The following is a 57671-nucleotide window of genomic DNA, read 5'->3' as shown; positions in this document are numbered from 1 at the left end:
CACCTTCCCGTCTTCTCCCATCGGAAGCCTCATACAGCCGAATCCCAGTGCGGACAGTTCATCGCCGGTCTTGGGCATCTTGCGGTATTTCATTCGGAAATCTCCCCTTCCGTCTTTTTCTTCCATCCTCTTTCCCTGAAGGCCACGGCGTTCTTGGCCATCCTCTCCATGGTTCTCGCCGTCGTCTCCAGATCCCCTTCGTCTATTCCCTCCGATATGGTTTCGTTCCACCGATCCATGGCGGAGATCTTCTTTTCAACTAGGACCTTCCCCCTGGAGGTCAGCCCCAGACGGAGTATCCTTCGGTCCGATCGATCCCTCTCTCTGGTTATCAGTCCCTTGTCCTCCATTCCGGCCAGCGTCCTGGCCAGTGCTCCCTTGTCCATCTCCAGCTTCTCCCGCAGCTCCTCCTGAGAGGGGGGCTCTCGGTCCATTGAGTTCAGGCAGAACAGCGCTCCGAACTCGCCGCAGCCTATTTTCTCCGGAGACATGGCCGTCGCCATGTAGGAGTGGGAGAGCCTGTGGATTATGGAGATCCACCGTCCCATAGGGTTTTTCATGAGGTAGACAGAGCCTCCTTTTTAAGCTGTCCCATCTCCCTGCTCAGGGGGAGCAGGGTTATTCCAGCCGCTATCGTGTCGGCCAGGGGGAAGGACAGAAGCACTCCGGTCAGTCCCATGAACCGGGGGAGGGTCGCCAGAAGGGGCAGAAAAACCAGTACGTGTCTTGTCATGGAAAGCCAGAAGGCCGGTTTACCCTTGCCCAGGGCCTGAAATGCGGTGGCCCCTATCCTGTGTATAGCCACGAGGCTCGTTCCGGCCACTATGGTAGGCAAAGAGGCCACCCCGGCGGCTATTAGATCGGGGTCGTCGGTGAAAAGGGAGAACACCCTCTCCGGCAGGAAGAAGAGCAGCAGAAAGAAGAACACGCATCCGCCGGTTCCCCATATGATGGACAGCTTTATGGAGGATCGAACCCGATCGAACAGTCCCGCACCGTAGTTGTATCCCGCCAGAGGCTGCATTCCCAGGGCGACCCCGTTGACCGCCATGTAGACTATGGACATGACCCTGTTGGTCACACCGTAGGCCGCGACGTAGTAGGGGCCGCCGTATATTCCCATGGCGTTGTTGACCGACGCCATGACCAGGCTGGTTCCAGCCATTCTGACGAAAGCCGAGACTCCTATGGAGGAAATCTCGGAAACTATGGTTCTGTCCAGTCTCAATCCTCTTGGAGATAGCTTTATCACCCTGTGGGAGGATACGGTGAAGTGGGAGGTCAGCCAGATCACCACCAGGAGTTTGGAAAGCAGAGTTCCCCATGCGGCTCCCGCTACCCCCATATGGAAATGGAAGATGAACAGCCAGTCCAGAAAAACGTTGGTCAGACCGGATATGACCATGGATAACATGGCTATGTTGGCGTTCCCCTCGGACCGGACCACCGCGTTGGACGACATAGCGAGCAGCGTCAATGGACAGCTCAGAAGAATTATCCCAAGGTATTTCAGAGCGTAGGGCTTTATCTCCTCGCTGGCTCCGAACAGGGTCACCATACCCTCGGCGGACGCCTTGCCCAGCAGGGTCGCTGCTATGCCGAGTATGAGGGCCAAGGCCACCACGTTTCCGAGAGCTCGGGAGGCCAGTTCCCTGTCGCCCCTACCCAGTGCCCTGGAGACAAGAGAGGCCCCTCCCATGCCGATAGCCCCTCCCAGGGCTCCCATCAACATCTGAAAGGGAAGACATATGGTGGTACCTCCGAGGGCCAGGGTTCCGACTCCTTTTCCTATGAAGGCCGCGTCCACCATGTTGTACGAGGCCTGGACGACCATCCCCGTTATGGTGGGAAGAGACAGCTTCCAGAGCACCGCTCCGACCGGATAGGTCCCCATCATCTCCGCCTTTTTCCCCTTAGGTATTTTCCCCATCTAACTATCCCCTTCCCTGTAGGAGGACAAAGGTTGCTTAAGCAACTATAGTCGGGCCTGGGATATTAGTCAAGGCGACATGGAACGTCGCTCATGGTATACTTTTTCGATACATTAACTTAGGAGGAGGTGTCTCCAATGCTGGGAGCCAGCCACGCCATAATGTCCTTCGCCCTTGTCTACGGCGTAACCGGAAGGTTTCTCCCTGCGTCGGTGGCATCGGCCGGAGCTATTTTTCCCGATTCGATCGAGAGGATCGTTTGCGGCAGAGGATGGATGAAGTACCATCGTAAATGGAGTCACTGGTTTCCTCCCTATCTGGCACTGGCGTGGTTTACCAGAAAATACCTGGAGGCCAATCCCTTCCCCGGGTTGATCGAGAGCATCGGAGGCGGTCTTTACGTTCCGGTAGGCCCCAAGTCGATAACCGTTACGGCGGCTTTTTTTCTCTTCTGGTGGTTGGTAGGCTGTCTTCTCCATCTGGCGGAGGACGCTTTTTTCGGGCCTATGCCTCTTCTCGTTCCCTGGAAAAGACAGAGACTTTTTCTGCAGGTTTTCAAGACCGGTGGCTTGGCGGAGCGGGTTATGGCTCGAGGAACCTTGGCTGCGGCGGTGGTGTTGCGATACGTCGACGCCGCGGCCGGGATCGTCGGATAGACTGTCGCAGGAAAAGACTGTAAATAGGTGTTCCTTTTAAGATAAGTTTTGATGTATGATTATAAAAAGTCGTTCTTTGAAAGGAGAGGGTTCGTTGCTGTTCCGATTCCGACTATCTGCCGTTTTTCGTGGTCGTCACAAAAGACTGATTTAAAAAAGGAGGAATCCGACTTGAGGGGATTTGTCTGCGCTATCTGTCTGATCTTTCTGGCCGTGGGTTCGGCTTTCGCCTCCGAGGTGATCCCGGGGGAGTACATGGTGCTGTTCAGGGCCAGAGATGCCGTTATGGAGTTTGAGGGAAACGACAGGGACGTGGCCGTTTCGGTCATGTTGGATTTTCAGGCCGAGTATCTGGCCTTGAGATATGGTGTGGAGGTAAAAAACAGTTTCAGCGCCATTTCCCGTTCCAGCGGAAAGGGAATGTTCTTCGTGATCAGCGATAGGGCTGCCGTTGACGGAAAGTTCGAGGCGGAGCTGTTGGAGAACATGAGATCCGACCCTTTCATCGAGGCGGTCTCTCCTAACGAGGTGCAGAAAATGATATCGACTCCCGTGGGGACGTCCAAAAAAGGCATCTGATTCGAAAGGTCGGTGTTCGTTTTGTTCAGAAACAAACTCTTTGCTTTGCTCTTTGCGCTCTCTCTTTCCATCGGCTTCTCCTCTCTCGCCAGTGCAGATCTCCCCGGCGGGACCTACGTCGAAGGAGAGGCCTTGGTCGTGCTGAACGGTCCCGTCGGGATTTCCAACTCGGATTCGTCCGCTTTTAGGGCTAAACTATCCTCTCAGGCCGAGGCCCTGGGAGCCTCGGTGGGGGCCGAGTCGACAAAGGTTTTTTCCTCTATAGCGGCCGAGTCGGGGAAAAACGTGATCCACGTAAAGACGAAGGGAAAGACCACCGAGGAACTCATCGCGGAGCTTCAGGGGCTTCCTCAGGTGATCGGGGCGTGTCCTAACTATATATTCAAGATCTCCGACAAGAACCCCTCGGACCCCTACTACGTCAGAGGCGATATGTGGGGAATGGCCCGAATAGGGGCTCCCGCCGCCTGGGATCTGTCCACCGGCAGCGACGGAGTGTGCGTCGCCGTCATCGATTCCGGCGTGGACCTGGATCACAGCGATCTGGTCGGAAACCTGGTCAGAGACCTGGACGGTCGGTGGGGGTATGATTCGGTTGACGACGATTATGTGCCCGACGATGGCAACGGTCATGGAACCCATGTAGCGGGTACGATCGGAGCGGTCGGAAGCAACGATATCGGGGTCGTCGGGGTCAACTGGAACGTAGGTCTTCTGGCGGTTCGCGTGCTGAACGATAAGGGTTCGGGAACCGGCGATCAGATAGTGGCGGGTCTTAACTACGTGGTTGCCCAGAAGCACAGAGGGTTGAACATAAGGGCGGCCAACATGTCCCTGGGTGGCTGGGGTTATCCCATATACAATCCGGAATCGGATCCTTACGCTCTGGCGTACAAGGCTGTTTCGGATGCAGGCATAGTCCTGGTCGTGGCAGCCGGGAATGAGGGGCAGGACATAGACTCTCCCACCGGCTATTGGGATGAGGACGAGTTCGGTAACGATGTATGGGTCGATCTCACCGGTCAGAGACCTTATCCCGCCTGCTTCCAGTTCGATAACATGATCACCGTGGGGGCCATCAACGAGAGCGGTGGAATGCCCGGTTTCTCCAACCACAGTCCCAACTACGTTCATATCGCGGCTCCCGGGGTCTCCATAATAAGCACCGTGTCCAACGATAGCTATGTTTCCTATAATGGAACCTCCATGGCGACCCCTCACGTGGCCGGCGCCGCCGCGCTTCTGGCTGCTTACGACGGAGGTCTTTCCGCTGGGGATATAAAGGCCAGGATATTGGCTAACGCCAGGTCCAATTACGCCCTGACCGGCAATGTCTCCACAGCGGGAGAGCTGAACCTCTACGATGCCGTCAGGGGAAGCCGGTCAGAGATCCCTGTGACCTCCATCGTTATCTCTTCGAGCCAGAAGGAGCTGGACCTTGATGCGGGAGACTCCGTGACCCTGGAGGTGACTGTGAGCCCTTCCAACGCCACCAACAAAGTCATAAGCTGGTCCTCCAGCAACTCCAAAGTGGCAACGGTCTCGGGTAACGGCGTAGTGACCGGAGTTTCCAGTGGCACCGCCACCATCTACGCCAAGAGCAGCGACGGTAGCTCGGTCCAGGACAGAGCTACGGTATCGGTCACCGGATGGAGCCCCTTAGGAGGAGGCGGCGGCGGATGTGCCGTCGGCTTCGTCCCTGCTGCCGCAATGTTGGTCTTGCCTCTGATGCTGTTCAAGTTCAGACGATAGGTCGTCTCTATCCGAAAACTCGGAGGGGAACCGGTTCAATCCGGCTCCCCTCCGAGTTTTCTATTCTCCCTCTTTCAGATAGGACCAGGCTATCGATGCCGACATGGCCGCTCCCAGGTCCAGGACGTCGTCGTCGACGCAGTATTTCGGATGGTGCTGAGGGTAGGTCATGTCCTTCTCCTCGTTTCCCGTTCCCAGGAACATGAAGGTCCCCGGCCTTTCCTGAAGGTAGTAGCTGAAGTCCTCGGCTCCCATGGTGGGCCTGGCCTCTACGACCTTGTCCTCTCCCAGAATCTTCTTTGCCACCTCCACGGCGAAACGGGTGAATTCCGGGTCCGTTATCGTCGGGGGAAGCATGAATTTATATTCGAACTCGGCTTGACATCTTAGGCCGGAGCATATGGCCACAGCTGTCTCCTCCATCCTCTTAGCCAGCAGTTCCCTCACGGCAGGGTCGAAGGTGCGGGTGGTCCCCTTTATCGTGGCCGAGTCGGGAATGGCGTTGAAAACGCTGCCGCTTTTTATCTCGCCTACGGAGATAACCGCCGCGTCCAGAGGATCCACCTCTCTGCTCACTATGGTCTGCCAGGCCGACACTACCGAACAGGCCGCCACCACCGGATCTATCGACAGGTGAGGCATCGATCCGTGCCCTCCCTTTCCCTGAATCCTGAGCTCGAACTGATCGGCCGAGGCCATGGTGGGACCGTAACAGTAGCTCATGGATCCGCTGGGAACGGGGGACCATATATGCTGGCCGAAAACGGCGTCCACGCCGTCCAGAACCCCTTCTTCCACCAGCTCCCTGGCCCCTCCTCCCCGTTCCTCGGCGTGCTGGAATATAAGTCGTACCTTGCCGTTTAACTCAGGCTCTATGTCCTTCAATATTCTCGCCGCTCCTAGAAGCATCGAGGCGTGGGCATCGTGTCCGCAGGCGTGCATCACTCCGTCGTTTTGCGAACGGTAGGGAACGTCCCTCTCCTCCTGAACCGCCAGTGCGTCTATGTCGGCCCTGAGGGCTATGCACCTGCCCGGTCTGCCTGTTTCGAGGTCGGCGATCACGCAGATATCCCTATCCTTGCAGCCGACCTTCACGTCGTCGTAGCCCATATCCCTAAGGATGGAGGCTATTTTTGCCGCGGTCTCTGTCTCCTGATAGGAAAGCTCCGGATGGCTGTGGAAATGGTGCCTCCAGGCGGCTATATCTTCCTTGATCTCTTCTGCTTTTTTCTTTACGTTGTCGAGCATTTTAGCTCCTCCTTCAAAAAAGGGCCGGGATGGAGATCCCAGCCCTTCGGTATCGTCTCAATTCAAATCGTTGGATCAGCTCAGGGTGTTTTCGAACCTTTCCAAGGTCTTTGTGGACAGTTTGGGGGTTACTGCGCTTACGGCTATAACAACGATGAAGTTCACTATTAGTCCGACGAATCCCTCGTGAAGTCCCATAGGTGAGGGCACTCCCATGAACTTTATGGCTATGACCGTAGCAAGTCCCGCAAGAAGCCCAAGAACTATGCCGGTCTTGGTCTGCCACTTGGCGAACAGGCCGAGCACTACCGCGGGGAAAAACTGAGTTACTCCGGAATATCCCACCAGCAACAGGGAGACCAGCATGGACGGCGCGAATATGGCCAGAAGAACCGCCAGTATGGTGAGCACCGGGACGAAAGCTCGGCCCAGCTTGGCTACCTTCATGTCCGGCATATCCGGGGCGAACCCCTTCTGGATGACGTTACGGGCCAGCAGATTCGAGGCAGTGAGGATAAGCCCCGACGACGTGGAGATAGACGCAGCCAGACCTCCCGCTCCTATGAAGCCGGCCAGCACCGGAGGGAAGTTCTTGACCAGGGCGATCAGCATGGCGTGATCCGGTTTCGTTATAGTCTCTGCGAAAGCCGGGTCTATGCCAGCCTTGGCTGCGCAGGTGAACCCGACCACTATTATGGGGATCATGGTCAGAGAATACAGCGGAAGTATTACGGCGTTCTTGCGGACCACCTTCTCGCTCTTGGCCGCATAGGTCGCGGTGAAGATGTGGGGCCACATCCAGAAACCGAGACCGCAGATGAGGGCAACGGAGAAAACCCAGAAGATACCGAGCCCCGCACTGTCCGGAAGGCTCAGATGGGTCGGCTTTATCTCCTGTAATATCTCCCATACCTTGGCTGTGCCGCCGAAGAAACGGTGGGGGAACACGAAGCCTATGCCGACCATTCCGAAGAGCATTATTATGGCCTGTAGGAAGTTGGTCCAGCCTATGCCCCTGAGCCCCGAGACGTAGACGAAGATGACCGCCGCGATGAAACTTATAACAACCGCGATCTTCCAGGAAATGGCTCCGCCCGATGCCAGCTGCACTATCATTCCCGCTCCCATGATCTGTAGCTGGAGGTAGGGAATGGTGAATATCACCCCTATGAAGGCGACGAAAACGCCTAACCAGCGGCTCTCGTAACGATCCTCTATGTAGTCTGGCTGACTGACGTAGTGGAGTCTTGACCCGAGTCGGTTGATCCTGGGCCCTATGAAGAAATAAAGTCCGTAGGCTATCGAGCTGTAGATCATGGCGTAGACTATGCTCATTCCCTTGGAATAGGACCACCCGGCCAGGCCCAAAAATGCGAAGGCGCTGTAGATCTCGGCGGCTGCTGTGGTGTAGAAGAGGAAAGTTCCGAAGGAACGGCCTCCCACAAAGTAGTTCTCCATGCTGAATGCCTGGTTTCTGCCGGCCATCACCCCGACGATGGTCGTTATGATGAGCCAACCGAAAATTATGGATACCGCTACGGTCATTCTTCGTCACCGTCCTCTCGAGCCCTGACCTTGTAGGCGTAGCCCATCAGGCAAGAGGTGAAAAGCACCATGACCAAAGAGTAAAACAGAAGAAACGGCAATCCTAGAATAATCGGTTCCACCCTGTTGACCAACGACAGGACTGGGGGAATATACCCCAATAATATGAGCGCGAAACACCAGATTACTTTACGCTCTCCGCGAGTAAGATGCATGAGACCACCTCCGTATGGATTTATGTTGTGGATCCCATGCAATATATCACAAAGAATGGATACAGAAAACCCTCGTTTACTAAAAAAAACAAATGGAATGTGTTTTCACAAATCTATAGCCTTCTTGCCGAGAGCTCCCCTCCACATAACCAGTCCGGCAGGGGCTATGGCGTATTGAGCCCAGGCCATGGACAGCATAGCCCTTTCCAGACCTAATGACGCCGATATGGCCCCTATGGCCAGAGGTGAGAGGGCGAATCCCAGGTCCATGGCGAGCATGCCCATGGAGGATCCCTTGGGCATTAGCCTGGGAGGGTATACGTCGGGAATGAGGGCTATCATCACGGGAAATCCGTATCCCATCCCTATTCCGTATCCCACGGCGCACAGGGCCAGTCCGGTCTGGGATGACGCCCTTAAAGCGGCGGTCAGAGCGCTGGCCATGATCGTTATGCAGACCGTGCCCAGGACGGGACGGGGAACCCTGTCGACTATGGAGGTCCCGAAGGAGCGCAGTATCACGCAGGTCCCGGCGTTTACGGTGAAGAACAAACTCGCAGAAAGCCCCTTCCCCCTGACCGCCAGGGGAAGATACTGAAGTGTCGTAGAGTTCATCATGGAAAACGACACCAAGGTTATTATCATCGCCAAGGTTCCCGGCGTGCTCAGGCACTCTCTCCAGCTTCCCCAGGGCTGGGAACGGTCAAGCTCGTCTCTCAGATCCTCCGGTGCGGGAAGTCCTCTGCTTACTGCCGAGGCGGAGAGGGTCAGAAGCATGGGGAGCATGAGATAGAGCCATGTCCGTCCTCCGTCGAGGAGCCACTCTCCGACGGGAATCACCGTTAGCTGAGGGATGACGTAGGCTATCCCCATTATGGCGAAGAGCCTGCCCCTCTGTTTTTCCGGTATCACCAGACCCTGCAACGTGGAGACCGCCACCATAGCTATGCCTCCCACTGCGCCTAGGACGATCCGGAAGGTAAGGGCCCCCGGAAGTCCCGGTATAAGCCATAAAGCGGCTGTCGCGATAAGAGACAGGGCTCCGGAGAGCATCAGACATCCCTTGAACCCCTTTTTCTCCGTGGCCCAGCCTCCGAGAGGGCGGGACGCAATCGCCGTCAGGTTCAAGAGCGCCATAGCCCACCCTATGGCGGTCATGGAATGGCCCTCTGCGCTCAGCACGACGGGAAAGAGGAACCCCGCCGCGAGCATGGCCTGGATGAAATAGGCGGCGAAAAAACATCGCCAGAAAACCGTCATGTTCTTTTCCTCGTCATCCCGAACAGCGCTACAACGGCACTGACCGCCAAACCGCTTGCCATGGGAGGCACGGAGGTATGTATGACTCCCGAGGCTATCATTGTCGCCAGTCCCCCGCCGTTGGCTGCCAGGGCCCATCGGGGAGACAGCCTGTCGGGCCATATCATGGCTATCATAAGGGGCACGAAGGTCCCGGCTCCTCTCAGACCCATGCTCAGATAGCTCCACTGAAGGATCAGGCTGCCCTCAACCAGACACCCGGTGGCGGCTGCCGTGCATACCACCAGGGCCACCGCCCACCGGCTAAGGGAGAGTTCCCTGTTTGCCGCGGACGAACCTACTCGGGGCACGATCAGGTCCCTCACAAGGTTGGTGGCGACCCCGAAAGACAGCCCCGCACCGGCTCCCACGACGGTTATGACCAAAGCCCCCCACAGAGCTCCGGCCAGGGCATCCGGAAAGGACGCCAGCAGGAAGGCGGGCAGAGCCATAGCCGGCTCCACCACGGTTCCCGAGGCCCTCATAGCCAGTCCTATGGAGACCCCCATGAGCCCCACGGGAGGGATGAAGAAGGCCGCCATGAGGGCGCCCTTTCTGGCCGTCTTTTCGTCTGACGCTGCGAAGACCCCCTGTATGTATATCTGGGTGCAGAACACCCCGGCTATTAGTGAAAGCAGGGCGTTGCCGTCGGACCGGAAACCTCTGCCGAATAGGTCGAACCAGGGGGTAGCCGGAAGTGTCCGGAATATCTCCGTAGGGGAACTTAGCTTCGTCAGGGCCGCTATCGCCCCCAGGATCATCGTTGCGTAGAGGGCCACCATCTTGGCGCTGCCCACCGAGCTGTAGCTCTTCAGCCCTCCGGCGTATATGAATCCCAGTATGAGCGCCGCCAGCAGGGCCGTAGACGCCGGTACCGATATAGGCAGGAGAGAGCGAAACAGAGCTGTGCCGGCCAGGAACTGGGCCACTATGGAGAGAAAAGTTCCTGCGGAAGAGGCCGCCATGGACAGACCGCTCATCTTCCGACCGTACTTTCCGGCCAGGAATTCGGGCACTGTGACCAGCCCCGATCCTCTGAGAGGACCGGCGAACCAGAGCCCGAGAATCAGACACCCAGTTCCGGCTCCCAAGGTGAACCACCAGGCCGAAAGGCCCAGGGAATAGGCCATCTGAACCGTCCCCACCGTGGAGGCCCCCCCTACCATGGCCCCCATTATTATCCCTCCGACCCCTATCGCCCCGGTGGATCTGCCAGCGACGGCGTAGTCCGACGACGAGGAGACCTTTTTGGAGGCATTGAAGCCCAGAGCGAGAAAAAGGGCCACTATGGCCGCCAATCCGAGATAGAACAAGACTATTCCCCCTAATAACTGTGAGTCCGTAAATTTTAGCACTTCCCGTTGACTATGCCTCGGTGAGTTTCTATAATCCGCAATATAGATACTCTATGAATCTAAAATGGGGTGATTCCGTGAAGTCCTATAAAAAGTTGAGCCGTATATTTCCGCTTTTTCTGGTCCTTGCCCTTGCGGCGGTTCTTTTGGGCCCTCGCTTTCTCTCCCGAAACGAAGCAGACAGAAAGCCCATTGCGGTTCGTCCGGTCAAATCGGAGGTGCTAAGGCCCATAAACGGCGACGCGGTTCGCTCCGTGCCGGGAAGGATAAGGGCCTCCAAACGGGTGGACATGGCTTTTCGTGTGTCCGGTCCCTTGGTGGAACTTCCCGCCCGGGAAGGGGACCGGGTCTCGAAGGGAGATCTATTGGCTAGGATAGACCCCAGGGATTTCCGTCTGGCGTTGGAGCAGGTTAGAGGCGCTCTGGCTCAGGCCAGGGCCAATCTGGATGCCATGAAAAAGGGCGCCAGGAACGAGGATCTTCGGTCTCTGGAGGCCCAGGTGGGCTCGGCCCGGGCCAGGGCGGAGGAGGCGGAGGCTCAGTTTAGGCGTTTCGAGAGGCTCTATCGGGCCAAGGTTATATCTCAGTCCGAGTACGATCGTTACAGGACCGCCAAAGACGTGGCCCAATCTTCCCTGGCTGCGGCGAGACAGGAACTGCGTAAGGCCAGAAAAGGAGCCAGGGACGAGGACATAAGGGCCATGGAGTCGGGCATAAAATCGCTGGAGGCAAGGGAAAAAGCTGCCGCAGCTGCCCTGGCCGACACGGAGCTAAGGGCTCCCTTCGACGGAGTAGTGTCCAGCAGGATGGTTGAAAACTATCAGTTTGTGACGGTCAGGCAGCCGGTCATCGGCCTTCAGAGCACCTCGTCGGTGGAGATAGTGGCAGATGTCCCCGAGTCCGCCGCCAGGCTCGATCCGGAGGATCTGGATGTATGGGCGTCGTTCAACTTCCTTCCCGGCAGGGATTTCCCCCTTAAGCTTGTGGAGTTCTCCTCCGCCCCCGACAGGGAGACCCAGACCTACAGGGCCACCTTCTCCATGGATATACCGGAAGGATTCAGGCTTCTTCCTGGGATGGCAGTCCAGGTATCGGCTAGGATAAATCGCCTCGGTTCCGAGCCGGTCTACCGTATTCCGATAGAGGCTCTTCTCTCCGACGACCGAGGCCCAGGCGTATGGATCCTCGGAGAGGACATGCGGGCTCACTGGATCTCGGTGGAGGTGGTAGGCCTGGGTGACGGCAGGGTGGACGTCTCGGGAGATGTGGTCTCCGGAGATCGGGTCGTGACAGCCGGGGTTCACTCGATACGGGAGGGGCAGGTCGTGAGGCTGTCGGAGGCGCCGAGATGAGCGTGGCCCGGTGGGCCATGAAGAGAAGGTCCTTCACCCTCTTCGTGGCGGTCCTTCTGGCCTTGGGAGGAGCCTGGGCCTACCTGGGGTTGGGAAGGCTGGAGGACCCTGACTTCACCGTCAAGACCGCTCTAATCGCGACGACCTACCCCGGAGCGTCTCCAATGGAGGTGGAGGAAGAGGTCACGGACGAGGTGGAACAGGCCTTGCAGAGGCTGCCCCAGCTCAAGAGGGTCCGTTCCAGATCGGAGCGGGGGCTGTCGGTGGTATACGCGGATATAAAGGACGAGTATTCCGACGAACTTCCCCAGGTCTGGGACGAGCTCAGGCGAAAGGTAAGGGAGGCCCAGAGACATCTACCCCCCGGAGCGGGGCCGTCCATGGTGAACGACGACTTTGGAGACGTCTTCGGAGTGGTCTTCGCGGTCACCGGCGACGGCTACTCCCTGGCGGAGTTGAAGCGCCACGCCGAAGACATAAAAAAAATCCTGCTTCTGGTTCCGGACGTGGCACAGGTGTCCCTATGGGGAGAAAGGACCGAGGCCGTATTCGTCGAGATCTCCCGGGCTAGAATGGCCGAACTGGGAATATCGCCGGAACAGATAGCCGCCACCCTTCAGGGACAGAACCTGGAGGTGGACTCGGGGTCCGTCATGGCCGGATCCCTCAGGGTCCCCATAGATCCCTCGGGTAGTGTGGATTCGGTGGAGAGCATAGGGGATCTCTTAATAAGAGGCGCTTCAGGAGGAAGACTGATCTACCTTAAAGACGTGGCCCAGGTATCTCGGGGCTACCTGTATCCCCTCTCCCGGATGATGTCCTACGACGGAATCCCGGCCATCGCCATAGGGGTCTCCACCGTGCCGGGAGGCAACGTCGTTCGGATGGGAGAGATGGTTCGGGGAGAACTCGAAAAGATAAGAAAAGATCTTCCTCTAGGAGTCGAGGTAGAGACTGTAACTTTTCAAAGCGATCTGGTGAAAGACGCGGTCAGGGGATTTGCTTTGAACCTGGCCGAGGCGGTTGCCATAGTGGTGGGACTTCTGGTGGTCTTTATGGGAATCACCAGTGGCCTTTTGATGGGAGCGATACTGCTTCTCACCATAGCCGGAACCTTCATAGCCATGAGGGTAATGGGAATAGAGCTCCACAGCGTCTCTCTTGGAGCCCTCATAATCTGCCTCGGTATGTTGGTGGACAACGCCATAGTCGTCACCGAGGGGATCCTGGTGGGCATTTCCTCCGGAGAGGACGGAGAGACCGCGGCGGACCGGGTCGTAGACGAGACCAAATGGCCCCTTCTGGGAGCTACCGTCGTTGCCATACTGGCCTTTTCCGCCATAGGTCTCTCCAAAGACGTCACAGGCGAATTCTGCCGCAGCCTCTTCCAGGTCGTGGCGGCGTCGCTTCTACTGTCCTGGTTTCTGGCCATAACGGTGACCCCCGTCTTGGCGGTGATGTTCCTGACCCCAGAGATAGACGACGAAAACGGAGGAAGATCACGTTTTCGTAGGTTCTACAGGGGGTTTCTCATCGATTGCGTCGAAAGACGGTGGGCTACTATGGGAATTATGGCGGCCATGCTTCTGCTGGCTCTTTGGGGATTTCGCTTTGTTGGGCAGAGCTTTTTCCCCGACATGGTTCGAGATCAGTTCATGATCCATTACAGGCTGCCGGAGGGCACCGATGTCATCGGAACCGACAGCGACCTGAGGGAGATCTCCCTACATCTTCTGGAAAGCGAGTCCTCCATTGAATCGGTGGCATCCTTCGCCGGGGAGGGGCCCCTTCGATTTTATCTGGCCTTCGAGCCAGAGCTGCCGGATAGCTCTTATGGGTTTATTCTCGTGACCGTAGATGATTACGACGAAATAGGAGGGATAATCGCCAGACAGTCTAGATGGATAGCCGAGCGATTCCCCGACTCGGAGCCCCGTTTTGAGAGATTCAAGAAGGGGCCTAGCACTGGAGGGGAGGTAAAACTGCGGATAACCGGCGACGATCCCTCGGTCCTTCGGGCCCTCTCCGAAAGGGTCAAGGCCGCCATGGCAGCCGATCCCGACGGCATAGACGTCAGGGACGATTGGCGCCAGAGGGTGAAGGTTTTGGTGCCCGAGGTGGACGAGGCCAAGGCCCGGAGGGCCGGACTGACCAGGGAGGACATAGCGTCGTCCTTGAAGGGGACCTTCGACGGTCGTACAGTAGGGGTCTACCGGGAGGGCGACGAACTCCTGCCCATAAAACTCAGGGTTCCCGAGAGGGAGAGGGCCGATCTGGATTCCGCGGCGGATGTCCAGGTGTGGAGCCGGGGTTTTAGGCGGTTCGTTCCTATCGGACAGGTGGTCTCGAACATGGAGCTGCTCTGGGAGGACCCTCTGATATGGCGGAGGAACCGCTCAAGGGTTATAACCCCTCAGTGTGATTCGCTGAAGGGATCGGCGGAGGACCTTAGACGCAGACTGATACCCACTGTGGAGGCCTTAAAGCTTCCGGATGGCTACGATGTCGAATGGGGCGGGGAGTACGAGGATTCCAGAACATCTCAAGAAGCCCTGGTAGGCCCCTTCCTGTTGAGTCTGATATCGATGGTTATCGTGGTCATGGGGTTATTCAACGGATTTCGTCAACCCGCGGCGGTCTTTCTGTGTCTGCCTCTGGCCGCCATAGGCGTTACCTCCGGGCTCCTGATAACGGGACGAAGCTTCGGCTTCATGGCTCTGCTGGGCTACCTAAGCCTGATAGGTATGCTTATAAAGAACGCCATAGTGCTTCTGGATCAGATAGAGCTTGATATGGCTGCGGGAAAGCCTCGTTTCTCCGCCGTGCTTGACGCATCTACCGGAAGGGTTCGGCCGGTCATGATGGCGGCTATGACCACAGTTCTCGGCATGGTCCCTCTGGCATTGGACGATTTCTTCGCCTCCATGGCCGTTACTATAATGTTCGGGCTCTCCTTCGCCACCGTCCTGACCCTGGTAGTCGTGCCGGTGATGTATTGCGCCATGTACGGCATTTCCTCCGAGGAGACCTCCTATGGGCCGTAGGACCAGGGAGGAGGCTGCGAAGACCAGAAAGAGGCTTCTGGACGTCTCCGCCGAGCTCTTTTCCGTCAGAGGGGTGGACGGGGTTACCTTGGTGGAAATAGGCAGGGAGGCCGGCTTCACCAAGGGAGCCCTCTACCGCCATTTCGGAGGCAAGGCGGGGCTTCTTTTGGAGCTTATGGTATATGCCGCCGACATAGTCGACCGTATAGAGGAGTCCACACTGAGAGGAGAGGGGCCTCCTCTGGAGAGGCTTTCCAATATGGCGAGAGAGGAAATCTCCGTATTCGAGGAGAGCGAGAACGCCCGAAGGCTTCTATCCATCTTTCTGGATCGTCGTAGTCTGGTCGAGGACCAGCGGGTATTGCTGGCGATAGAGGGAATGAGGGAGAGGACCTTGATCAGAATCGAGAAGGTTTTGGCGGAGGCCCGAGGGGCCGGGGATATCTCCGGATCGGTAAACCTTCGGGCGGCGGCGGAATCCCTTAGGTTTCTGATCTTCGGCCTAATGGAGCGAAGCCTCTATTCCTCCGAGCCCTTCTACCCATCGTCTCTGGTCGGCCCGATGCTGGACCTTTATTTTAGGGGGCTGGTCGGCTAGAGGTCTATATGGTGAAAGGACGTAATCCCGGGGCCTAGGCCCCGGGATTACGTCAAGGAGTTATAGAAGTGTGTGAGTTGCTTGAAGAAGTGTGTGTGTGGCGTCGTTTTTGCTTGGAGGTACTCAGTCTCTCGCTCTATGAACAGAGTATATGTTTTTCCGCTCTCAGTTGCATCGGGAAAAAAACCTCATGGACGATAGGTAAAAATACGTAAGAAGACGTCCGGAGGTAGGGCTCCGGACGTCTTCTTACTAGGAGTTTTTCGGGAAGTGTAAGGTTTGTTGAATGAGTTTCATGTTCAAAGTGAAGTTGCTTAGGGATACCACCTCTTTCGATCTACGATGAGAGTATAGCTCTAGCTTAGACCGGTAACATCGGGAAAAAACGCCTTCTCGCATAGGTATAAATACCTGTATCGGGTGTATGTTGCATAATCGAATATACCTAGATGATCCGCCTCTCTTTAGAGGATACAATGCCTTTAGACGCTATCGGCGAGGAGGCTAGTTAGATGAACGATCTTACCGCTGAACTGAAGAAAAATACTCTCGGTTGGGGTGCCGATCTGATCGGTGTGGCGGATATCTCCGGACTGAAGATGCCGTTTCCGCGGGCAATATCGGTGGCTGTGGCTCTAGACCCCGATATAGTCGAGACCCTATGCGACGGTCCAAGCCTGAGATATCAGGATGAATATAAGTCGGTGAACGGCAGAATAGACGACATACTGAACCGAATACTCCGCTTTCTCTCCGACCGAGGATACAAAGCGAAGGCGGAGACCGCGTCCTCTCCCGACTTCGACCGTCGGACATTGAGCGCCTCCTTTCCCCACAAGACCGCCGCGACCCTGGGCGGACTGGGCTGGATAGGTAAAAACGCCTTGCTGATCACGGAGCAGTACGGCTCGGCCGTTCGGCTTGGTACCGTTTTCACCGACGCCCCTCTCGATGCAGACGTCCCGGTTTTAGAGTCCCGTTGCGGAACGTGCAGCGCCTGTCTACAGGAATGTCCCGTCAACGCCCCGGGAGATAGAAACTGGTCTCCCGGAATGGACAGGGGTTCGCTGGTGGAGATAGAGGCCTGCATGGGGCAGCTGAGTTCCTTCATGGACGAGAGGGGCCTGAAGCACGCCATCTGCGGAATATGCATAAGGTGCTGTCCCTGGACGGAGAGATTCCTCCGAAAAGATAGACACTGACGGCTGTCCCGGCGGTAAAAGCCGTGGTACCATGTCATCGATATCCTATCGATATGGGGAGGAATACCGATGACGATGCATTGCATAATACATAGAGACGACGATCCTTTCTTCAATCTCGCCATGGAAGAGGTTCTGTTCGGTCGATCCTCCGAGACGGGGGACGGCTACATAATCCTCTGGCGGAACAGGCCGACCGTTGTGGTGGGACGTTTCCAAAACGCCGCAGGGGAGGTCAACCCGCCCTTTCTCCGGGAGAGGGGAGTGGAGGTGGTCCGTCGTACCACCGGCGGAGGAGCGGTGTATCACGACCTGGGTAACCTGAACTACACCTTCATTTTGCCGGTCGGAGACAGGGACTCTCGGGGATTGGATTTCGCCCTCTACACCAAGCCCCTTCTGGAATATTTGGACAGCATAGGGGTGAAGGCCGAGCTTACCGGGAGAAACGACCTCACCATAGAGGGCAAGAAATTCTCCGGCAACGCCCAGCACGTGAGCAAAAACACCATGCTCCATCACGGTACCATAATGTTCGACTCCTGCCTGGAGGACGTGGCTGCCTCCCTGTCGGTCGATCCGGAAAAGTTCAAGTCCAAGGGAGTGGCCTCGGTCAGGAGCAGGGTGACCAACGTAGCCCCCCATCTGCCGAACCCCATGCCGATGGAGGACTTCATAGAGGGACTCATGTCCCACTTCGCTGCCCCTTTCGGAGGGACCGCCCGTTCCCTGGATGACGACGAGGTACGGGAGATCTTTGAGATGAGGGACTCCAAGTACGCCACCTGGGACTGGGTGTGGGGCAGCTCGCCCCCCTTCTCCCTGTCGTCGGAGTGCCGTTTCGAGAAGGGGAAGGTGCAGGTCTATCTGGACGTAAGGGAAGGCACGATAGAGGACGTCGCCATAAGGGGAGACTTCTTCAGCGTGGCCGATCCGTCCGACCTGGAAAACGCCCTCAGAGGCGTCCGGTTCGATCGTAAGGCCGTCTCGGATGTCCTGTCGTCCCTTCCTGTGGAAAAATACATCCTGGGAGTCTCGGCGGAAGAACTTACGGATCTGGTGGTAGACTGATGTCCCAGGGTTTTCGAACCGTCCGGATCGACGACGTATCGTTGGCCTACACCGTTGCGGGACAAGGAGAGCCTCTCCTTCTGATCATGGGCTTCGGCGGCACCATGGACTTTTGGGGATTCCCCTTCGTCTCGACCTTGATGAAAAAGTTCAAGGTTATAGCCTTCGACAATAGGGGACTGGGGGAAAGTTCTATCGGCACCGAGCCCCCTAGGATCGAGAGGTTCGCCTCCGACGCAGCTGGTCTCTTGGACCATCTCGGGATCGAATCGGCCCACGTGCTCGGCTGGTCCATGGGGGGCTACGTTGCCCAGGAGTTGACACTGGCCCGGCCGGAGCTTGTCAGGGATCTGGTCCTCTACGGTACCTGCTGCGATCATCGAGCGGCGCTGGCCACTCGCCCGGAGACCTTTGGCGATCTTATGGACGTGTCGGGAACGGATATGGACAGGACGAAGACGGCTTTGAGGATGCTTTTCCCCCGGTCATGGCTGGACTCCCATCCCGGTTTCGAGAAGGCCTTCCTGTCCCGACCCATGACCGTATACTCCCGCTGCGCCGAGGGCATAGCGGGGCAGGTCGAGGCCATAGCGTCCTGGAAGGGATGCTGCGACAAAGTATCGTCAATATCCGTTCCAGCCCTGGTGGTGGCCGGAGATATGGACGGAGTCATCCCGGCGTCTCTGTCCAGAGATCTGGCGAAAGCTTTGCCCGACGGCTCCTTCCGCTCCTTCTCCGACGGAGGCCACGGCCTGGTCTACCAGTACCCGAAAGAGCTGGCCGAGATGGTGACGGAGTTCTTGATTTATTGAATGTTGAAAAAGGACCTGAACGGGTATCCGTTCAGGTCCTTTTTTAAGACTTGCTAATTTAGTTCATTGGGTGTAGCTTAAATAAAGCGTTGTCTATATCGAGGGGGCGTTTTTATGAGCGAAAATAAAATAACGATAGACATAACAGAGGAAAGTTACGCCAAGGTGATGGAGGACGATGAATTCATAAGAGCCTCCGAGTGCGAAAATCTCATAGATAAAATTAAGATGGTAGTCGAAAAGAATAAGATTTTTAACGATAAAGATGGCAAAAGCAAGACCGGATGGAACGTTTTCTTCGTCGACGGTACGAGAGGGGCGGGAAAGAGCACCTTCTTGAAGACCGTGGCCCATCGTTTGACCCATAATTCCAACGATAAAAATGGACCCAGCTTCTGCGAGTTGGCCTTTATAGATCCCACCCAGATAGAGACGGGGCAGCATCTTTTATTGTCTCTTTTGGCCAGCCTGAACTGTAAGGTCGAGGATATGGTCTTTAAGTACCAAGGGTGCTCAGCATCCGATCAAACTACGGAGAAGAAATACGAGGAATGGCGAAAGGAGCTGAAAGATATAGCCGGCGGTATCAATCTTTTGTCTTCCCACGAGGGGGGCAGAAAGTCGGTGGACGAGGGGTACCTGGACAGCATAATTTCCTTGAACAGAAAGATAGACAACGCTAAAGACGGCTTGAGTCTTCACGACGGTGTAAGGGGCCTGTTCGAGAAGGCCAGGGAGATCTTGAAAATAGACGTTTTTCTAGTCGTCTTCGACGACGTGGATACAAATTTCCACAGAGGTTGGGATGTTTTGGAGATGATCCGTCGTTACGGGGATATCCCCGGATTGGTTTTTCTCGTAACCGGAGATCTACAGCTTTATACGCACCTCGTCAGGGACAATCAGTTTCAGAACTTCAGCGACGCTCTCATTAAAAACGACAAGGATAGAGGCGACGAACGGGTTCGGATGGTGGATCATCTGGAACAGCAGTATCTGCTGAAGATTTTTCCTCTGGGACAGAGGGTCCATTTAGCGCCTTTGGGCGAATTGCTTGAGACGGAAAATGCTAGAGAGCTTTTTGTGGCTCCCGGCTCCGGTAAAAATATTTTCATTGAAAATGGCGATGAGCTGTCTCTTCAAAAAGCGGTGGAACAGATGCTAAAGGAGGGGCTGTCCCTTTCCGGGGTGGACCTTTCAGGTCAGTTGAAAATATACGTAGATCAGTTCTTAAAGATGTCGGTCCGGACGATCATCCAGGTGATGGTCAGATATAACAACAACGACAAATCGCTGTCCAAACCTGCGGCGTTAGCCGAGGCCATGAGAGGCGCAATGTTAGGAAGCCTTTACAGTCAGAACGTGGACGCCGAGGCCCTGGCTCGAGGCTCTTTTCCCAAACTGGTGGAAGCGGTTTTCGACACTACCTTGGACGGTGGGGACAACGACACCGGGTTTTATTTAAGGCCTCAAGCCGAGAGCGAAGCTCTAAAGGCCTGCTCCTTCGTATTGGCCGCAGAGGTGGCTAAGACGTGTCTAGGGCGTCCCGACAGGATAATCCGTTATCTTCTTCAAGGTCCCGGGAGCGTAAGCCTTTTTGCTGTGGCTGGAGGTCTCCCCAAAAACACAGAAAGTCGTAGAAAGTTCAAGGACTACATGGGAGTAGTAATGGAGGAAAACTCACGTCACTGGGCGATAAGGGCACCTGGAGTCTTCTCCGGTCCTAATTTGGTAAAATTCTCAGAGGTTAACATCGGTTGTGGGTTTATAAGGGTCAATAGAGGGAGGCCGGACAATGTGCCCGATTCTTTTAACATTAAAGATAACTATAATGCCTCTGTGAAGTTTCAGTGCGGGGTGATGAGTAATTTTTTAAAAAACAAGCCAAGGATTCTTATTACAAGAGGCTTTTAAAAGAGGTTATGTCTATTACATATAATAATTTAGAAACTAAATCCTCCGTTTCTTTTGTGACCATTTTCCCATTGTTGGGAGCCATGGAAGAGCTTTTAGGTCTATTATTGATTGATAACAACAAAGATGATTATAAAAGCATTATGACAAGAGCTATTATTGTTATACTTAATAAAGCTATGTCCGGTATCTCCGTGACGGCGGCTCCTTGGATACTTGATACCGTTAATCCTACGGAAGAAGATGTTCCCGAAGAGAATGTCGAAGAGGAAAACCACGAGGAGGCATCAAGTGATCCATCGAGAGATCTTCTCGTAGAGTGGATTTCGGAGTGGCTAAAGTCCTTGAAGGACGTCAATTTTGCTTCCTCTCCTTTATTGTTGGGAAAGATATGGAGCAGGTTGTTTTTCGGGTGGACTAGCATTGCTTCGAATAACAAGTCCGATCTGAAGAATTTAAAGACAACCTTGTGGAAGTTTATGCTCCTAAACGTGTGTTGTCTTCTTAACGCTGTTTTGCTTGAGGAATATAGTTTTTATGCTTCCTCAGACACGGAATCTTCGCCGAAAAAGAATGCTATAAAAGGTCTTGAATGGAAAAATCCTTCTGAAAGTCCAAAAGTTTATTTTGACAATTTAGAAAAAGTTTTTGATGTATATGGCATAAAAAAACATGGTGACAGTGGGTTTAAAAGGTTAAAAAAAGACTTCCCCTTGTTTTACACCTTCTGCTCTTGCCCTCTGTTGATTATATTGCAACTGATAAAACCGCTTGTTGCATATAAAAAACAAACACGGGAAAAACACGATAAAGCTATCGAGTATATTAAATTAATGCCGTCAGGCTCTTTGTTAAAAAAAGGAATTTTTCCTCAGAGTGATGATGGCAAAAATGGAATTGATGAGAAAGAATTGCCTTATATTTGGATTGCAAGTGCAAATAAGGCTCAAACTTCAAAAAAAGTGCCAGATGAAGATTCTGGCGTGTAAAAATCCAAACCTAATAAATAGCCAGAACTTTTTTGTTTATAGATCGGTCTCATTATTATGAAAGATAACACACGTATAGAACCTCTAATTATATCAAACCCTATCCTTTTGAATTATCTCAAGGCTGAGCCGTTCATCAAGCCTTTGGATGCTGATGTCTGTAGGGAGAAGGTCTTTCATGCTTTTCGAGGCTTTCATTACTCGATGCCGGACCACGTGTTTCGCCAGCGTTGGGAGGGCTTCCTAGGGTCTCAGGATAAAATCTACGATAATTTTGACGTCAATAAGCGTAGGTGTAAGAGCCCGCCTCAATGGGTGGTTCCCGCTTTAGACTCTCTAGCGTACTATTTTCTAGAGTATAAGAATAGTAGGATATGGGTCAAATGGGATCTTTTCTCTCTTTGGCAGTCGGTGCTTTCCAGAATTTCATGGTTACCTGTGAAGTGTGCCTTTTTAGGTCTGCTGGGATTTCATGGAAAAGATCTGGAAGGTGGAGAGGATCTCTTTTCCTATCCGACTCCCTACGATCCTACCGTGGAGTCATATGTGTCTCGAAACGGCCTGAACGAGACTCACCTGCATCTAAACGGTTCCACCCCGGCGGAATTGATCTGGTTGAGGGCGATGGTCGATCCCGGCAGGGAACTCATGGATTTTTTCAACTCCTACAGAGGCGAGGAGAAGGTTCGGGAATTATGCTTTTCCGTGGACGAGACCCTCTCTCCAGAGATCCTGCTTCGTCGATGTCGACTTGCACGGCAGTTGCGGGCTTTTTTGATCGCTTTCTCCAGAAGATGCGAGGAGGGGAAAAATTACCCAAGTCCGTTCTTTTTGTCTGTGAAGGAGCCACTGCCTTATACCTTCTCCAGTACGGTCCTTTTCGAGGAAAAATGGCAGATCGATGCCTTGAATCGTCTTCGTAAAGAGCCTCAGATCTATGCCGACAGGGCTTTTCATCTTTACCTTCTATTAAAGGGGCAGTTTCTTCAGCTGTTGGTTCAAAGAGAGGATCTTTTCGGATTCGACGAGTTCCAAAAGGTGACGTTGCAGGAGTTGAGGGAGCCTGAGGAGACTCAGTTCTGTCGTCGTTTTAGACAGTTTCATGGAGTGGCAGGTCGTAAAAGCGAGATAGATCTTCTGGAAGGTCGCTTTTCTCCGAAGGTAAGCCGATATAAGAACGAGCGGTTGCTTCTGGCTATTTTTAACGGATACGCCGATTATATGTCGGATCACTCCGATGTCGAAGCCGCTCCTTCTCGGTCGAAGGCGCAGTCGTTGTCCGGGTTGTTGAGGGAGGTCTCGGATCTCGAAAAGAAGTCGACGGGTTGTTTGAGTTTGAGTCTGGTGGCCCATTTTATAAAAAAACGATGGGTTCCGCAAAAAGACGGCTATTATTTCGATAGCCTACGTAGGGATTTGACGGAACGAGCGCTCGTCTTGAGGGATACCCTAAGGCAATGGCCGGATTTGAAAGGGTGGATTCGCGGGGTGGACGCCGCGTCTAACGAGATGGATGCTCCGCCGGAGGTTTTCGCCTCCGTTTTCCGTCTCTGCCGCAGGTTCGGCTTAGAGCAGGTTACATACCACGTGGGGGAGGATTTTATTCATCTGGCAGGAGGTATTCGTCAGATAGACGACGGACTTCGCTTCTTGGAATTGAAGCCCTGTGACCGTCTGGGACATTGTACCGCTTTAGGTATGCATCCCAGGCAATGGCTGGATACGATGCCGGGGTCGATCGTTCTTCCTAAGGGTGAGGCCTTTTTGGATGCGCTATCGGCATGGCGATACTTCCGTTATAAAAACAACGGTACGGCTTCCCGGTTGGACTCCGTAGCTTTACGTTTGGGATGCGAGATTTTTCAGAAAAATCTCTCCCTGGAGTCTCTGGATCGAATCATGGAGCTCCGGCATCTCGACCCACAATTCGTATATTCTGCTGTGACTGACAGGAGCTGGAGTTGGCGGACCGTCTCTCTGGACGACGATATAAGGAAAGAGGCCAAGCTCGTCTGGCAGATTAGAGAGAAAGAGGGAAACATCCGTCTGGAGCCTTTAAACCGGTGGTGGCGGGATGAGGAGCTTCTCGAGCGTGCCTGGAAGGATTACGTCGAGGTACGAAGCGATTTCCTGGATGTTCAGGAACTGGCGGCATATCAGCAGGCGGTGTTGTCCGAGATATCTCGGAAGAGATTGGTTATAGAGACTCTGCCGACGAGCAACGTTCGTATAAGTCAATATCGGGATATGAGGGACCATCATGTCTTTCGATGGATGGGAATTCCAAATAGATCTTTGGACGGAGACCCAGCTGTCATGGTCAGCCTGGGTACCGATGATCCCGGTATTTTCGCGTCCAGCCTGAAGGGGGAATTCTACCACCTCTATTTGGTCCTTCGGCAGGATCTAGGGCTTCCCGACCATGAGGCTATGGACTATTTAAAGCGATTGAACGAAAGAGGATTCGAGTATAGCTTCCACTTGAAAAAGTGATCGTCGTTGGAGATGATATGGAGATCGTGAAGATGCTTTGATTCGAGGGGCTTTTCACCGACTACCCAATTTAAAGAACGGAGTGATGACGACCATGAGAAAATGCCGTTTTATTCTCTTCCCCATTTTGGCCCTTTTCGTGCTTGCGGCTAGCCCCCTGTGGGCGGATATTTCCCCTGTGGGAGAGAGGATCGGCACCTGTCTCGGAGATAACGACGTCTATAAAGTCCACGCCGACGGAATAGACATAGGTTACTGTCTGATCGGTTCGGGAAAACCGCTTTTGATGCTGACCGGCTTGGGATGCACCATGAACGATTGGCCTGAAGAAATCGTCGAAAAACTTTCCGCCAGCTATCAGCTGGTGCTTATGGACAACAGGGGCATGGGGTTTTCCTCCGAGGACGGTACGGATTTCTCCTATCCTTTGTTCGCTCGTGATGTCCTGGCACTTATGGACGAGCTGGGAATGTCCAAAACCTACGTTCTAGGATACTCCCAGTCCAGCGTAACGACTCAGCAGCTTCTCCTGAGCGCTCCGGAACGATTCGAGAAGGCCATAATACACGCCACCTCGGTGGACGGCTCCTCCGTGGCCGATTCTCTCTCGAGAAAATCCGAGAAGATGTCGGAAAGCCTGTCTCCGGTGGTGAAGAGGCAGCTGGAGGCTGCCAAGACGTGGAAGAGTCCTTTGGACAGGCTGTCGAATCTCTCCATGCCCGTGATGTTTCTGGTGGGAACCGACGACACGGTTGTGGGAGCCGATAGCTCGCTTAAACTGGCGTCGGTGGTGCCGGGATCGTGGCTGGTTAGGTTCAAGGGAGGAACTCACAGACTTATGTACGAGGCTCCAAAAGATTTCGCCAGCGTCGTTATTCAGTTTCTCTCTATATGACGGTGACGATCTGGCATGACGGACGAGCGAGAGGCTATGATCGAGAAGGCCCGGAAGCACAGGAGCAGAAAGATCCATCGGACTCACGTTCCTGTGATGAAGGGACCCGATCCCGATAAAGTCCACCCCAGAAAGAGGTATTCCCAGTTGGTGTTCCTCAAAAACGTGGTCAAAAGCCCCAACATAATAGTGGGAGACTACACCTACTACGACGACATCCGAGGGGACAGGCCGCTGGAGTTCGAGAAAAACGTAATCCACTCGGTCCAGGAAAAGCTGATCATCGGCAAATTCTGCTCCATCGGGGCCGAGGCGGTGTTCGTCATGAGCGGTGGAAACCATCCCATAGACAACGTAAGCACCTACCCCTTCGGCCTCATGGGCAGCGGCTGGGAGCCAGCCCCTTTCGAGCCGGTCCTCAGAGGCGACATCGTCGTGGGCAACGACGTGTGGATAGGTTTCAGGGCCACGATACTGGGCGGCGTAACCATAGGAGACGGAGCGGTTATAGGTGCCGGGGCGGTGGTCACAAAAGACGTTCCCCCTTATACGGTGGTAGGTGGAAACCCTGCGTCGGAGATAAAAAAGCGTTTCGACGACTCGACCGTGCAGATGCTGCTGAAGCTGAAGTGGTGGGACTGGCCTCCGGAGAAGATCACCAGGAACGTCAAGGTCCTGGCGTCTCCGTCTGTGGAGGCTCTGAAGCGATGTCGTTAAAACTGTGGACCATGAAAGACGTAAGATACGAGTGGAGTGATATCTCTTGTATTTCAAGAAGATGATTGGGGAGATGTGCTACCTTTCGCCGGTGGACCCGGACGACGCTCCGGTGTTCACCCGATGGATCAACGACTACGACGTCACCAGATATCTGACCGAGGCGCCGTCGTGCTACCCCCTTCAGGCCGAGAGGGAGGCCTTGGATAAGCTCTCTCGGGAGCATAACTACTGTATCGTCGATCTGGAGACAGACGCCCTTCTGGGAATCTGCGGCTTCATGAACCTGAACCATCTGAACCAGACAGCCGAGGTCGGCATATTCATAGGCGACAAAGACTACTGGGGCAAGGGATACGGAGGGGAGGCCCTCTCTCTGCTTGTGAGATACGGCTTCGACGTCCTGAACCTTCACAACGTGATGCTCCAGGTGGTGGCCTACAACGACAGGGCCATCAGGTGCTACGAGAGGATCGGTTTCAGTACCTTCGGCGTCAGAAGGGAAGCGGTCCTCCGGGAAGGCAAGAGACACGATAAGGTCTACATGGAGATCACCAGGTCGGATTTTGAACCTAACTAGAGAGGTGATTACCCTATGAACGTTAAAAATTTGGGTTTTATTCTCACGGTGCTTTGGGCCCTGATTGTCCTTGGGGCGGCGTCCTTCGCTGAGGAGCAGGGCCTTTCTGTGACGGGAGGGGATCCGGTTATCTACTCCTGCGACAACGGGGATCGTCTGGTTGCTCGCTACTATTCCCTGTCCGACGATAGCCTCCACTTCGTCAAGGTACTCTTTCCCGACGGCAAGGAATACACGCTGCCTCAGGTCATGTCCGCTTCGGGAGCTCGGTACACCGACGACTTCGAGCTCAGCTGGTGGATAAAGGGAGACGAGGCCTACGTGGAGAAGCGCGACGACCAGGGAGAGTGGAGGTCTCTCTACGGCGACTGTCGGGTCGGAGATTGATTCACCGTCGGCGATAAAAACAGAAAATAGAATAGAGGTGTGTGGCTATGAGAGGATCGGCGAGGGCTTTCGGGTTGTGGCTCCTGTTGTCGGTATCGGCTCTTTTTCTGGGCGGGTGCGGTTCCGGAGGAGGCTCCGGAGGCGTCTCAGGCGGGGTATACGTCATAGGTCAGCTTCACGGCGACATGGCGGAGGAGCTCGCCTCGGTCTGCGAGACGATTCCCTATGTCGGAGGCCCGGTGAACGGAGCCATAATAGTCTCCGATCCCGAGGGGCTCCACTCCTGGTACGACGAGGGTAGCATCTCCGCCATGAGGGAGGCCCTCTCTAACGGGTGGCCCGTAGCCATAGAACACGGGACCCAGGACGAGGTGGACTTCTTCATAGACAGGCTTCTCTCCCCGGAGGACGGAGAGGACGCCAGATTCGAGCTGGGTTACGAGATGCCGGTCGGCATGACCTACGTGGAGTTCTACGGGCTGAAGATGCTGAGCGACGACGTCTTCGCCTACGTCGTCCTTAACGACGACGAGATGGCCCCGACGGTGTCGAACGATCTCTCGGCCGAGTTCATGGTCTCCAGCGGAGACTCCTATCTCTTCATGAGCCAGGACGTTACCCTTAACGACGGGGACAGGTCCTTCTCCGTGGTCAGAGGCGACGTGAACTTCTCCGTCCGTTTCGATTTCGACGAAAAGGCCTATTATCTCGTCTCGGTCGACGGGCTACCCGAGGTCTCGGAGGACGAGCTCGTTCTTCCTGCCCTTATGGGAACCGAGTTCTCCTTTGCCGGCACGACGGAGGAGACGGAGCGGGAGATGGAGCTCGCTGCCGCCGAAAGGGTTCGGGATTGGATTGAGGGCTCGTCGGAACAGGCACGGGAAGCCGAGATGTCTCGGAACGAGTTGCAGTCATCGCTCGATCGATCCGGTTCCGGCACGGATCTGACGAAGGTCTCCCAGGTCTATTCGGTCCAGAACGACCTCACCACGTGGGGATTTTCCTACAGGATAATCCATGACATCTACGCCTGCCACAGCTACAACGCCGCGGACGGAGAGGACTCGGACTGGTTCTTCATAAAGCAGAGCGCCAAGCTCAATCCGTCGAAGGAATATCACAACGAGTCGGGAAAGGGGAACGACTTCTCCAGCTGCTATTTCTACGTCACGAAGTACGGCTTCACCAACTGGCCTGTTAAGGAGAACGGCTCCGAGGACGTTCGTCCCGTGGTGGAGGGCAAGAGCTCTCCGGAGAGCACCGTAGGCTCCAAGACGGTGGAGAGCAGTGTCTCCAGGAGCTTCAGCGGCAACGTCGGTTTCGATGGAGCCGGTCCTTCCGGAAGCATCGGTTTCGGGGTAAGCTATTCCTCCTCGGAGAGTTTCTCCATCTCCGAGTGCCAGATAAAGAACGACTCCGAGGCGGTGGAGGCCAAGCAGAGGACCTCCTGGACCTACACCTTCTCCAGACCGACCTCGAAGGCTGCCTCGTTCTCCATATGGGATTTTCCCGATCTGAACGACGCGCCTCTTTCTTCCAGGAGCAACTTTCAGCCGGTCAATCAATGGATATGGAAGATCCCCAAAGAGGCCAGGGACGAGGTCAAGGGTTTCAAGTGCCGTTTCGAATGGCAGTCGGGATCCAGCTCCGGAGCGGCTTACGCCTGGGGTATAAGGATATACGACGTGAGCCATTACGACCATCTCGGCGGGTCTCCTGAGATAACCGTGACCTTTCCCAGCTATCCGCCCCTGATAGCCGCCAACGACGTGAAGCTGGGCAGGGAGGCCCAGTTCACCCCGGTGGATATGGGGTCCTGCCGGGACTGGGGTGCCTACAGCGACAGCGGCTGGTGCAGGCTGAACATGGTCTCCGGAACCAAGGACGATGTTAAGGACCTAATCGTGACGGTGGAGGAGAACGATACCGGTTCGGACAGGACCGCCACGGTCTACCTTTTCACCAAGGACGGCAAGGGGTACGATTCCTTCAGGGTCTTCCAGTCCCATGTCACCAAGGCGATATGAGCACAAAAAGAGGAGGGAGCCAGCACTGGCTCCCTCCTCTTCGTTCGGGGAAGACGGGAACGGGGTTCCCGGTTCTGCCTCTATTAGCTCGGCGGCATATGGATGGCTTTGCCGTTCACGGCCAGAGCCGCCTCGGCCAAAGCCTCTCCAACGGTCGGGTGAGCATGGATTGTGGTCACCACTTCGTCCACCGTCGCCTCCAGTCGAAGTGCCAAGGCTCCTTCGACGATGAGGTCCGTCGCCCTGGGACCTATGATGTGTACCCCCAGGATCTCGTCGTATCTGTCGTCCACGACGAACTTTATCAGTCCGTCGTAGCCCTTCATTATCAGGCTCTTTCCGTTGGCGGACAGGGGGAATCGGCCGATTTTTATCGAATGGGCTCTCTTTACCGCTTCCTCCTCGGTTAGTCCGACCGAGGCCAGTTCCGGCATGGTGTAGACGCAGCTGGGAACGGTTTTGTAGTCCATGGCCTTGCTTTCTCCCATGACGTTCTCCGCCGCGATTTCTCCCTCGGCGGAGGCCACGTGGGCCAGCTGTATGGGGCTGCAGCAGTCCCCTATGGCGTAGATTCCCGGAACGGAGGTCGCCATGAAGCGGTCCACCGTTATTTTGCCCCTGTCGTGGCGGATCCCTGCGTTTTCGAGATTGAGAGATGCGGTGCTTGCCTTTCTGCCCACCGACATCAGTACCTTCTCCGACTCCACGGAGATGGGGCCATCCGGCGTCTCAACCGAGGTGGCGATCTTGCCGCCCTTGTCGGTGAATCCCGTTACCTTCGAGGACGTGTGAAACTTCACCCCGAGGGCCTCCATGCTGGCTCTGGCTATGGCGGAGATCTCCCTGTCTATAGGGGGAAGGACAGTGTCGAGCATCTCGACCACCGTCACCTTCGTCCCCAGCGTGGCGTAGACGCAGGCGAACTCCATCCCTATGACTCCTCCTCCGACCACCGTCATTGACTTCGGCACGGAATCGAAGGAGAGGGCCTCCTTGCTGGTGACTATGCCCGGCAGGTCAACCCCCGGAATGGGAGGTGTAACCGTTTCCGATCCGGTGGCGACAACCGCGGCGTCGAACTCCAGAGTGTCGTTTCCTATCTTGAGGGATCCGGCGGAGACGAAGGACGCCTCGCCGTAGACCACGTCTATTCCGTTGGCGACCATCAGACCTTCCACTCCGCCGACCAGCTGGTCCACCACGCCGGTCTTTCTGGTCATGAGGGCCGCCCAGTCCACGGAAGCGTCCTTTACGATCAGACCGAGGTCGGAGCCGTTTATCGTCTCGTGATACAGTTCGGCCGTGTGGACCAGGACCTTGGTGGGGATACAGCCCCAGTTGAGACAGGTTCCTCCCATCCGTTCTTTCTCCACCACCGTTACGGAAGCGCCCAGCTGAGCCAGCTTTATCGCGCAGACGTAGCCTCCCGGGCCTCCTCCTATCACCACGACCTTTTTGCCGCCTCTATCGCTCTCTTGGATTGAGGATGCAGCAGGAGAGGTCGTCTCGATAGGTTTATCCTTATCGGCCGTTTTCGATGGGGCAGGGGCGGGCGCGCTCTCGGCCAAGGACGCGGGGTCCTCTCCGGGCTCGGCTATTACCGCCACAGGAGCTGCCACTGGAGCGTCGTCTCCCTCGGCTACGAGCACCGAGGCCAGGATTCCGTCGCATTCGGCCTTTACCTCGTAGGTGAGCTTGTCGGTGGAGACCACGAAGAGCACGTCCCCCTCTGATACCGGATCACCGGCCTTTTTAGACCAGCTTGAGACGGTTCCCTCCGTCATGGTCAGCCCCAATTTGGGCATGGTTATGGTAACTGCCATAAAATCTCTCCCTTTAGAGCAACAGGAGCCACGGAGACTCCAGAAGTTCCTTCAGCCGGGCCAGGAATTTGGCCGCGTCGGCACCGTCCACCGAGCGGTGATCGGCGGTCAGGCAGAGGGTTGTCATCGTCCGAACCTCTATCTTTCCGTCCACCACGACGGGCTTCTCCTTCATGGAGTTGACCGCCAATATGCAGGACTCGGGCGGGTTGACGATGGGGGTGAAGCTGTCCACACCGAACATCCCCAGGTTGGTAACGGTGAAGGTTCCACCCTCCATATCCGCAGGCATGAGCCTGTTGTCTCTGGCCCTCGCCACCAGGTCGTCGGTGCCCTTGGCTATATCCAGAAGCCCCTTGTCCTGGACGTCCTTGACGTTGGGTACGAGAAGTCCTCCATCTACCGCCACCGCCAGGCCGATGTTGACCGACGAGTGCATTATGTAGGTCATGTTCTCCATGTCGGTGGAGCAGTTGCACATGGGCTGTTCCTGAAGGACCCTGGCGCAGGCCATCATGATGATGTCGTTATAGGACACCTTTGCCCCCGATTCGGCAGCCGCTGCCTTTACCTTGCCTCTCAGCTCCATCATGGCGGAGCAGTCTATCTCCATGTCGTAGGTGACGGTGGGTACCGTAAGGGTGCTCTCCAGCATCCTCTGGGCTATGATCTTTCTCATGGTGGACATGGGAACGACCGAATCCGCAGCCTCCTGGCGAACGACCGCTCCTGTGGCGGCCATCACGTCGGCCTTCATTATCCGGCCATCGGCGTTTATCGTGGCGAGATCGACTCCCATGTCGGCGGCCATCCTGGCAGCCACAGGCGAGACCTTGGGGCCTTTCTTGACGGCTTCCAATACGTCTTTGTTCTTTATCCTTCCGTCCGGGCCGGTTCCGACCACCGTGGAAAGGTCTATTCCCTTTTCCTTTGCGGTCTTTCTGGCTTTCGGGGTCGCCCTTACCTTCCCCTTCGCCAGTGGCTTTGCGATCTTCGACGGCACGGCAGCTGCCGTCTCCGTCTCGGTTTTCGAGGCTATCGGTTCGTTCGAGGCGGGGGCTGCGTCGGATACGAACTCGCCCTCGTCTCCTATCACGGCTACATCCGCTCCTACCGGTACGGAGCCGTCTTCGTCCACGTAGACCTTTAGCAAAACTCCGTCCCTTTCGGCCTGGACCTCGTAGGTTATCTTATCGGTGGAAACTACGTACAGGACTTCCCCTGACTTTACGGGATCGCCCTCTTTCTTCATCCATTTGGATACGGTTCCCTCGGTCATGGTAAGGCCGAGTTTCGGCATCGTAAGAGTGGTCGACAAACGAGACACCTCCTAGTTAAGTCCCAGCATGTTCGGCATCCAGGTCGAAAGCTGGGGGAAGAGGATAACGACGATAAGTGCGAGCAGGGCGGCCAGTATGAGAGGAATGGCCGGACGGCTTATGTCCTCTATGGTCAGTCCGCTTATGTTGGCCCCCACGTAGAGGTTGACCGCCACGGGAGGGGTCACCTGTCCTACCGCCAGGTTGATGGTCATCATGACTCCGAACCAGATGGGATCCCAGCCGAAGTGGGCCATGATAGGCAGGAGTATGGGCAGAAACACGTAGTATATGGATATCGCGTCCAGCACCATCCCGGCGAACAGCAGGATTATGTTGATCATAAACAGTATTACCCACTGAGACTGGGATATGCCGAGGAGAACTCCTGCGGCCTTCTCGATCAGACCCACCGTAGCTCCGACCCAGGAAAACAGTCCGGCGCAGGTAACCACTATCATGACGACCGATGTGGCCACGACGGTGGAGGACAGTATCTCGTAGACCACCTTGAGGGAATTTATCTTTCTGTAGACGAACACCCCGACGAAAAGACCGTAGAACACGGCTACCGCCGCCGCCTCTGTGGGGGTGAATATCCCTCCGTAGATTCCTCCGAGGATTATTACGGGGGCCAGTATGCCCCAGAAGGATCTCTTGAAGGCCGTGAAGGTCTCCCCTGGTTTGGCAGGTTCACCTCCGCCGTAGCCTTTCTTTTTGGAGACCAGGTAAACCGCTCCCATCATGAAGAGAGCAACTATGGCTCCCGGTATGAATCCGGCGGCGAAGAGGGCCGGTATGGAGACGTTTGCCACGCCGCCGTAAACTATGAAGGCGATGCTCGGGGGTATCACTATGGCGAGCCCAGATGCAACCGAAACCGTAGCAGCGGCGAACGGCTTATCGTATCCGGCCACGGCCATTCCCGGTATCAGTATCAGTCCCAGAGCCGCGACCGTCGCCGGGCCGGAACCGCTGACCGCACCCCAGAATGTGGCAACCGCCACCGTCGCTATGGCAAGGCCTCCGGTCATATTGCCGACCATTTTCTTCATGAGGTCGATGATACGTTCGGCTATGCCGGCCTTTTCCATTATCACCCCCGCCATGATGAAGAAAGGTATGGCAAGCAGGGGAAACTTGGCTATTCCGGCGAAAAAGTTGTAGGAGATCATGGGAAGCCCCATGTCCCAGAAGTGGACCACCGCTACGGCCGCTCCTCCCAAGGCTATGGCTATGGGAACCTTTACCAGCAGGGGGACGATGAAAAGAATTAGAGTCCATATTGCGGGATCGGAAAAATCCATTGTCTTGCCCCCTTAGTAAGTGTGGTCCCTGAGGGACTTGACCACGTTCTGGAGTATTCTGAAGACGACCAGAACCGAGAAGACCGGTATAGCTATGGTGTAGTACCAAACCGGTATCGCCAGGGACTCGGTTATTACGCAGAGATCTATCTCGTCTTTGACCTCTATGGCTCCGAGCCATCCGAGAACGACGAAGAAAGCTATCGATAAAATTGCCGAGAGAAGGAACAAAACCTTCTTGATACGGTCGGGAAACCTCTCGTATATGAACTCCATTCCCAGATGGGAGCCTTTCTTGAAGGCTATGGCCGTTCCGAGCATGACCACCCATACGAAAAGGTTTACCGTTATCTCCTCGGACCAGGAAAGAGACATCCTTATAAAATATCTGGTTATCACGTTTACGAAGGAGATGGTCACCATTACGGCGACCAGAATCGATCCAAGTATCTCCTCGAAGTGATCGAAAAATTTAGCTATCACTAGCCGCCACCCCTTTCGGTCTGTGAAGGAGGGGAAGGGGAGAGCCGTCCTCCCCCTCCGGTTTCTTTAGTTACGTGGTTCTTTACTTATTGATGGATGCCATGTCCTCCTCGGCTGCCGCGACAAGCTCGGCACCGAGCTTCTTGGTCCAGTCGGCACGTACCTGGGCGGTAGCGTCACGGAAGGCCTTGAGGTTTTCCGGAGTCAGATTGGTGACGGTCATGCCCTCTTCCTCGCAGGTCGCGTAGGGATTGGGATATTCGGGAGTGATATTGATGCTCTCGAGATATGCGACGGATTCGCCGTCGTCGAGACCGGCTCTGGCTACGGCCTTCTGGTACTTCATGGCATCAACCGCGGCCTGGGCTATGATCTTCTGGTCCTCCTCGGAGAAGCCCTTCCAGGTCTTCGGGTTGGTGCACAGAAGGAGGGGGTCGATGACATAGTGCCAGTTGGTGAGGAACTTATGGTAGTTCCAGATCTTGACGGGGATGCAGATTCCGGTAAGAGGGTTCTCCTGACCGTCCACGACTCGCTGCTGGAAGGCGGTGGTCGCCTCGGACCAGTTCATGTTGATCGGGTTGGCTCCCAGGGCTTTGAAGGTGTCGATATATATGGGGCTGCCGACGACCCGAAGCTTGAGGTCCTTCATGTCCTCTGGAGAGGCTACTTCTCTGACGCTGTTGGTCATCTCGCGGAATCCGTTCTCACCCCAGGCGAGGAACTTGACGCCTTTCTTCTCCACCGCGTCGACCATCATCTTTCCCGATTTGCCGTTTTCGATGGCGTCCATGGCGGCGTAACGATCATCCCCGTTGGCGGAGATGAAGAAGGGCAGAGCCGGAAGGTTCAGCTCGTTGACCTGGGGAGACCAGTTGATGGTCGATGCCAGGGAGAAGTCTATGGCGCCGTTGCGAAGAAGCAGGAACTCGGAGGTCTGTTTACCGGCGAAAAGCTGTCCCGAGTAGTAGACCTTTATGTTCACCCGTCCGTCGGTGCGTTCCTTGACCAGATCGGCGAAGTATCCCGCGCCCATTCCCCAGGGGGTTATGGCGCCGGGGACGACGCTCATCTTGTACTCGCTCTTGTACGCCGCGAAGCCGGGAGCTGCGAAACAAAGGACCAGAGTTGCCAGCAGAACCGCAGAAACCACTTTCCTCATGTTTTTCCCTCCTTGATATATACGAAGCCTATCGAAACACATCGACCGCGTTTTATTCCTGAACGATCACCTCCCGGGCTCTCCGATATCCGGATAACGGCTGTCTTCCGGTTTGAAAAGAGTGAAACCTGTCTCCGGGTCGTGACGACGGACCCAGTTCATCCCTATAAGCTCCACTATCTGCATCTCCACTGTAGCCAGAACGGTGTTCTTCCCGTCGTCTACCAGGTGTCCGCAGTAGGGCGTTTTCTCGTCCAGCGCCACCGTTCCGTGAAGATGTATGGAGGTCTCCCCATCCATGGCGCCTACCGTTCCACAGAGGGCTACCAGTTCCATAGGAGCCTCGATATGGGTCGGCTCTTTGTAGGAGGCCCCCGAGGGGGATTCGGAGTCGTCGGATATACACACCACTGTGGCAGATGCCAGGCTTCCCAGAGCGCTCTCGACGGAGGCGCAGGTTATGCCGAAATGGCGGCAGACATCTCTTATCCCCTGGAACAAGTCGCTGCCCGGGGTTATTCGAACCGCTATCCGTCTGGCTCCTCTGGGCGTCGCCGCCTCGAAGGTCCCCATGGGCTAGAACATCCTCTTGATGCCCTCTAGGATGGCCTCCGGTTTGAGACGGTAAGCCTGCTCCAGAGGTCTGGCGAAGGGAACCGGCGTGAAGGGAGATCCGAAACGCATTATCGGGGCGTCCAGGTAGTCCAGGCCTTCCTCTGCGACTATTGCGGCGATCTCGCCACCGACTCCGCCCTGCTTCACAGCTTCGTGTATTATCGCGAGACGGCTGGTCTTGGCCACCGACTCCAGAATGGCGTCCTTGTCTATGGGGGAGATGGTACGAAGGTCTATCAGCTCAACCGAAATACCCTCCTTCTCCGCCATCTCCGCTACGGGTTTAGCCACCGTCTGGAGGCAGTTCGAGTAGGAAACTATGGTCAGATCCGACCCCTCCGTCACTATGTCGGCCTTTCCGATGGGGGTGAAATACTCCTCTACGGGAACTTCGCCCTTGGTATTGAACAGGGCCTTGTGCTCGAAATAGATGACCGGGTTGTCGTCCCTTATGGCCGACTTGAGGAGGCCCTTGGCGTCCGCCGGGTTGGACGGAGCCACTACCTTGAGGCCCGGTATGTGCTGGAATATAGCCTCCAGGCTCTGGGAGTGTTGGGCTGCCGCCTGATTTATCAGTCCGTCCGGGGCGCGAAGCACCATGGGAACGGTCTTCTGGCCGCCGAACATATAGTGGACCTTGGCCATCTGGTTGTATATCTCGTCTCCGCAGACCAGCATGAAGTCGGCGAAGTGCATATCCGCTATGGGGCGCATCCCGGCCAGAGCGGCTCCTACCGCCGCTCCTACGATGGCGGTCTCGGTTATCGGGGTGTCTCGGACCCTGTCGGAACCGAAAGAGTCGGGAAGTCCCTTGAACTGTCCGAAAATGCCGCCCTGTCTGGCGATGTCCTCGCCCATCACGAAGACGGTATCGTCTCTCTCCATCTCCTCCTGCATGGCCTCAAGGGTGGCCTGGGAGAATGTGATCTTCTTTGTCTCAGCCATAATAGATCCCTCCAGCCTCTACACGTAAAGATCGTCGAACAGCTCCGAGGGGTCAGGCTCGGGGCTCTCCAACGCATAGCGCACGGCCTCTTCTATGGCCGCCTCCACCTCGCCGTAGACTGCGTCCAGGTCCTCTCGGGAAAGAACGCCCGCCTCGATAACCTTCTCCTCGAACCGGTTTATCGGGTTGTTGTTGTCGAAGACCTCCTGGACCTCTTCCTTGGTGCGGTACTTTTCGGGGTCGCCGACGAAGTGTCCCTTTATCCTGTAGGTCTTGCACTCGAGAAGAACCGGTCCGTTGCCGGAACGGATGTAATCCACCACTTCCTTTGAGGTCTCGTAGACGGAAAGGACGTCGTTGCCGTCCACCATATAGCCGGGAATACCGTAGCCCTGAGCCCGGTCGGCTATGTCCGCCACCGAGGTCGTGGTGAGATAGGGAGTAGTGGAGGCCCACTCGTTGTTCTCGCACACGAAAAGGACCGGCAGTTTCCATGCCGCCGCCATGTTCAGCGCCTCATGGAAGGTGCCTCTGTTGGACGCTCCGTCTCCGAAGAACACCACGGAAATTCTGCCGTCCTCACGAAGCTTGGAGGCCAGAGCCGCTCCGACGGCCAGGGTATATCCTCCGCCGACGATGCCGTTGGCGCCAAGCATGCCGACGCTGAAGTCCGCTATATGCATCGAACCGCCCTTGCCCTTGCAATAGCCGGTCTTCTTGCCGAAAATCTCCGCCATCATCCGATTCAGATCGGCGCCCTTGGCTATGGTGTGACCGTGTCCTCTGTGGGTACTCTCGATATAGTCTTCCTTGGTAAGGTTGGCCATCACCCCGGTGCCGATGCCTTCCTCTCCGATGTACAGATGGACGAAACCGGGAATATCCCCGGCCAGGAAATGATGTTCGACCTTCTGCTCGAAGAGACGGATCGAGACCATCTTGCGGTAGAGCTCTATCAACAGATCTCGATCGTAATTCTTGACCGGGATCGTCGGCTCTTTAAGGATCGCTTTCGCACACATATGCCGCACCCTCCTCTTTGTGTTGTACCTTTCACCCTCGCACTCGCGTTTTTGGCTATCTATTCCCAACGAAGCTGCAGTCTTCGATACGGGTCAACGTATAAGGTTGGTTTTGCCGAACTTCAGATGGTCGTGGGTCACCTGAACCGCCCTCTCCACATCACCCTGTTTCAGTGCGTCCACTATCTCCTTGTGATAGGCCAGAGACGTCCAGATGTCCTTCTGGGTCGACAGGACGTTTACTCCTACGGCGTGAAACCGCTGTCTCACCTGCAATATGGCGTCCCATATGGTCTGGTTTTCGTATATGAGCAGAAAATAATCGTGAAACTCGCTGTCTGCTCTCAGATAACCGTCCAGATCGCCTTTCTCGCAGGCTTTTTCCTGCTCCTTCAACAATAGATCCATGTGCTCAAGGTGTTCCTGAGTGAGCCTGTCCGCCACGTTGCGGACAACGAACTCCTCTATGGCCATCCTCATGTCGTAGAACTCCTTGGCGATGACCACCGAGACATTGCTGACAACTGCTCCCTTGTTGGGGATGATGTTTATGAATCCCTCCGATTGCAGCCGGAGCAGAGCCTCCCTCACAGGAGTTCTGCTCATATCGAGCTTTTTTGCCAGATTGTTCTCCGATACGTAGTGTTCCTCCGTAAGCTCTTTATCCATGATCATCTGTTTGATCGCCTTGTAGGCCAGATCCTTTTTTCGGGTCCTCAATGCGGTGCCTCCTCTCGAAATGGCACTTTAGTGTATGTATTCCAGTTCCATACAAGTTGTACAGCACCTGCGTTATTACCACTATACGGTAACTAAACTTGAAAATCAAAATGTTTTCGCCTCTTATACAGTATACTTGAACGTTAAAGTACAAAATTATTAAATTTATATAGAAAGCTGCGACTCGAAGTCTGAGCAAAAAAGGTCAAAAAAAACAACCTTGTGATGTTTCATCTGTGTAAAGCCCTTTCGCTGGGGAGCTATGAACTTTATCGGACTGAATGTTCGGCGTTTTTTTGGTGTGTTTCGGCAGATGAAAAAAGCCGTTTTTTTGCAAAAAAGCACCTTCTGTGGCGGGGAAGAGCTGTTTTTTTGCCTGATAAAGCCTCTTTGACAGCTAAAAGGGGCCGTGTATAGTTGAGAAGGATTTTCGTGGAAACGGCTGGTATAGTGGTTTTTCGTTTCGAGGAGGAATAATAAAATGACGGAGTCGAAAACGGTTATAACGAAGGTCGATGATGGAGTAGGACGAATCACGTTGAACAGGCCGGAGTCGATGAACACCTTCTCCACCGAGCTGGCAAGAGGTCTATGCGATTCGCTGGAGGCCATGGAGTCCGATCCGTCGGTGGTGGTCGTCGTGCTGGACGGGGCGGGAAAGAACTTTTCCACAGGGATAGACCTGAAAGAGTTTCTGTCCAAAGAACGCCATGAGATTAGGGATTTTTTGCGGCTGATGGACCGACACAACAACGTCCTCTTCTCCATGTCCAAGCCGGTTATCGCCTCGGTTCAGGGCTATACACTGGCCAACGGAGCCGGGCTGGCCCTGGCCTGCGACTTCATAGTGGCGGCGGAGAACGCCGTTTTCGGAACCACCGCCATAAACGTGGGGCTGATCTGTCTGGAACCGGGGTATCAGCTTTCCCGCTGGATAGGCCCTAAACGGGCTCTTCAGTATGTTCTCACCGGGGACTTCATCCCCGCCGAGGAGGCCCTGAAACTGGGCATAGCCTATCGGGTGGTTCCCCAGGAAAAGCTGGAGGAGGCCACCATGGAATTCGCAAAGAAGCTGGCTAAAAAGAGCCCTCTTGCCCTGAAGACCGGCAAGAGGGGATTGCAGCAGATGGAAAGCCTGCCGTTGGAGCGGGCCATAGAGGCCGCAGGAGAAAGATTCGCCGCACTGGCCGCGACGGAAGACGCCAGGGAGGGGCTGGAGGCTTTTCTGGGGAAGCGAACCCCGGTTTGGCAGGGGAGGTAGCAGGAGTTAAAGAAGGCTAGGACCGTCCGATGGAGACGGTCCTAGCCTTCTAGGGGTGATGTTTTGGGGTTGGGCACATAAAATATAGCTCTTGTGGGCCCTGCCTGCCCAAATAGGTGTCTCATGATAGACTAGTTTAGCGAGCCGAGAGAGGCTCCCTGGAGGTGCGACACATGGCGAGGTACAGCAAAGAACAAAAAGAGGCAATCAAAAAGAGAATGATGTCGCCGGAGAACATGTCCATACCTAAATTATCGAAAGAGACTGGCATAACGGTGACCACCCTCTAAAAGAGCTCCGTGCGTCCGGCAAAGCCGCTCCCTGTGATGAGGATAGACCGGACAGCTGGAGTTCCAGAGACAAGTTCCTCATAGTCCACGAGACCTACACCATGAACGAGGTTGCTTAATTCAGGCGATCTGGGGGGAAAACGAGGACGACTGATCGGTGCCTCGGATCGCCGTAAAGCAGTAGAACTGATCGAAGAAGCCGTATCGAGCGGAGCGACCCAGGCTAAAGCCTGTAGAGAGGTCGGCATCACTGAGAGAACCTTTCAGAGATGGTGCAAAGAGGGCCATGTAAGAGAGGACCAAAGACCTCACGCTCCCAGAAAGACGCCTCAGAAGCTATCGCAATCTACCTCTGCGGACCGGCCAAGGGCCTGTTCTACTACCTGTACCTCATAATAGACCTCTACAGCATTGAGGGCCACCATGGAAAAACTGGGAGTACTGTTCTCCCATAGCAGACCGAGGGTAAGCAACGACAACCCCTACAGTGAATCGATCTTCAAGACCATGAAATACAGACCTGCCTTCCCCAGCGGAGGCTTCAAGGACATAGAGAACGCTAGAGCCTGGACCTACCGGTTCGTGTCCTGGTACAATCATACCCACCGTCACAGCGCCTTAAACTACGTGACGCCGGAGCAGAGGCATAAAGGAAAAGCCCCGGAGATACTGGCGAAGAGGAAGAAAACCCTGGAAGAAGCCAAGAGAAAACACCCGGACAGATGGAGAAACAGGCCGATAAGAAACTGCTCCATCAATGAGACGGTCTATCTGAATCCGGAGAAAGAGTCCCAGGGAAAGCACAGAGACTGAGTCATTCCAATTCGATCTTTTTGCGACTTCTCGCTTGACAGGCTCCGGATGTCCCTATGAGGAATGGGAGGATCTGATTCGCCCTGTAAAGGATGTGGTTGGTATCTGGTGGGGTGCCCACGGACCAGGCCTGCATCATGCTGGGACAGTCGTCGAAATATATCTTTGGTGAAGTGTCGGACGACGATCTTGCGGATCTGTTTTTCAGAAGAAGGAACTTGAGACCGAGATGGTATAATAAAGTCTCAAGAAGGGGGGAGAGCCCATATGAAGAACAGACATAACTCTGTTTTGAGGAGTATCCTTAGGGGCATCGCTTTATCCTGTGATATCAGCGGGAATGCCATGATAAGGCAATCCAGTGCCTTGCTTGCTCCTGGGGGGCCTCTTCGAGATGCTCGTAACCTTGCGAAGGACGGTCAGAGATGTTTCGCGAAGATATTGAGGAAAGGTTAGTATGGCTGACGACCACCTGGATGAGACGTTAGATGAGCTTGTTTCTGATGAACTAGCTTCTCCTACGTGGGCTTCCGAAGCCAAAAAGGACAAAGAGGCCCTTCGCTGTTTTGCCACGAGGTTCTCTGCGAATTTCTCCTATATCTTGCCTCCTCCTGAAGTACTGCGTGGGTACGAACAAATACATCCTGGAATTACGAAAACACTTTTAGAAATGGCTCAATCTGAGGCTCAAACCCGGCAGTATTGTGCAAAAAGAAGTATGGATGCCGTTGCTAGGGGTCAATTTATAGGTGGAGGAATTGCGGTTATAGGCTTTGGAAGTGCTGTCTTTTTCGCTGTAAAGGGATTAGGCGGTGCGAGTGTAACCTCTGTTATCGCTGGTGTAGCGGCTATAGTTGCGTCCATAGTCTCTAGCCACATCAGCAAAGATGAACACGAAGAGGAATAAGTAAACTGTTATCTCACGAAAGGAGCCTTCGGGCTCCTTTTTTTATTGACAGAGATGAGGACCTCTGATGCTAAGCGGTTCTTCCATTCGTGTCGTCTATGAGGGGGATGGAAGATATCTGGTTATGCTTGCAGTAGCCTTTTGTATTTTGTCCCTTTCTATTACGCAAGAAACAATCCCAAACATATGCTATTCTGAAATCGGAAAAATAAAATGCGCTTTTGGGTTCGAGGAATCACCTATACCGAATCGGAGGAAGTCATGAAATTAACGATACTGCTAACGCTGTGTTTGATGGGGGTGTTTCTTATGGCGGTGGGAGCTTCGGCGGAACAGATCTCGCCGGATTACAAAGACGACTTCGCTTGGGTTTCCAAGCCGGAAAAGCCGGACAAGCCTGTGGACGTGTTTTACGTGTATCCGACGATCTATATGGACAAGGAACCGTCGAACATGGACATATCCCGGAAGGACCTGCGGAGCAACGCCGAGGGGTTGCTCGTAGCCCAGGCGGGGGTTTACTCTCCGTACTCTAATCTGTTCGCCCCATTCTATCGGCAGCAGACCGCCGCCTCCCAGAGCATGGAGCCCAATAACGGTGGTCGAGACGCCTTTGCCGATCCCATCTTCAGGGTCGGCTATTCCGACGTGGAGCGGGCCTTCGATCACTATGTCGAGCATCTGAACCAGGGGCGCCCTTTCATCCTGGCCGGACACAGTCAGGGATCTATGGTCATCGTCGAGCTTATGCGCAGGCGTATGGCAGACCCTAAACTCCAAAAGCGGCTCGTGGCGGCCTACATCATCGGCTACACGGTTAAGAAAACCGATCTGGAAGGGTATCCTCAGATGAGGCTTGCCGAGGGCGAGACGGACACGGGGGTCATAATCACCTATAACACCCAGGGTCCCGATGCCGAAGGATCTCCCGTTTTGTTGACCGATGCAGTGGCGGTCAATCCGCTCAACTGGAAAACCGATGCTACCCCCGCGTCACGGAAGGATAACTCCGGGGCCGTATTCTTCAACGATTCGACCGGCGAGGTGGTCGAGACCATTCCCGATTTCTGTGGCGCGTACGTTGATACCGATACGGGAGCTTTGATAGCCACGGACATAAGAAGCCCTGAAAAGGTGGATCTGGTGAACATGGGCCGCTGGCCGAAAGAGGTCTACCATCGTTTCGACTACGCTTTCTTTTACGAGAATCTCAAGGCCAACGTAAAGAAGAGAATCGACTCCTATCTGTCCATCGACCGGTAGTCTTTGAGACTGTAGAGGCTATAATCGAGGTGAGCGTCATAATATATGCCTTGGGGGAATAAAAATGAATCACGATGGCTTTTTGGACATAGATAGTCCCGAAGGAGGGCTTATACGAAGGCTCAGGGGGATGGATCCCACCTTGGGAGCCTACCTTGAGAGGCTCATAGAGGATCGTTGGCCTCAGATGTGGCTGGGCGATCAGATAACCGAGGTGGCCGAACGGGGCAGGCATCATTCCAAAAAACTGATGGAGATCGCCGAGTCCCTTCTCTCTGTTCTGGACCGGGATGAAAAGGGTTGTGCCTCGCTGTTCATGGACGAGCCCCTTCCTCTGGCCCTTCTGATCTCCTCGATCTACCTTCACGATATAGGTTATACCGCCCTGGTCTACCCGATAGACCCCGACGAGGCCAAAGATACCGGTGCCTTTCCCTTTTCCATGTTCCCTTCGGCGGTTTCAGAGGTCCATCATCTCCTTTCCTCCGAGCTGATCTCCCATAACGGAGAAAGGCTGTTTCCTCTTCCCGAAGACGTCGGTCTGGAGCTGGATTCGGACTCCGGGGAAAAACTCATGGAAGCGGTAGAGATCTTGAAGGGAGTCCTTCCGGATATCTGCGCCAGCCATAGAAAGTACGTTCAGCTGGATAGAACCGTCGATTTCGAGAAGAAAAAGGCGGTCTGGCAGGTAGGCAAGCTTCTGATGGGAAAGGAGCGTTTTAAGGATACCCTGGCTCCCCTCGACGATAGGCTGGATTCATGCGGCCGTCTGTTCGAAAAGGAGGGGGCTATTGGTCTTACCAAGAAAAAGGCCCTTACCGTTGCGGCGCTTTTGAGGGTGCTGGACGGCTGCGATCTACAGTCCGAGGGAGCCTTCGACGAGGGGCGTCTGAGGCAGTGGTTTCAGAGGACGTCGTACGAGATCGAGTCGTTGGAGATTCAGCTCGACATGTTCGATCGGGATCTGAAGGAGCTCATGGTGAACCTGGAGGGCAAGCCGATCTCCGTGTACGATTGCGTCAAGGCTATCTGCGACGACGTGGAGGATTTCAGCTTCGAGAGGGTGAGTACCAAGAGGGTCGGACGGATCTGCAAGGCTCTCTATCCTTTCGTGTTCAAGACCCTTAGGCGGCTGAAGGGGAAAAAGGGATTCGACTGTCTCTTCAAGCCAGATAGTCTTCCTAGCGTGCAGGCTTTGTCGCTGGTGGACCGTCTTGTCTTCAAGTGGGAGGGGTTCCTGGCCTTTCATATGTCCGGATTCGTGGAGGGAGTTTCGTTCGTGTCCGGAGAGGGCGATTCCTGCGACATCGGCATTCGTGTCGATTTCAAGAAAGATGTGCCGGTGGAAGGCGAGTTGACCTCTTTTGCCGAAGGCCTTTCGGAGGAGATAGATAGGACCGGCAGATATCTGAGAGATCTCGGGTTGTTCGTTATGTAATTGATTATACGTTTTTAGAGGAGGACCTCGCCTTTTAAAGGCGGGGTCCTCCGTTTAAGGTTAGCTGAAGCTCATCCATTCTCCTGTTTCTTTAACCGAGTCGGGTTTCTTTCTCAGCTGCATCTGGGGCATGGGAACGACCACTATCCCCGAGCTTTCGTCGACGGTGTTCTGTTTACCGTCCTCTTCAAGGTCGTATCCCAGCACGGTGCCGTTGGGGATTTCGTTGTGTCCGTCTACTATCACCCTGCGGAGGCGGCAGTTTCGGCCTATTATCACTCCTTGGCCGATTATGCATTCCTCGACCTTAGCTCCCGGAAGTATGACGCAGTTTCTGGATAGGACCGATTTTTCCACCTCTGCTCCAAGTATGCGGCTGCCCTCTGCCATCAGGGTGCTGGAGACATTGCAGCTCTCCCCGTCGGAGGGGTAGGCGTAGGCCGGAGGGTCGGCGAAGGAGACGGTCCTGATAGGCCAATGGGGGTTGTACAGGGTCATCTCCGAGTCGTTTTGAAGCAGGTCCATGTGTGCCTGCCAGTAGGCCTTGATGGTGCCTACGTCCTTCCAGTAAGGCTTGTCGTCTCTCCAGTGGGCGTCGTTTATGCCCGGAAGGACGTTGGTGGAGAAGTCGTAGGCGAACACCCTGCCTCGTCCGACCAGTCGGGGTATTATGTCTCGGCCGAAGTCGTGGCTGGAGTGTTCCATGGAGGCGTCCTCCAGAAGGGATTCTTCCAGTATCTCTCTCTCGAAGATGTAGTTCCCCATGGAGACGTAGCTGAACCCCGGTCTTCCCGGGATTTCCGGCGGGTTTTTCGGCTTTTCCATAAATCCGGTTATCTTGCCTCTCTCGTCGGTCTCGATGCAGCCGAACTGGTGGGCCTCGCAGGAGGGGACCACGTTGGCCGCCACCGTGACGTCGGCGTTGTGGTCCATGTGGTAGGTCAGCATCTGTTCAACGTCCATCTTGTAGATGTGGTCCGCGGCGAACACGCATATTCGGTCGGCGTCGTACAGCGTCACGAGGTGCATGTTCTGGTAGACCGCGTCGGCGGTGCCCTCGAACCACCTCTCTCCTCGCCACATCTGGGCTGGAACCAGGGTTACGAAGAAGTCCCTTCCTCTGAGGGCTCCTCCGAACTGCCAGGCCTTGTCTATGTGTTCGTTCAGGGATTGGCTTTTGAACTGAACTAGTACGTAGATGGAGAAGATCCCGCTGTTGATCAGGTTGGATATGGCGAAATCCACGATACGGTATTTCGCTCCGAAGTGAACCGCGGGTTTGGCCCTGTATTTGGTCAAAGGCATGAGTCGTTCGCCTTTTCCGCCAGCAAGGACTATGCCCAAAACCCTTCCATATTGTCCCCGTATCATGTTAGCCCTCCTCCTTAATTTATCTTCTTAATTTCCATCATAATATACTTCTGTAAATTTCCCTATAGTCGGGAGCGGATGTCTTCCACGAAAAATCCTTTTTCATTCCCCTTTTCACCATTGCTTGCCAGTTCTTTTCGTCTTTCATGTCGTTCATGGCCCGTCCTACGGCGTTCAGAAGTTCCGAGCTGTCGTATCGGTCGAAGACGAATCCGATGCCCTCTTCGTTTTCGTAGACGGTGTCGGCAAGACCTCCGACCCTTCGTACCACCGGGACGGAGCCGTATCTCAGGGCTATGAGTTGGGATAGTCCGCAGGGCTCGAACCGCGAGGGCATCAGGTATATGTCCGATCCTCCATAGGCGAGTCTTCCCAGGGTTTCGTGGTAGCCTTTTACGAATTTTATTCTGCCACAGTAGTGGTTTTCCAGTTGGGTAAGCCGGTTCTCGTAGCGGCTTTCCCCGTTTCCTATCACGACTATTCTCAGTCCCATGTCGGCCATCTTCCCCAGCGCCGGCAGAAGTATGTCCAGTCCCTTCTGTTCGACCAATCGGCTGACCATGGCGGCTATGGGGCCTTTTCCGGTCAGCCCCGTCTCCTTTTCCAGCAGGGTCTTGGCTTTTTTCTTGCCGGATAGGTCGTCCGCCGAGTAGGGAACTGGAAGGCTTTTGTCCGTCTCGGGGTTCCATGCCCCGTCGTCCAGGCCGTTTAGGATCCCTGACAGTCGACCTCGACGGTTTCTAAGCACTCCGTCCAGGTCGTGTCCTCCCCAATGGGTCTGAATTTCCTCGGCGTAGGTGGGGCTGACGGTGGTTATGTGGTCGGCGCCGTTTATGGCTCCCTTGAGTAGGTTGACCCTGTCGAAGTATTCCATTCCGTCGATGTTGAAGGCCTCCCAGGGCAGCCGAAGGGGTTCGACCGCCGTTTTGTCCAGCAATCCCTGATGGGCCAGGTTGTGGACGGTGAATACAGATCTTCTGGTAGTCCTCTGTCCCTTGAACCAGCTGTGCCACCTGAGGGCTATGGGCAAAAAGGCCGTCGTCCAGTCGTGGCAGTGATAGATGTCGGGAGACCAGCCGGTCAGAGCCGGAAGGGTCAGTCCGGCATAGCTGAGGAAGGCGAAGGGCAGCGCCGTGCCTTCCTCCAGCTTTTCCGGATATATGGGGCCTTTGTAGAGTTCCTCCTGGCGAAGGAGATAGGTAGGGACGCCGTTTATGTGGCACAGTAGGAGTTTGCCCCGATAGAGCCGGTTTCCCAGAGGAATTTCCACCGAGCCTTCCGTCTCGTGGATCTCTACTCCCGAGCTCTCAAGTCGATTTTCCATGTCTCCCCAAGCCGGTATGAGCAGCCTGGCGTCCACTTCCAGCGACCTGAGCGCCGTCGGAAGGGAGCCGGTTACGTCGGCCAGGCCGCCCACCTTGGCCAGAGGGGCCGCCTCGGGGGCTACGTGGAGTACCGATAGTTTTTTTCCCGTCACGGCTACATTCCCCTGAAGTTTATCTCGTAGGCTTTTTCACAGTATTCTTTTACCACCCTGTGGGTGTTGAAGTAGCTTCCGTTCAGGGCTATGGCCCGACGCATCATGCTTATCCATCGTTCTCTGTCGTCGTAGTAGGTCGGTATTACCTCCTGCTCTAGTTTTTTGTACAGGTCCACTGCGTCCAGGTTTCCGTCGTATCCGAGCAGGTCCGCTTCGCTGGGTTCAGGCCCTATGGACCATCCGGTTGCTCCTTCCACCCAGCCCTCTATCCACCAGCCGTCCAGAACGGACAGGCTCATTATGCCGTTGAGGGCGCATTTCATGCCGCTGGTGCCGGATGCCTCGTGGGGTCTGGTGGGGTTGTTGAGCCAGAGGTCCACTCCCTGTACCAGATGGGAGGCAAGCTCCATGTTGTAGTTTTCCAGAAATACCACGCTCAGGGCTCCGTCTATGTCGTGGATGATCTGCTGTATCCTCTGGAGCAGAGCTTTCCCCCCGTCGTCTTTAGGATGGGCTTTGCCGGAAAAGACTATCTGAAGCTTGCCCGAGGTCGCCTCCAGTAGCCTCTGAACGTCGGAGAAGATTAGGTCCGCCCGTTTGTACTGCGCCGCCCGTCTGGCGAAACCTATGGTCAGTACGTCCGGGTCCAGGGACCGTCCGGTCATCTCCAGTATGGTGGCGATCAGTCTGGTTTTGTCCGCCTGGTGGGTTCTCCAGAGTATGTCGCTTGGAAGGTTCAGAGCTTGGACCAGTCTTCCCGGGCCGTTTTCCCATCCCGGGATGTGGGAGTCGAAGAGTTTCTTCATGCTGGGGCTTACCCAGGTTCCGGGGTGGACCCCGTTGGTTACCGAGTCCACGTTCCCGGAGTCGAACATCTTTCTAGATACCTCGGCGTGTCTTTTCGAGACGGCGTTGACGTATCGACTGAACGTGTAGCCCAGCTCGGTCATGGAGACTCCCTGAGAAGCCGGGAGCATCTGTTTAAGGGTCGCCACGAAGTTCTGAGGTAGGGTCCTCTCGACCAGACCGAAGGGGAATACGTCGTGTCCCGCCGGGACGGGGGTGTGGGTGGTGAATATGACCTGTTTCTTTATCTTATCCGGGTCGAAGTATCCCTGTTCTCTCATAAGCTCCAGGGTCAAAAATCCGGCGTGTCCCTCGTTCAGGTGGTAGGTCTCTATGCCGGAGTAGCCCAGGTCTCGGAGCATTCTCAGACCTCCGACTCCGAGTATCATCTCCTGGCAGAGCCGATATGTCTGGTCTCCGCCGTAGAGGTCCCAGGATAGACGGCGGTCGTCGGCGTGATTGCCCTCCACGTCCGTGTCCAGGAAGTAGACCGGGACGGTGTATCCCGAGAGTCCGTGTATGTCGTACACCCAAGCCCTTATCTTTATGTCTCTTCCTCTCAGCTTTACCGTGACGGTGTTGGGAAGGGGGACCAGCTCGGTTGACGGGTTCCATATCACCGGCGATTCCTTTTGCCAGCCTTTTTCGTCGAAGCTCTGACGGAAGTAGCCGTTTCTGTAGAGCATGGTTATCCCCACCATGGGAACTCCCATGTCGGCGGCGCTTTTGAGTATGTCTCCCGCCAGTACTCCCAGGCCGCCGGAGTAGGTCGGTATAGAGGGTTTTATGGCGACCTCCATGGAGCAGTAGGCCACTTTTCGGAAAGAAGCTTCTTGTTCGAGAAGCATTCTAAGGGACTTGCTAAGTTCGCTTTGTCTGTGAGCCTGCATAAGCATCCGGATCATTCCCTCTCTTTCTTTCTCCCGTATATTTCTATCAGATGTCCCAGGCGGTCCAGTTTGGGTTCTGGTATTCCCTCTTCGTTCAGTCTCCACCGCCAGTTGCCGTCCTTCAGGGAAGGACGGTTCATCCTGGTCTCCGTTCCGAGTTCCAGAAGGTCCTGGGCCGGAACGACAGCCAGTTCCGCTACCGATCCCAGGGCCATCCTTATCAGGGCCTCCGGGGCGGATTTTTCGTCAAGCTTTCTGCCTACGTAGGATTCCAGCCTGTTAAGGCTGTCCTCTCCCAACGTTGAGAACCACCCTGCGGTGGTGTCGTTGTCGTGGGTCCCTGTATATACCGCCATGGACGGTACGTGGTTGTGAGGGGTGTAGGGAGAGGAACCTGTGTCTCCGTCGAAGGCGAACTGCAGCACCGCCATTCCAGGGATATCCAGATATTCCATGGCCTCCCTCACGTCGGGGGTTATCACTCCCAGATCCTCGGCCAGGAAGGGCATGGAGGGAAAGTGTATCCTCAGGGTTTCGAAGAACCTTTCCGACGGAGTCTCCACCCAGTTTCCCTTCTTTGCGGTAGTCTCGTCTGCCGGGACGGACCAGTAGCCCACCAATCCCCTGAAGTGGTCTATCCGGATTCTGTCGTAAAGCTCCAGGGCGTGTCTAAGTCGACTCATCCACCATGCGAATTCGTCCAGAAGATGTCGATCCCAGTCGTAGAGGGGGTTACCCCATAGCTGTCCGTCTTCGCTGTAGTAGTCCGGAGGAACCCCCGCTACGGCGGATGGACGAAGGTCTTTGTCCAGCTGGAACAGCTTCGGATGAGCCCATACGTCGGGACTGTCGTGGATCACGTATATGGGCATGTCCCCTATCAGCTCCAATCCCTCGTCGGCGCAGAGCCTGTGAAGGGTTCTCTGTTGGCGGAAGAAGATGTATTGTCCGAAGGCCAAAAGATCCATCTCGTCGCTCAGCTCTTCCGATATCTCGGCCATGGCCGATTCGTTCCTGAGGCGATAGGGCTCGGGCCAGCGGTGCCATGGCTCCATGGCGAAACGTCTTTTCAGAGATCGAAAGAAGCAGTAGTCCTCCAGCCAGTGCCGTTCGGATTCCTTGAATCGGGAGAATCCCATGTCCTCCCTGTTTTTTTGCCAGGCTTTTTCGAGGAGGTTTTTCCTTATCTTCAAGGCTCCCTCAAAGTCTGCCGATCCGATCGGAAGTCTCGGGGGTAGGTCGCTTTCATCTATCCATCCGTCCTCGGCCATGAGTTCCGGGCTTATGAATAACCGGTTGCCCGCAAAGGCCGATATGGGGCTGTAGGGCGAATGTCCGAAAGCCTCCGATGTCTCGTTCATAGGCAGTGTCTGCCAGTTGAGCCCACGTCGGACGAGGGACCGCACCAGTCTGTGGGCCTCCGGTCCCATGTCCCCCACGCCCCAGGGCGACGGTAGGGACGATATGTGGAGAAGCAACGCCGATCTTCTCATGGAAAAAACACCTCCTCGTCTTTATTCATTGTACTATGACGAAAGGTCTATATATAATCGAAGATAGAAGTGAAAGGAGGCTCAATCCATCATGGCCGGTTCACGGTTAAGCGATTACGACGTTTTTCTCTTCCGGCAGGGACGGCATTATCGTCTTTACAAACATCTCGGTTCTTTTCCCGAGGAAGGCGGTACCCGCTTTGCCCTCTGGGCTCCTAACGCCAGGGAAGTCTCGGTTCTGTGCGATTCCAACGGTTGGACTCCCGGAATCGCCCCCCTGTATTCCAGGGGGGATGGCAGCGGTATCTGGGAGGGAACCGTCTCTGGGGTCTCCATCGGTGATCTATATAAATACGGTATAAAGACCGGGGCCGGCGAGTGGCTTCAGAAAGGGGATCCTATGGCCCACCGCTGGGAGACTCCCCCAAGGAGCGCCTCCATGGTATGGAACGTCGATCACGAGTGGACCGACCGGGAATGGATGGAGAGCAGAGGAAAGCGGCTTCCCCTGGACGGCCCCTGGTCGATCTACGAGGTCCATCTGGGGTCGTGGAGGAGGCGGGACGGATCCTTTCTGTCCTACCGGGAGATTGCCCCTATGTTGGCCGATCACGTCTCTCAGGCGGGGTTTACTGCGGTGGAGTTTCTTCCGGTTATGGAGCATCCTTTCTACGGTTCCTGGGGATATCAAGTGTTGGGCTATTTCGCTCCCTCCGGGAGATACGGTTCTCCTGAGGACTTCATGTATCTCGTCGATTATCTCCACAGCCGGGGGATCGCCGTCATCCTGGACTGGGTTCCCTCTCATTTTCCCTCCGACGCCCACGGTCTGGCCCGTTTCGACGGAACCGCTCTGTACGAGCATCCCGATTCCAGGAGGGGATATCATCCTCAGTGGACGAGCTGCATTTTCGATTACGGAAGACACGAGGTTCGTTCGTTTCTGATAAGCAGCGCCGCGTTTTGGCTGGATATGTATCACGCCGACGGACTGAGGGTGGACGGAGTGGCCTCCATGCTTTATCTGGACTACTGTAGAGAGAGAGGGGAGTGGGAGCCCAACCGGTACGGAGGAAGGGAGAACCTTGAGGCGGTATCCTTTCTCCGGGAGCTGAACTCCGAGATATCCAGGAGCTTTCCCGATGTCGTCACGGTAGCGGAGGAGTCCACCGACTGGCCCAGGGTGACCGGTCCCGCTCATCTGGGCGGCCTGGGGTTTTCCATGAAGTGGGATATGGGGTGGATGCACGATACCCTGTCCTACTTCTCCCGAGATCCGATCCATAGGCCCTGGCACCACGAGGAGATAACCTTCGGCCTCTGGTACGCTTTTTCCGAGAGATTCGTCCTCCCTGTATCTCACGACGAGGTGGTCTACGGTAAAAGATCGCTTCTGTCCAAGATGCCCGGGGATCAATGGAGGAAGAAGGCCAATCTCAGGCTTCTGCTCGCCCTGATGTTCGTTCACCCGGGAAAGAAGCTGCTTTTCATGGGCTGCGAGATCGGTCAGTGGCGTGAATGGGACCACGAGGTGGAGCTGGACTGGGCCCTTCTGGACGATCCGAGTCACAGAGGAATTCTTCGTCTGGTGTCGGATCTCAACCGTCTCTACCGGGAGGAGGACGCGCTTCACAGGGATTTCGATCCCGACGGTTTCAGATGGATAGACTGTTCCGACAGAGGGCAGAGCGTCTTCGCAATGATGAGGCCCTCCGGTCCCAGGCCGGTGGTGGGAATCTTCAACTGTACGCCTATTCCAAGGACGGGCTACAGGATAGGCTTGCCCTCCGGAGGCTGTTGGCGGGAGCTGTGCAACACCGATTCGAACGATTACGGAGGAACCGGCGTCGGGAATCTGGGGGGGGTATCGGCCGAGGAGGTCGCCTGTCACGGCCTGAGTTTCTCTGTGGAGATGGTTCTACCGCCGCTTGGGGCGATCATACTGGCGCCTGAGGCGAGTTTGTCCGACGGGAGGGAGTAGCTGTGAGCCGTTACGTCTGCATACATGGACATTTCTATCAGCCGCCGAGGGAAAATCCCTGGACCGGAGTTGTGGAGCGTCAGGAGACGGCTTCTCCCTGGCACGACTGGAACGAGAGGATCGCAGATCAGTGTTACGGTCCTTGCGGGGCCGCCAGATTGTTGGACGAAGAGGGTCGAATATTCGCTACCAGGAATTGCTACGGTTCCATGAGTTTCAACGTTGGCCCTACTCTGCTCGGTTGGCTTGAGGACCGTCGTCCTTGGATATATCGTTCCATATTGGAGGCGGATCGCATCGGTATCGAGAGGTTCGAGGGGCACGGTCCTGCCATCGCCCAGGTCTACGGCCACGCGATCCTTCCTTTGGCCTCCGAAAGGGACAGACGTACCCAGGTGGTGTGGGGAATATCCGATTTCGTCCGTCGTTTTCGTCGCCGTCCCGAGGGTATGTGGCTTCCCGAGGCGGCGGTGGATACCGACTCCCTGGAGATGTTGGTCGGTGAGGGGATCAAGTTTGTCCTGTTGGCACCTCATCAGGCCTTGCGTTTGGTTTCGGACGGACCTGTAGACGTCTCTAAACCCTATATATGCAGGCTCCCGAGCGGCGCGGAGATCTCCCTGTTTTTCTACGACGGAGAGCTAGCTCGGGAGATGGCTTTCGGAGCCGCCCTGGAGGACGGTCGAAGATTGGCTCGGAGGCTGTCGGATCGTTGCTCCGACCGGAACGGTCCTGCCCTTGAGCATGTAGCTGTGGACGGAGAGACCTTCGGACATCATCATCGCTTTGGCGAGATGGCTCTGGCAGCCTGCCTGGACGAGCTGGATCGTCTTCCCGACGTGGATTTGACGGTGTACGGCCGTTTTTTGGAGATATGTCCCCCAAAAAGCGAGGTCGAGATAGTCGAGAGGTCTTCGTGGAGCTGCGTCCATGGAGTGGAGCGTTGGCGTTCCGATTGCGGATGCTCCGACGGCGGACACCCTCAGTGGCATCAGCGTTGGAGGGCACCTATGAGGAATGCTCTGGAAAGCCTGCAGAGAGAGGTAGACGAGCTATTCCAGGAAAGAGGGGCGTCTCTTTTCTCCGATCCCTGGGCGGTTCGGGACCGATCGGAACGGCTGTATTCCAAGATGTTTCCTTCCAACAGGGTAGCCTTTCTTCGAGACGAGGCTGGGCGGGACCTTTCCTTCGAGGAGGAGTCTCTGGGGCTCTCTCTTCTCGAGATGGAGCGTTGTTCTATGTTGATGTTCTCCAGTTGCGGCTGGTTTTTCGACGATATCTGTCGAATAGAGGCGATCCAGGTTTTGCGGTATGCCGCCAAGGTGTTGGATCTGACCGAGAGATTGGGAAAATCAGGACTTCGCAAACCCTTCCTGGAGGCCTTGGAAAAGGCCCCGAGCAACGTTCCGGAGCTGGGAGACGGCAGCAGGATCTTTTCCTTCTTCGTGGAGCCCGCCTCGATGGACCTGCCGAGGGTGGCGGCTCACGTCGCTCTTTACCGCCTTTTCGATCTCGATCCCGGAGAGACCGAGTTTCCCTTGATCTCGGTGAAGGACGGCACTGTATGCAGATGTTCCTCCGAAGGGGAGGAACGGTTTTTCGGCCATATGACCGTTCGATCCGAGTTGACCGGCAGGTCCATGGAGCTGCTTACCCTGGCGATTTGGTGGGGAGGGCGCAGGATCCTGTGCGGAGCGTTGCCCATTACGGAGGGAGCCGACCCCGAGGTTCTGCTGGAACGTGTAAGGCTTGCCTCGAACCGTGACGATCGATCCGTTTTGGGGAGCATTTTCGGTCACAGACTCTACTCGTTGCGCCATCTGTTCCGGGATAGCCGGGACAGGGTGGTCGATGAGATAAAGAGTCGTTGCGAGAAAAGGCTTGCTTTGGCGGTGAAAGATGTGGTTCTTAGGGACGAGAACCTCCTTCTGCTGGACGGAGGAGAGTCCGTTCCCCTTCGCTCCGCTGCTAAAATTTTTGTCGATTATCGGTTGAATCGCGAGTTGTCCACTGAGAGGCCTTCCTACGGGGATCTGCTCGACCTGCTTAGCAGGTCCCGCCGGTGGGGTGTTCAGTTGGACAGGGAGCGGCTGGAGAAAACGATCAGGTCAAGGACGGTCTTCCTGGCTATGGAGCTGGAGCGGAACGAGGTGGATACCGACGTCGTGTTGGAGGATATGTCAGGCATTCTGGATCTTATGGATCGTGCCGACGCCAAGGTGGATCTGTGGCCCTTTCAGAAAGCCCTGTTGGAGCTGAAGGAAAGGGCCGAAAACGTGGATGTTCGTTTGCTTCAGAGGGTTGGCTGTTCCACCGGGGCCGCGACGGATCGCAGATAGGCCTCGGGATGGACCCAGGAGGAGGAGTCTTTGTCGTAACGGACCGGAGATATGGCTCCTTCCTTCAAGGCGTTAACCAGATCTGCCATGGACCGTACAGGCCGATGGAACCGGGTGGCGAAAAGGCCTATGCGGTCCTCCCAGTGGGAATCGCTGCCGCCCAGCATCGAGCTGCTCATATCTAGAGCGGTTTCCAGAGCCATCTCGTTGTGGTGGGGCTTGGTGCTGCCGTTAAAGGTCTCCACCCCGTGCATATGGGGGCAGAGTCGCATCACCTCTCCCATCCCTCGGCCGTTGTCTCTGAAGGGATGGGCCGCCGCGCTGGCTCCTCCGAGCGAGGAGACCAGTTTGGCCAGATCCGGAGCGTGCATCTTTTCCTCCGGGAGCCGGTCCAGGCCGTATACGAGCAGGTCTCCCTCGTAGGTAAGTATCTCCGCTCCCACCAAGATGAGAAAGTCGTATCTATCGGACAGTTCTTCGGCCATAGGGGCCAGTTTGAGTGTGTCGTGATCTGTGATACAGATTCCGTTCATGGAAAGTTCCTTCGCTCGGGCGACCGCTCTTTCCAGAGGCAGATGGCTGTCCGGCGATCCCTCCATGGTGTGCAGGTGGGTATCTATTATCATGGAAACTCTCCTTCTCTTCTCCGTCTACTTATCGGAGTAGTTTTTATTCCATTGGATTATACCTGAGTCTGGGATTTCCGCAACGTCCGATGTCGTGATCCTTCCGTTTCCGAAAAGAAGGGATGTCGTAACCTCTTTTTTGTAGTATAAGGAAAAGCCTTTACGAAACTTATCCTCAGGAGGTGTCCCGATGCTCAGGTCGGACTATCACGTACATACGTCTTTTTCCGGTGACTGCGACGAGCCGTTGGACCGGGTCTTGCAGAGAGCCTGCGATCTCGGATTGAAGGAGATAGCCGTGACGGACCATATGGATCTCGATTTCCCCAGCGAGGCGGTTAACTTCGATTTGGACGTTCCGTCCTATCTGGAGACCCTCGGTTGGTGTCGGGCCCGGTGGGCCGACAGGATAAAGCTCAGGATCGGTCTGGAGGTCGGTTTGGATATCTCGAAAAAGGGCAGAGTAGCTCCGATTCTGGAGAAAAGCGACTGGGATTTCGTTATAGGATCCCTTCATTGCGTGGACGGAAAGAGCATGGGAGAGGAAGGTTTTTTCGAGGGTAAGACCAGAGACGATGCCCACGGGAGGTACTTCGAGGCTATGTTGGATAGCGTCAGGGCCTTTTCCGGTATCTCCGTCGTGGGGCACATGGATTTCGTGAGGCGCTATGGAGCAGGCACCTATGGCGACAGGCACAGCGTGATCGACCGTGAGCTTCACAAGGATAGGATAGACGAGATCCTTCAGGAACTGGTCAAAAGGGGTATCGGTCTGGAGCTCAACACCTCCGGTCTTCGCTACGGCCTCGATGCCTTTCATCCCGGAGAGTGGATACTGCGTCGCTACAGAGAGCTCGGAGGAGAGATTATAACCGTGGGCTCCGATGCCCACAGGCTCAAGGACATCGCCGCCGATTTCTTCCTCGCGGAAGGGCTGCTGGAGGCCCTCGGTTTTCGCTATACCTGTAGCTTCCAGGGAAGGACCCCACGGTTCTACTCCCTGGCCGCCTGATCCCCGTAAAAATATACTGAGATCTTTCTTCGATTTGGAGAGGCCTAAAGGTCTCTCCTTTTTTGTTTGCCCTGATACTACTTTATGGATAGGATTGTCTTCAGAGGAATGTCCAGTCTCGGCAGGAGGTGCTCCCTTGGACAGAAAAGATATGTTGCGGGATCCTTTGGTTTGGAAGTTCAGGATGTACGGTTTCCTCAAAAACCTGCGTTTTTTCGAGCCCTATATGCTCCTATACCTCATAGGTGCAGGATTGTCTCTATTTCAGATAGGACTTCTGTTCTCCCTGAGAGAAGCGGTCATATACGTTTTCGAGATACCGTCGGGAGTTTTGGCCGATCATTGGGGGAGGAAAAAAGAGCTCCTTCTCTGCTTCGTCTTTTATCTGATATCCTTTGCTCTGTTTTTCATCGGTCGGTCGTTGCCGATCTTCGCAGGGGCGGTAACCTTTTTCGGCCTTGGCGAGGCCTTCCGTTCCGGAACCCACAAGGCCATGATCTATACCTATCTGGATCACCACGGCGTGGCGGACGAGAAGACCTTTCTGTATGGCAGGACCAGGGCCTGGTCGCTGCTGGGATCGGCCCTCTCCGCTCTGATAGCCGTGCCTCTTGCTTTGGGGTTGCCGGCCTATCGATGGCTCTTCGTAGTGGCCATGCTTCCCTATATAGGGGATCTCGCTTTGATCTGGAGCTATCCCGATTGGCTGGACAGGGACGAGAACATGGTGGAGGAAAAATCCGAGAGGGGATTTCTGTCCTTCGGCTTCCGTTCGCTTCGATCGGTTATGAGGGACAGAAGGCTCATGAGGGCGTTGTTGAGTTCGTCCATATACGATGGACTGTTCAAGATAATCAAGGACTACGTTCAGCCGATACTGGCCTTGGTGCTGGTGGGGACTCTGGCCGGAGACGGTGACAAGGCCCTTACCGTATGGCTAGGCCTGACTTACTGTATATTCCATCTGGCCGGCTCCGCCGCGTCCGCCTCGATATGGAGACTCAGGCGAAGGATCTCCTCCGCTTGGCTTATGAACGCATCCTTCGACGTTATGGGGATGGCGGCTCTTCTTCTGGCGGGGGTCTCCCTTTGGGGATCTCCCCTGACGGTGGCGGCGGTGTTCTTCCTCCTTTACGTCATGAAGGACGCCAGGCGACCTATCTTCGTCGATCTCTGCGGTGACCTTATGGACCGAGATGTTAGAGCCACGGTAATGTCGGTGGACAGTCAGCTTCGTTCTTTCCTGGCGGTTATCGCCGCTCCTCTTCTCGGGTGGGTGGCGGACGGCACAGGTCTTCCGGTGGCCTTCGCCATGGTAGGACTGTTCATGCTGGCCTCCAACAGATGGCTCAAGGTACAGAGTCGAGAGATAGCGGTGATCCCCGAAATAGAATCCTCTGAAGGCGGGCGAAAGAAATCGGAAGAATGAAACAGAAAATTGGCGGTTGACGAGAGTATGGTAAGTGGTGTATTATTCCTTCTGCGCCGCTGAGCCGGCCGCCTAGTAAGGCAGCCGTAACGTAGTGAGCGCGAACCTTGACAGCCGAAAATGGGGAAACAGAAAAGCGAAGCCAAGTGAATTTTATGGAGAGTTTGATCCTGG

48 protein-coding genes (1 of these 48 running past the window's edge) are annotated in these 57671 nt (G+C 55.3%); 26 read left to right on the top strand and 22 right to left on the bottom strand.

What is annotated here, in order from left to right; all coding sequences use genetic code 11:
• The 3 genes in view from L2W58_RS08815 to L2W58_RS08805 are tightly spaced (each overlapping or abutting the next) and all read right to left on the bottom strand, a layout consistent with a single transcriptional unit that may run on beyond the window.
• Positions 1-93, bottom strand: partial view of an aldo/keto reductase gene (locus tag L2W58_RS08815; protein WP_236102975.1) — the 5' portion only. It extends 1038 nt beyond the left edge of the window; the window shows 93 of its 1131 coding nt (coding positions 1-93); the start codon lies at positions 91-93; its stop codon lies off the left edge, out of view.
• On the bottom strand, positions 90-560 hold the full coding sequence (locus tag L2W58_RS08810; RefSeq protein ID WP_236102974.1) for a MarR family winged helix-turn-helix transcriptional regulator: 471 nt from the start codon (positions 558-560) through the stop codon (positions 90-92). The genes L2W58_RS08815 and L2W58_RS08810 overlap by 4 nt, the downstream gene beginning before the upstream one ends.
• Positions 557-1930: an MATE family efflux transporter gene (locus tag L2W58_RS08805; protein WP_236102973.1), complete on the bottom strand. Its 1374-nt coding sequence runs from the start codon at positions 1928-1930 to the stop codon at positions 557-559. The genes L2W58_RS08810 and L2W58_RS08805 overlap by 4 nt, the downstream gene beginning before the upstream one ends.
• 138 nt (positions 1931-2068) lie before the next feature.
• Between L2W58_RS08805 and L2W58_RS08800 the strand changes: the two genes are divergently transcribed.
• The 3 genes from L2W58_RS08800 (at position 2069) to L2W58_RS08790 (ending at position 4918) form a co-directional block, all read left to right on the top strand.
• Positions 2069-2587 (top strand): metal-dependent hydrolase, encoded by a 519-nt coding sequence (locus L2W58_RS08800; RefSeq protein ID WP_236102972.1) that lies wholly within the window; start codon positions 2069-2071, stop codon positions 2585-2587.
• A gap of 171 nt (positions 2588-2758) precedes the next feature.
• Complete coding sequence (locus L2W58_RS08795) at positions 2759-3166, top strand: hypothetical protein (RefSeq protein WP_236102971.1); 408 nt, start codon at positions 2759-2761, stop codon at positions 3164-3166.
• Positions 3167-3187: 21 nt separating this feature from the next.
• Positions 3188-4918 (top strand): S8 family serine peptidase, encoded by a 1731-nt coding sequence (locus L2W58_RS08790; RefSeq protein ID WP_236102970.1) that lies wholly within the window; start codon positions 3188-3190, stop codon positions 4916-4918.
• Positions 4919-4978: 60 nt separating this feature from the next.
• On the opposite strand, the gene L2W58_RS08785 is transcribed toward L2W58_RS08790, so the two are convergent.
• The 5 genes from L2W58_RS08785 to L2W58_RS08765 all read right to left on the bottom strand — a co-directional run bounded on the left by L2W58_RS08785 (position 4979) and on the right by L2W58_RS08765 (position 10538).
• Complete coding sequence (locus tag L2W58_RS08785) at positions 4979-6166, bottom strand: M20 metallopeptidase family protein (RefSeq protein WP_236102969.1); 1188 nt, start codon at positions 6164-6166, stop codon at positions 4979-4981.
• Between the two features lie 75 nt (positions 6167-6241).
• Entirely contained in the window at positions 6242-7711 is a 1470-nt protein-coding gene (locus L2W58_RS08780; protein ID WP_236102968.1) for a sodium:solute symporter family protein, read from the bottom strand.
• Positions 7708-7926: a DUF3311 domain-containing protein gene (locus L2W58_RS08775; protein WP_236102967.1), complete on the bottom strand. Its 219-nt coding sequence runs from the start codon at positions 7924-7926 to the stop codon at positions 7708-7710. The genes L2W58_RS08780 and L2W58_RS08775 overlap by 4 nt, the downstream gene beginning before the upstream one ends.
• 105 nt (positions 7927-8031) lie before the next feature.
• Complete coding sequence (locus L2W58_RS08770) at positions 8032-9186, bottom strand: MFS transporter (RefSeq protein WP_236102966.1); 1155 nt, start codon at positions 9184-9186, stop codon at positions 8032-8034.
• Positions 9183-10538, bottom strand: coding sequence for a sodium:solute symporter family protein (locus L2W58_RS08765; protein ID WP_236102965.1), 1356 nt, complete (start codon positions 10536-10538; stop codon positions 9183-9185). The genes L2W58_RS08770 and L2W58_RS08765 overlap by 4 nt, the downstream gene beginning before the upstream one ends.
• Positions 10539-10657: 119 nt before the next feature.
• Here L2W58_RS08765 and L2W58_RS08760 point away from each other — a divergent pair, with 119 nt between their 5' ends.
• The 14 genes from L2W58_RS08760 to L2W58_RS08695 all read left to right on the top strand — a co-directional run bounded on the left by L2W58_RS08760 (position 10658) and on the right by L2W58_RS08695 (position 28661).
• Positions 10658-11932 carry an efflux RND transporter periplasmic adaptor subunit gene (locus tag L2W58_RS08760; RefSeq protein ID WP_236102964.1) on the top strand — a complete coding sequence of 425 codons (1275 nt, stop codon included), beginning with the start codon at positions 10658-10660 and terminating at the stop codon, positions 11930-11932.
• Positions 11929-14976 (top strand): efflux RND transporter permease subunit, encoded by a 3048-nt coding sequence (locus tag L2W58_RS08755; protein ID WP_236102963.1) that lies wholly within the window; start codon positions 11929-11931, stop codon positions 14974-14976. Before L2W58_RS08760 ends, L2W58_RS08755 begins: the two co-directional genes overlap by 4 nt.
• On the top strand, positions 14966-15574 hold the full coding sequence (locus L2W58_RS08750) for a TetR family transcriptional regulator (RefSeq protein ID WP_236102962.1): 609 nt from the start codon (positions 14966-14968) through the stop codon (positions 15572-15574). Before L2W58_RS08755 ends, L2W58_RS08750 begins: the two co-directional genes overlap by 11 nt.
• Before the next feature lie 512 nt (positions 15575-16086).
• Positions 16087-16776: an epoxyqueuosine reductase gene (locus tag L2W58_RS08745; protein WP_236102961.1), complete on the top strand. Its 690-nt coding sequence runs from the start codon at positions 16087-16089 to the stop codon at positions 16774-16776.
• 69 nt (positions 16777-16845) lie between these two features.
• Positions 16846-17847, top strand: a complete 1002-nt coding sequence (locus L2W58_RS08740) for a lipoate--protein ligase (protein ID WP_236102960.1) — start codon at positions 16846-16848, stop codon at positions 17845-17847.
• The gene (locus tag L2W58_RS08735; RefSeq protein WP_236102959.1) at positions 17847-18659 is read left to right on the top strand and encodes an alpha/beta fold hydrolase; all 813 of its coding nucleotides are present in this window, start codon (positions 17847-17849) and stop codon (positions 18657-18659) included. Before L2W58_RS08740 ends, L2W58_RS08735 begins: the two co-directional genes overlap by 1 nt.
• 114 nt (positions 18660-18773) lie before the next feature.
• Entirely contained in the window at positions 18774-20573 is a 1800-nt protein-coding gene (locus tag L2W58_RS08730) for a hypothetical protein (protein ID WP_236102958.1), read from the top strand.
• 8 nt (positions 20574-20581) lie between these two features.
• Positions 20582-21562, top strand: coding sequence for a hypothetical protein (locus L2W58_RS08725; protein ID WP_236102957.1), 981 nt, complete (start codon positions 20582-20584; stop codon positions 21560-21562).
• Positions 21563-21973: 411 nt separating this feature from the next.
• Positions 21974-24055, top strand: coding sequence for an amidohydrolase family protein (locus L2W58_RS08720; protein WP_236102956.1), 2082 nt, complete (start codon positions 21974-21976; stop codon positions 24053-24055).
• 94 nt (positions 24056-24149) lie between these two features.
• The gene (locus tag L2W58_RS08715; protein ID WP_236102955.1) at positions 24150-24950 is read left to right on the top strand and encodes an alpha/beta fold hydrolase; all 801 of its coding nucleotides are present in this window, start codon (positions 24150-24152) and stop codon (positions 24948-24950) included.
• A gap of 96 nt (positions 24951-25046) precedes the next feature.
• Positions 25047-25667, top strand: coding sequence for a CatB-related O-acetyltransferase (locus L2W58_RS08710; protein WP_236102995.1), 621 nt, complete (start codon positions 25047-25049; stop codon positions 25665-25667).
• A 46-nt stretch (positions 25668-25713) separates the two neighbouring features.
• The gene (locus L2W58_RS08705) at positions 25714-26247 is read left to right on the top strand and encodes a GNAT family N-acetyltransferase (protein WP_236102954.1); all 534 of its coding nucleotides are present in this window, start codon (positions 25714-25716) and stop codon (positions 26245-26247) included.
• A 15-nt stretch (positions 26248-26262) separates the two neighbouring features.
• On the top strand, positions 26263-26634 hold the full coding sequence (locus L2W58_RS08700; RefSeq protein WP_236102953.1) for an MliC family protein: 372 nt from the start codon (positions 26263-26265) through the stop codon (positions 26632-26634).
• Between the two features lie 47 nt (positions 26635-26681).
• On the top strand, positions 26682-28661 hold the full coding sequence (locus tag L2W58_RS08695) for a BACON domain-containing protein (RefSeq protein WP_236102952.1): 1980 nt from the start codon (positions 26682-26684) through the stop codon (positions 28659-28661).
• 83 nt (positions 28662-28744) lie between these two features.
• Here L2W58_RS08695 and lpdA read toward each other — a convergent pair whose 3' ends face one another.
• The 9 genes from lpdA to L2W58_RS08650 all read right to left on the bottom strand — a co-directional run bounded on the left by lpdA (position 28745) and on the right by L2W58_RS08650 (position 38058).
• Positions 28745-30484 (bottom strand): dihydrolipoyl dehydrogenase, encoded by a 1740-nt coding sequence (gene lpdA, locus L2W58_RS08690; RefSeq protein WP_236102951.1) that lies wholly within the window; start codon positions 30482-30484, stop codon positions 28745-28747.
• A 13-nt stretch (positions 30485-30497) separates the two neighbouring features.
• Positions 30498-31811: a dihydrolipoamide acetyltransferase family protein gene (locus L2W58_RS08685; RefSeq protein ID WP_236102950.1), complete on the bottom strand. Its 1314-nt coding sequence runs from the start codon at positions 31809-31811 to the stop codon at positions 30498-30500.
• 3 nt (positions 31812-31814) lie between these two features.
• Complete coding sequence (locus L2W58_RS08680; protein ID WP_236102949.1) at positions 31815-33110, bottom strand: TRAP transporter large permease; 1296 nt, start codon at positions 33108-33110, stop codon at positions 31815-31817.
• 12 nt (positions 33111-33122) lie between these two features.
• Complete coding sequence (locus L2W58_RS08675) at positions 33123-33593, bottom strand: TRAP transporter small permease (RefSeq protein WP_236102948.1); 471 nt, start codon at positions 33591-33593, stop codon at positions 33123-33125.
• An 82-nt stretch (positions 33594-33675) separates the two neighbouring features.
• Complete coding sequence (gene dctP, locus L2W58_RS08670; RefSeq protein ID WP_236102947.1) at positions 33676-34755, bottom strand: TRAP transporter substrate-binding protein DctP; 1080 nt, start codon at positions 34753-34755, stop codon at positions 33676-33678.
• 66 nt (positions 34756-34821) lie between these two features.
• On the bottom strand, positions 34822-35328 hold the full coding sequence (locus tag L2W58_RS08665; protein ID WP_005659339.1) for a PPC domain-containing DNA-binding protein: 507 nt from the start codon (positions 35326-35328) through the stop codon (positions 34822-34824).
• A 3-nt stretch (positions 35329-35331) separates the two neighbouring features.
• On the bottom strand, positions 35332-36315 hold the full coding sequence (locus L2W58_RS08660; protein WP_236102946.1) for an alpha-ketoacid dehydrogenase subunit beta: 984 nt from the start codon (positions 36313-36315) through the stop codon (positions 35332-35334).
• Between the two features lie 18 nt (positions 36316-36333).
• Positions 36334-37338: a thiamine pyrophosphate-dependent dehydrogenase E1 component subunit alpha gene (locus tag L2W58_RS08655; RefSeq protein WP_274705051.1), complete on the bottom strand. Its 1005-nt coding sequence runs from the start codon at positions 37336-37338 to the stop codon at positions 36334-36336.
• A 93-nt stretch (positions 37339-37431) separates the two neighbouring features.
• Complete coding sequence (locus L2W58_RS08650) at positions 37432-38058, bottom strand: GntR family transcriptional regulator (protein WP_236102945.1); 627 nt, start codon at positions 38056-38058, stop codon at positions 37432-37434.
• A 481-nt stretch (positions 38059-38539) separates the two neighbouring features.
• On the opposite strand from L2W58_RS08650, the gene L2W58_RS08645 reads away from it, so the two are divergent.
• The 5 genes from L2W58_RS08645 to L2W58_RS08625 all read left to right on the top strand — a co-directional run bounded on the left by L2W58_RS08645 (position 38540) and on the right by L2W58_RS08625 (position 44030).
• Positions 38540-39319, top strand: coding sequence for an enoyl-CoA hydratase/isomerase family protein (locus tag L2W58_RS08645; protein ID WP_236102944.1), 780 nt, complete (start codon positions 38540-38542; stop codon positions 39317-39319).
• 713 nt (positions 39320-40032) lie between these two features.
• Positions 40033-40422, top strand: a complete 390-nt coding sequence (locus L2W58_RS08640) for an integrase core domain-containing protein (RefSeq protein ID WP_236102943.1) — start codon at positions 40033-40035, stop codon at positions 40420-40422.
• A 457-nt stretch (positions 40423-40879) separates the two neighbouring features.
• A complete protein-coding gene (locus L2W58_RS08635) occupies positions 40880-41329 on the top strand; it encodes a DUF2335 domain-containing protein (RefSeq protein WP_236102942.1) in 450 nt (149 codons plus the stop codon).
• 261 nt (positions 41330-41590) lie between these two features.
• Positions 41591-42592, top strand: a complete 1002-nt coding sequence (locus L2W58_RS08630; protein WP_236102941.1) for a DUF3089 domain-containing protein — start codon at positions 41591-41593, stop codon at positions 42590-42592.
• A 64-nt stretch (positions 42593-42656) separates the two neighbouring features.
• Positions 42657-44030, top strand: a complete 1374-nt coding sequence (locus L2W58_RS08625) for an HD domain-containing protein (RefSeq protein ID WP_236102940.1) — start codon at positions 42657-42659, stop codon at positions 44028-44030.
• 60 nt (positions 44031-44090) lie between these two features.
• Here L2W58_RS08625 and glgC read toward each other — a convergent pair whose 3' ends face one another.
• From glgC to malQ, 4 genes are read right to left on the bottom strand one after another with little or no spacing between them, the layout of a single operon-like run.
• Positions 44091-45401, bottom strand: a complete 1311-nt coding sequence (gene glgC, locus L2W58_RS08620; protein ID WP_236102939.1) for a glucose-1-phosphate adenylyltransferase — start codon at positions 45399-45401, stop codon at positions 44091-44093.
• A gap of 37 nt (positions 45402-45438) precedes the next feature.
• On the bottom strand, positions 45439-46878 hold the full coding sequence (locus L2W58_RS08615) for a glycogen synthase (RefSeq protein ID WP_236102938.1): 1440 nt from the start codon (positions 46876-46878) through the stop codon (positions 45439-45441).
• Positions 46879-46880: 2 nt separating this feature from the next.
• Positions 46881-48632, bottom strand: a complete 1752-nt coding sequence (gene glgP, locus L2W58_RS08610; RefSeq protein ID WP_236102937.1) for an alpha-glucan family phosphorylase — start codon at positions 48630-48632, stop codon at positions 46881-46883.
• Positions 48629-50110: a 4-alpha-glucanotransferase gene (gene malQ / locus L2W58_RS08605; protein ID WP_236102936.1), complete on the bottom strand. Its 1482-nt coding sequence runs from the start codon at positions 50108-50110 to the stop codon at positions 48629-48631. The genes glgP and malQ overlap by 4 nt, the downstream gene beginning before the upstream one ends.
• Before the next feature lie 91 nt (positions 50111-50201).
• On the opposite strand from malQ, the gene glgB reads away from it, so the two are divergent.
• Positions 50202-52091 carry a 1,4-alpha-glucan branching protein GlgB gene (glgB, locus tag L2W58_RS08600; protein WP_236102935.1) on the top strand — a complete coding sequence of 630 codons (1890 nt, stop codon included), beginning with the start codon at positions 50202-50204 and terminating at the stop codon, positions 52089-52091.
• A gap of 2 nt (positions 52092-52093) precedes the next feature.
• Positions 52094-54430 carry a DUF3536 domain-containing protein gene (locus tag L2W58_RS08595; protein WP_236102934.1) on the top strand — a complete coding sequence of 779 codons (2337 nt, stop codon included), beginning with the start codon at positions 52094-52096 and terminating at the stop codon, positions 54428-54430.
• Here L2W58_RS08595 and L2W58_RS08590 read toward each other — a convergent pair.
• Entirely contained in the window at positions 54385-55056 is a 672-nt protein-coding gene (locus L2W58_RS08590; protein ID WP_236102933.1) for a PHP-associated domain-containing protein, read from the bottom strand. The two genes, L2W58_RS08595 and L2W58_RS08590, sit on opposite strands and share 46 nt — an antisense overlap.
• A 190-nt stretch (positions 55057-55246) precedes the next feature.
• Here L2W58_RS08590 and L2W58_RS08585 point away from each other — a divergent pair, with 190 nt between their 5' ends.
• On the top strand, positions 55247-56068 hold the full coding sequence (locus L2W58_RS08585; protein WP_236102932.1) for a histidinol-phosphatase HisJ family protein: 822 nt from the start codon (positions 55247-55249) through the stop codon (positions 56066-56068).
• 136 nt (positions 56069-56204) lie between these two features.
• Positions 56205-57497, top strand: coding sequence for an MFS transporter (locus L2W58_RS08580; RefSeq protein ID WP_236102931.1), 1293 nt, complete (start codon positions 56205-56207; stop codon positions 57495-57497).
• Positions 57498-57671: the final 174 nt, after the last annotated feature.

This window comes from Dethiosulfovibrio faecalis, from assembly GCF_021568795.1.
GTDB lineage: Bacteria > Synergistota > Synergistia > Synergistales > Dethiosulfovibrionaceae > Dethiosulfovibrio > Dethiosulfovibrio faecalis.
This window is presented reverse-complemented; position numbering and strand designations above follow the sequence as displayed.

Coding starts and splice junctions, on each gene's coding strand:
- L2W58_RS08810 (WP_236102974.1), bottom strand. CDS start 560: ATGAAAAACCCTATGGGACGGTGGATCTCCATAATCCACAGGCTCTCC.
- L2W58_RS08805 (WP_236102973.1), bottom strand. CDS start 1,930: ATGGGGAAAATACCTAAGGGGAAAAAGGCGGAGATGATGGGGACCTAT.
- L2W58_RS08800 (WP_236102972.1), top strand. CDS start 2,069: ATGCTGGGAGCCAGCCACGCCATAATGTCCTTCGCCCTTGTCTACGGC.
- L2W58_RS08785 (WP_236102969.1), bottom strand. CDS start 6,166: ATGCTCGACAACGTAAAGAAAAAAGCAGAAGAGATCAAGGAAGATATA.
- L2W58_RS08780 (WP_236102968.1), bottom strand. CDS start 7,711: ATGACCGTAGCGGTATCCATAATTTTCGGTTGGCTCATCATAACGACC.
- L2W58_RS08775 (WP_236102967.1), bottom strand. CDS start 7,926: ATGCATCTTACTCGCGGAGAGCGTAAAGTAATCTGGTGTTTCGCGCTC.
- L2W58_RS08770 (WP_236102966.1), bottom strand. CDS start 9,186: ATGACGGTTTTCTGGCGATGTTTTTTCGCCGCCTATTTCATCCAGGCC.
- L2W58_RS08755 (WP_236102963.1), top strand. CDS start 11,929: ATGAGCGTGGCCCGGTGGGCCATGAAGAGAAGGTCCTTCACCCTCTTC.
- L2W58_RS08750 (WP_236102962.1), top strand. CDS start 14,966: ATGGGCCGTAGGACCAGGGAGGAGGCTGCGAAGACCAGAAAGAGGCTT.
- L2W58_RS08745 (WP_236102961.1), top strand. CDS start 16,087: ATGAACGATCTTACCGCTGAACTGAAGAAAAATACTCTCGGTTGGGGT.
- L2W58_RS08740 (WP_236102960.1), top strand. CDS start 16,846: ATGACGATGCATTGCATAATACATAGAGACGACGATCCTTTCTTCAAT.
- L2W58_RS08735 (WP_236102959.1), top strand. CDS start 17,847: ATGTCCCAGGGTTTTCGAACCGTCCGGATCGACGACGTATCGTTGGCC.
- L2W58_RS08730 (WP_236102958.1), top strand. CDS start 18,774: ATGAGCGAAAATAAAATAACGATAGACATAACAGAGGAAAGTTACGCC.
- L2W58_RS08725 (WP_236102957.1), top strand. CDS start 20,582: ATGTCTATTACATATAATAATTTAGAAACTAAATCCTCCGTTTCTTTT.
- L2W58_RS08715 (WP_236102955.1), top strand. CDS start 24,150: ATGAGAAAATGCCGTTTTATTCTCTTCCCCATTTTGGCCCTTTTCGTG.
- L2W58_RS08710 (WP_236102995.1), top strand. CDS start 25,047: ATGAAGGGACCCGATCCCGATAAAGTCCACCCCAGAAAGAGGTATTCC.
- L2W58_RS08700 (WP_236102953.1), top strand. CDS start 26,263: ATGAACGTTAAAAATTTGGGTTTTATTCTCACGGTGCTTTGGGCCCTG.
- L2W58_RS08695 (WP_236102952.1), top strand. CDS start 26,682: ATGAGAGGATCGGCGAGGGCTTTCGGGTTGTGGCTCCTGTTGTCGGTA.
- lpdA (WP_236102951.1), bottom strand. CDS start 30,484: ATGGCAGTTACCATAACCATGCCCAAATTGGGGCTGACCATGACGGAG.
- L2W58_RS08680 (WP_236102949.1), bottom strand. CDS start 33,110: ATGGATTTTTCCGATCCCGCAATATGGACTCTAATTCTTTTCATCGTC.
- dctP (WP_236102947.1), bottom strand. CDS start 34,755: ATGAGGAAAGTGGTTTCTGCGGTTCTGCTGGCAACTCTGGTCCTTTGT.
- L2W58_RS08665 (WP_005659339.1), bottom strand. CDS start 35,328: ATGGGGACCTTCGAGGCGGCGACGCCCAGAGGAGCCAGACGGATAGCG.
- L2W58_RS08660 (WP_236102946.1), bottom strand. CDS start 36,315: ATGGCTGAGACAAAGAAGATCACATTCTCCCAGGCCACCCTTGAGGCC.
- L2W58_RS08655 (WP_274705051.1), bottom strand. CDS start 37,338: ATGTGTGCGAAAGCGATCCTTAAAGAGCCGACGATCCCGGTCAAGAAT.
- L2W58_RS08645 (WP_236102944.1), top strand. CDS start 38,540: ATGACGGAGTCGAAAACGGTTATAACGAAGGTCGATGATGGAGTAGGA.
- L2W58_RS08640 (WP_236102943.1), top strand. CDS start 40,033: ATGGAAAAACTGGGAGTACTGTTCTCCCATAGCAGACCGAGGGTAAGC.
- L2W58_RS08635 (WP_236102942.1), top strand. CDS start 40,880: ATGGCTGACGACCACCTGGATGAGACGTTAGATGAGCTTGTTTCTGAT.
- L2W58_RS08630 (WP_236102941.1), top strand. CDS start 41,591: ATGAAATTAACGATACTGCTAACGCTGTGTTTGATGGGGGTGTTTCTT.
- L2W58_RS08625 (WP_236102940.1), top strand. CDS start 42,657: ATGAATCACGATGGCTTTTTGGACATAGATAGTCCCGAAGGAGGGCTT.
- glgC (WP_236102939.1), bottom strand. CDS start 45,401: ATGATACGGGGACAATATGGAAGGGTTTTGGGCATAGTCCTTGCTGGC.
- glgP (WP_236102937.1), bottom strand. CDS start 48,632: ATGATCCGGATGCTTATGCAGGCTCACAGACAAAGCGAACTTAGCAAG.
- malQ (WP_236102936.1), bottom strand. CDS start 50,110: ATGAGAAGATCGGCGTTGCTTCTCCACATATCGTCCCTACCGTCGCCC.
- glgB (WP_236102935.1), top strand. CDS start 50,202: ATGGCCGGTTCACGGTTAAGCGATTACGACGTTTTTCTCTTCCGGCAG.
- L2W58_RS08590 (WP_236102933.1), bottom strand. CDS start 55,056: ATGATAATAGATACCCACCTGCACACCATGGAGGGATCGCCGGACAGC.
- L2W58_RS08585 (WP_236102932.1), top strand. CDS start 55,247: ATGCTCAGGTCGGACTATCACGTACATACGTCTTTTTCCGGTGACTGC.